Genomic DNA, 57,671 nt, shown 5'->3' with positions numbered 1-57,671 from the left:
CTTCGGAAATTCGCTTACAAAGTATCCTGACTACAGCTAACGCCTCAATTGTCAGTTTTCGCGCCTTTGCAAATTACGACTGGGAATATGAATATCAGTCTATTGGTAGCGAAAGTTTGTTTGGCTATAGTCCAGAAGAAATTATCTCGGATAAGCAGCTGTGGATGTCACAGGTATTTGCTGAGGATCGGGATACAATTTTTTATCCTTTGTTCGCAGATATTTTTGCCGAACGGACTACTAATGTAGAATATCGATTCCATCATAAAGATGGTTCTCTGCGTTGGATTTCTGGAACTTATACCTCCCATCGAGATGAAGCAGCTGATTGCTGGATTGTCACAGGCGTTAGCGTTGACATTAGCGATCGCAAACGCTTAGAGTTAGCTTTGCAAACTTCCGAAAAACGCTTAAATAATATTCTTTCCACAGCTAGCGCTTCAATTTTTAGTTTTCGCATGACTAGCAGCCAGGAATGGGAATATGAGTATCAATCTAGAGCTAGCGAAATCATTTTTGGTTATACTCCCGAAGAACTCCTCGCTGATAAAATGCTGTGGCTTTCCAGGGTATTTCCGGAAGATCGGGAAAAAGTCAGATATTCTCGATTTCTCCAGAGTATTTCTGAAGGTGCTTGTATTATAGAATATCGATTTCGCCATAAAGATGGTTCTTTGCGCTGGATTTCTACTACTTATTCTGCCTATCGCCAAGAAACTGGTGATGGCTGGGTAGTGATTGGTGTCAGCATTGATATTAGCGATCGCAAACGAGCAGAAGAAGCAGTGCGTCAAAACGAAACTTTATTCCGGACTCTCAGCGATTCTGCACCCATCGGGATTTTTAGAACCGATGCTCAAGGTAAAAATATTTATACCAATCCCCGTTTTCAAACAATTTGCGGCTTGAGCTTTGCAGAATCTCTAGGCGATCGCTGGATGCAATTTATTCATCCAGAAGATTTAGCCGAATTTTTACCCCGTTTACAGGCATTAACCACAGCAAATCAAGAATTCTGCACGGAAATCCGTTACATTCTGCGTGATGCCACTTGGCGTTTTTGTCGGATTACCATCGTTCCATTACTGGCGGATAGCAATGAATTAATGGGCTATGTTGGCACAATTGAAGATATTACAGAAAGTCGAGCAATTGAGACAATGAAGAAAGAATTTATCTCCATTGTCAGCCATGAATTACGCACACCCTTAGCTTCTATTCGTGGTGCTTTAGGGTTGCTATCTTCTGGAGTTCTCAAAACCCAACCAGAAACGGCTCAACAAATGTTAGATATTGCTTACAGCGATACAGAACGCCTAGTGCGGTTGGTTAATGACATTTTAGACTTAGAACATTTAGAATCCAATAAATTTAATTTAGTCAAGCAGTGGTGCGATACTGCAACAATTCTGCGCCAATCTGTAGAAGCTGTGAAGCCGCTAGCCACAGAAAATGATGTTTCTTTAGTTATGGTGCCCAATTCTGTGCAAATTTGGGTAGATTCAGACCGAATTGTCCAAACTTTAGTGAATTTAATTGGTAATGCGATCAAATTTTCCCCAATCAATAGCCAAGTGACTGTGATTGTAGAAGAATTAAGCGATCGCGTTTTATTTAAAGTTCAAGATCAAGGGCGAGGCATTCCTGAGACGATGCTAGAAAGTATTTTTGGACGATTTCAACAGGTTGATGCTAGCGATTCTCGACAAAAAGGTGGCACAGGTTTAGGATTAGCTATTTGTCGCGGTATCGTTCAACAGCATGGGGGCAAAATTTGGGTAGAAAGTGCTTTAGGGAAAGGTAGTACTTTTTACTTCACTATTCCTAAATTCGACGAAAGATAGTATCAAATTAAATAGTTTTAATAATAGATCTAGAATTCATACTTAATTTTTGAAATATATGTATGGTTGGAATTTTACAGCATATCCGGGTTTTGATTGGTATTGCTAATCCTATAGATAGGCAATTCTCCAAAAGCTAGGATATTCCTGCGTAAAAATCCCTAATCTTATTGATTTATTCAAACTTTTATTCAAAAATACTTTTATCCCTAGCACGTGAAAATACCAGAATTATCAGCTTTTTTCTTAAAGCTTTTATATCAAGAAATGTTTTATAAAGAATATGTGAAAATATCGCTTTAATAATTGACATGGATTTACTTAATTAATACTTTGAATCAAGTGCTATTTATGAAAAAACAAGCAAGTTTTTCTAGCAGCCTAAGTATTCTTTGTTAGTCCATCAGATTGTGTGTAAGGGAAAGTAATCTATCATGAAAAAAATGCTGGCGACTGTATTAGGTTCTTCGATTCTCGCTGCTGGTATGTTAGCAGCTTCAGCACCAGCTAAGGCCGCTACTTTTGCTTGTTCTAGCGTCATTAGCGATAATGTCTCCAATACTTCTGAATGCGAAGTTAGCAATACCAGCAGTCAAGATTTTCAGGAGAAGAAGGATAAACCGTTGACAGTTAATACTGAAAATTTCTTTGATATTAATAACTGGGTATTTGGTGGCAAAATCGGTGAAACTGCTGGTTATATAGATCTGCAAAGCCAAGGAGAGGGGAAATCTGGAAGCTGGGATATATCGAAGGTAGTTCAAAATAACTGGGAAGATGTCATGCTCATCTTCAAATCTGCTAAAAGCACTCAACTTGTGGGTTACATGGTTGAGGATGGAAAAACTTTTGGAACCTGGAATTCCCCATTTGAAAAAGCTGCATTTAATTTTAACGGTAACGAAACAAAGGATGTTTCTCATATTAGCGTTTACTACAAAATAGGAACGGGAAAAACCCAAGCTGTACCAGAACCTGGCACAATACTAGGAATGATAGCTGTTGGTATGGGTGGATTGTTGACAAGAAAAAATAGCAAAAATCGCACAAAAGAACAGGTAGCTATAAAAGTAACAGTTTAATTTCAGGTAGTTGATCTGAGATATTCTCACAAATAAAAATTCCCGATTTATCTAGTAAACCGGGAATTTTTTTATTGATTAATGATTGAGATTTTGGAAATAGCTAGCTGGGTATTATCCACCCCGATAAACTAGATTTTGAGACAATTTTATGATTTATTCAGCCAGGACTCTAAGGCAGTATTGGCTATTTTTGTAGTGACAAGAATGATAAAGACGCTCAAAATACTAGTTTTGTAGATATTTTTGTTGACACTGCTTTGAATCTGAGGCTGATATGTGTCAAATGTACGATATTGACAATTTTGGTAGATTGTGCATGTATTAGCGTCGGTAGTTTGAGCGATCGCCAATGTGGCTATAGATGCGATTGTTCCTGCGATAATCAAAGATGCAAAGCGATTCATAAGTCTTCAACTTAGAAACCTGATATTAGTGAATACACTTGCACATTTATGAATTTCGGAAAGGGGCATTAGGTATTGGGCATGGGGCATGGGGCATTGGGCATGGGGCATTGGGCATTGGGCATTGGGCATTGGGCATTGGGCACAGACGCGATGAATCGCGTCTCTACAATTGTCTCCCATGTCCTCCTTGTCCTCCTTGTCCCCCTTGTCCCCCTTCCTAGCCCCTAGCCCCTAGCCCCTACTAGGTTGGTAAATGGAAGACGTTTAAAGCTACAGAAATCAGGGAGAGGAAAGTTAGAAAGCCTATTGTATCTAACATAGTTGTGACTAATGGCCCGCTAACTAAAGCCGGATCTAGCTTTAACTGTTTCAAACCCATCGGGAGTAAAGTTCCCAGGGTGACTGCTACTAGGGTATTTGTCGCCATAACCGATCCAGCAATTAACGCTACCCATCGTTCTTGAGGTTGTGCCCAAATTAAGGAAAGCATAATCATGGTTATGGCTAAAGCTATGGCTGTACCTACACCCGCAAGTAGTTCTTTACGAAGAATTTTCAGGGTGTCTTTGGCTGTAACTTCACCGACACCTAAACCTCTGATTGTCACTGTCAATGCTTGAATCCCCACAGTACCACCAGTGTTAGAAAAAATTGGCATGATAACGGCGAGAACAGGGACGGCGGAAATCACTGATTGAAAAGGTGCGATCGCACTAGCTGCACCAATATACAAAGCCATAATTCCCAACAGCCAAGGTAGGCGATTGCGAATGGTGAGTAAAGGTGGAGATAAAGCGGCTTCATCACCACTCACACCCGCTAATTTTTGAATATCTTCTGTAGCTTCTTCTTCTAAAATATCAACTACGTCATCAATGGTAATAATCCCGACTAATCTATCTTCCCTATCAACAACCGGGATAGCGATTAAGTCATAGCGCTTCATAATTTGCGCCACTTCTTCTTGGGGGGTTTCGGTTCTGACTTTAATGACGCGATCGCTAGCTATATCTCTAATTAATACATCAGGAAAAGTAAATAATAATTGCCGCAGGGAAACTACCCTCACCAACGTGCGATTATCATCTGTGACATAAGCATAGTAAATCGTCTCTTTATCTTCATCCTGACGGCGGATTTTACTTAGGGCTTCACCGACAGTTAATCCTTCCCGCAGCCGGACATATTCTGTAGTCATTACCCGCCCAGCTGTCCCTTCGGGATAACCCAAAATTGTTGCAGTTGCTTGTCTTTGTTCGGGACTTAATTCTTGTAATAACCGTTTAATTACTCCGGCTGGTAATTCATCAAATAATTCTGCCCTTTCATCAGGACTCATCGCCTCAACAATTTGTACTACTTGAACATCGTGCAGCGAATTGATTAGTTCTTCTTGTACCTCTGTTGGTAGATATTCAAAAACATCAATTGCTTGGGCTTTATTGAGCAAGCGAAAGGCGATCGCTCGCTGATTTGTCGGCAGTTTTGTAATATATTCACCAACATCAACGGGTTGTAAATGATTCAAATCCCATTTGAGCTGGTTTAGGTCAGCAACTTCAACAAGAGAATTGCGCAAATCTTGCATGAGCATAATACCTCCCTCCTAATGGTCTCCCCCGCGCTGGGAGACTTTCCCGCCAGCTCAGAGGAGGTTAATACTACCGTCTTGTGGACTCTGGTCCATAAACATTCAAAAATTCAATATGGATATCCAATCAGGCATCGCTAAGTCATATATACTATCCTGGAAATGTGTGATCCGAATAGATGCAAAACTCAGTGTGTAGAATTTTTGGCATTCCACACCAGTACTAACTCACCGCCCTGATTGTTGGTTTATTTAGAGTAGATTTTACTACTGTCAGTATCTGTGTCAAGCTAATAGTTAAATTTACCAGTAAACTTTACACAGTTAAAATATTTACCACTTTAGTAGTAAGCTTGTGGTTAGACACAAAATCAAGTATTGTGCTTTTATCTATACCCTTAACAGATAGATTTTTGCTGTACTGGTTTTGTTCGTTCCACTTCTTTGGCGGAAAATAAAACTACCATACCATCTGGCAATTATCAAGCTATTAATTTAATTAATAAAAGCTGAGATGGCAGTATCAGTCTGCTATCTTGATAGTGGTTGATTAATTAACTGGGAATTGACTAGATTTTTAGACAATTTATAGCTATTTACTAAATTTTTTGTGCAGAAAATATCAATTATGATATTGATAAGCAATGGCGCATAATTATATATTAATTGTGGCTAAAATTTGCAAATATTTTATCTATCTTTAGGGTGGTTAATAGAGACGCGATGAATCGAGACGCGATGAATCGAGACGCGATGAATCGCGTCTCTACAATTGTCGCCCAATGCCCCATGCCCAATTTTTAAATTGCTTCGCCGATTAAGGTAAATGCAGCCCAGTTGACAGGATTGGGGTGTTTTTTCATGGTGTCTAGCATGGCGTTGCGCAATGCTACCGCTTTATCGGGATTTTGCTGCCATTGTTGATAAAATTGAGTCATTAATTCTGAGGTGGGTGAATCGGGAACTGACCATAAGGAGACAATTACACTGGTAGCACCAGCAGTAATTAATGAACGGGATAAACCAATGACGCCATCACCTGTAATTGCGCCTCTACCAGTGTCACAAGCACTCAAAACTACCAGTTCTGCATTGATGGGTAAATTGACGATTTCTCCAGGGGTGAGCAAACCGTCATCGTTAGCAGTTGGCGCAAGTGCGATCGCAGTTTTAATTCCTTTGCTAGGATCGTCGAGTAATCCATGTGTTGCTAAATGAATGATTCTCGCCGAAGATAGCTTTTGTTTGAAAGCGGTTTTTGTGGCTTGTTCGCCAGTAATAGCTTGAGTTTTGAGTAAATTAGCAATTGTTACAGCTTCTGTTTCTGCACCCGACAATGGTTGTAATTGCACCGATGGAATTCCCACTTTTGGCATGGTAGGATTGCCAATTACTAATACATCTTTACCTTTGACTTTTTGTCTTTGTTGATGAGTCAATTCTAAAACTTGAATTGCTGGTGCAGTTAAAATAGTATGTTTTTCAATTAAATATTTATCGTTTTTGGCTTGCAATGCGGGAAAGGGAACTAAAAAAAGCGATTGATGGGGAATAAAAATTACTCTTTCATTGGGGTTATTGGGCAATAATGACGCAATTGGGGCAATGAGTATTTGATATAATTCTTGTAAGTATTGTTTTTGCAAAGATTCATCATTAGGTTCGATTTTAATTCCCCTACCACCTGCACCAAGGGAGACGCGGCTTTGATTGATAATATCTGTTAGAGGTTGATTGAGAGATTGCAGATTAACTGATTTAAAAGTTATTTCACCATGAGGTTTAATTACCCAAATATATATTTCTGATGTTTGCAATTTTTTTTTATCGTTATTTTGGGAATAATTAACCAGCGAATATGACACAATTGTTGCATTTTGCACTTGAGCAATTTTTCTAATTTTCTCAATTGTTGGTAAATCCGCAGTTAATTGCCGATTTTGCGTTGCCGAAAGTCGTGAAGTTAATAAATTGACAAATGCTCTAGCACGACTGCGTTCAGCTACTTCTAAAGCTTCGTTAACTTTATTTTGTGTAATGAGAATTTTCTGTAATAAACTATAAGTTTGGGCTTGGGTTTCAAAAATAGAGATTTGACTTTTATCTGTGAGGTCTATACGCAGACTTTCATAAACTTTAATCGCCTCATATAAAGCCTCTGTTGCTTCTGTTAGCTTACCTGCTGTGTAGCTAGTATTTGCAACTTGATTGAACATAATAGCTTCATCAACTTTTTGCTGCGCTTTTCTCGCAGATAATGCCGCTTTTTTGTAAAAACTTATCGCTAAATCGTATTTTTTCTGATTTTCGTAAAAACCACCAACTTTAAAATAGATGTATTGCTGAAACTGCGGATATTCTTCAGCTAAAGCAATAGCTTTTTGATAGTATTCCCAAGCGCGATCGCTTTCTTGTAAATTGGCGTAAGCATCAGCAATTTCAGCTAAAGAGTATGCTACCATTTCCGGCTTTCCTAATGCTTGTGCTTGATTTAATTTCTTCAGTGCCGCTTCTAATTCTGGCGAAGTTTTATTTGCAACCGTGAGACTTTTCACATTAGGAGAAGTTTCCGTACAACCTTGTTTAGCTTCTGCTGATTGACCTAAAATTTTATAAGTAGCACACATGCGTACATAGCTAAATTTAATTACTTGATTGAGTTGTTGCTTGGCTAAATCCAGCAAAAACTTCTTCCCCGGATCGGTAATTTTTTCAGCTTGCTTGAGGCTTGATTGTAAAATTACTAACCCATCTTGATAATTTTGAATCGCTTTCTCATACTTACCTGTTTCTGCATAAATATTAGCAATATTAACTATGATTAATCCTTGCTCTTTATCTCTTTCTAGATTCGCAAAAGGAGAATTAGCGGTGATTTGTTTAGCAATTTCTAATGCTTGTTGATAATATGTTAATGCTTGTTCTGGTTGACGCAAACCTTGATAAACTTCACCTAATTTAGATAAAGTATCGCGTAGCTTAATTGGTGATTTTTTATCTGTTTGGAAAATCTGCAAAGCTTGCTGGAGTGTGGCGACAGCTTCGTTATACTTACTCTTGGCATTATACATATTACCAAGCCCTAAGAGTGCGTCTGCAAGTTGAGAGCGATCGCCTGTTTGTTTCCCTAGACTCACCGCTTGTTGATAAATCTCAATTGCTTTATTGAAAGCTTCATCAGGTGATTTTCCTTCACCTATACCTTTGTAAACGCCAAACAGATAATAATTCCTAGCCAAAGCGATGAGAATATCCGTTTCTTGTTTGCGGAGATTTAGCTGCTTTTGTGGAGAATCAGCAGATTGTTTGCGTAAAACTACCAAAGCTTGTTCTAAAAAATCAATCGCCTGAGTCAGATCGACAGTATCGTAGACATAACCAAGATTTTCGAGGGTATTGGTTTCTCGTTCGAGATCCTGAATTTGACGCGCGATCGCTAATGCTTGTTGATAATAGGCGATCGCTTGCGGTAAATCCCCCAAAGCTCTATAGTTACTACCGAGATTATTTAATGCTCTAGCTGCTAAATCGCGATCGTTGATAGCTTGAGCGATGTCTAAAGCTTGTTGTTGATAGGTAATTGCTTGTTTGTAGTCGCCCAAATCATAGTAAACATTCCCTATCCCCTTGAGAGTTCTTCCTTCTCCCTGTCGATTTTTGATTTGACGATAAATTGTCAAAGCTTGCTCAAACGCTGGTAAAGCTGCTTGAGATTGATTGCGATTGACTAAATCTTCACCTTGTTTGAGTAGTTTATCAGCTTCGATTTGGCGATCGCTGGAATTTTGCGCTAATACCGGCGATATTCTCAATGGCGCAATCAATGTTCCCAAGGGAAATGTCAGGTACAGCGCCAAAGACGCAACACTTAGACTTTGGAGACTATAAGCGATTGGGCGATAACGACGCATAGCTACAATGCAGATTGTCTGCGAAGATTTACTGTGATATATATCTCATGTTTGAGAGCTTATGCAAAAGTCAGCTATTTGCGGTGCTTGGCTCTCCCATGCCCAATGCCCAATGCCCAATGCCCATTTTTAACCTAAATTAGACTGTAACCATGTTTCCAAATCCGCCACAGTCGAAAAATCCAACAACTCCTCACCCAAAGCCTCAATTTGAGATAAAGACAACTGTTGAACTTGTGACAAATACTGCTCAGGAATTCCACCCAAACGTCGATTTAACAGTCTGATTACCAGGGATGTACCTTCTTGTTTTCGCCCTTCTTCTTTCGCTTCTCGCAAAGCTCTTGGTTCTTCTACATCTAGTCCTAACATATTTATAATCTCCTCTCGACTGAGGTTGCTAAATTTGTAAACAATAATAGTCGCAATTAAATCTATTATCGCTATTTCTGATTGTTCCTGCGCTTGTTCCAGTAGAAACCTAGCTGTTTCTATGGCTTCTGTTCCTTCTTTAATCGTCAGCAACATCAAGCCTAATCCTAATGGTTGCTGTTGTACATCGCCCAATTCATCTAGATATATTCGCTGAACTTGATCGCCTGCTAATAAAGAACGATGAATCCTTAAATTTGACGGTTCTAAGTTGCGAGAGCCAAAAATTATCACGCCCATCCAGTCATGATAACGGATCGGGTGGCGGTGCAGAAATAAGGATACTTCCGAAAAGAAGCGAAAATATAAATCTTCATCTTTTTGAAACTGCACTTCGGCAAAAAATACTACTTGAGAAGCTGCGTTAGCTGGAGGTAGAAATACTCCATCAATTCGGAATGCGGTTTCTTTCACTTCTACCGATTCAAACTGATAATTGTCTGCTTCTAGGGGTGGTTCGTCTACTAATTCAAACAATAAGCCAGGAAATTGCTTGAATAATTTGTAAAAAATGGTATCTCGCCGCATGATGAGTTTATTTAATTGTTAGTTTTTTTGGTTATACAAACAATTACAATACTTTATATTGTTGGGTTTCGTTCCTCAACCCAACCTACATCCAGATATTTGATAATGCACTCTCATTTGGTATTTTCAGGGGTTTCAAAAGCTGTTTATGCATGATGCGATCGCAGTTTTCTTATAATTAAGACTCTAAGATTTCTTTGATCATACCCTTTAAGTCTTTTTCGGCTGGACGTTTTGCAAACTGCTCATGATTATAAATCCAGACGAGTTTGATTACTTGGTCAATCGTGTTCACCAAGTACATCAATCTTACTTGCCCAGAAGCTCCCTTACCAGCCTTTAACTCTAGTTTGTGAAATGTCCATCCTTCAGGTAGCTGAATCTTTGCTGGTAAAGGTTCATTCCGGGAATTTACAGGATAAGGATCGTTAATTAAATTTTCTAAAACTTCCCCTAAAAGCTCAACAAAATCGCTTCCTAAAGCTTTGGCAAGTTTCTTAAAAGAACGCCTAAAATTATCAGATTCCTCAATCGAGAAGGGATTTGAGCCAGTCACGCACTTCTCCTTTAGAAACACGAGTTGAGGATTCCGAATTAATAGCTTCCTCTACAGTTTTAGACATTACCGATTCATAAGCAGGGTTTTCTCTCTCAATAATGTCTAGCTTTTGATAACCCAAAGCTTTCATATCCTCAAAGCGAATTGGCTCAGTTGAACTAGCTTGAGGTGGTAAACCTTTACGAGCCTTTTTCCAAGGAAACTCTCCATGAGTCATATCACTCAATCGATATGCATGATAGCCGCCAAAATATTCCCAAATCTCTGCTAAAAGTTTTTTCTGTTCATCAGAAATTTGTAATAAAAAATCTTTACTAGGAACGGGTAACTGATTGGCTTCAAATTCACTATAAAATCTGTACGCAGGCGGACAAACCGGGCCATATCGCCAAGCTTGGATTTCTTCATCAAATAATGGCTCATCATACAGTGCCAAATGCAAACTTTGTGAATAATATAGTAGCTTTTGCACCTTCATATTGGTCATTTCAGCTTCTATACCATCCTCATAAGCTTTGACGATAAAGTAACGAGCTACATTGAGGCAATCAATCATAACTCAGATGTGCAATTAGCAAGTTTTTAGGGGAACTTATATATATTATTATAACTGAGGTTTTATCTTTTTAGTACACAAATACTATTGAAAGTGCGATGGCTCCGCCAAAGCCTCCGGCTAACGCACTTTGCAAATATTACAAAACTAAATCTGAGTTTAAAATAAAATTAAAATATATACAGATTGCTTATTTACTAATTTATGTCTCCCCAGATTCAAAAATATTTTATTCAAAAAACTTCCGGAGTTTGCGGAGGTAATGCACGCATCCGCGATACTCGTATTGCTGTTTGGACTCTAGTTTCTTTCCGTCAGCAAGGGGCTTCCGACGAAGAATTATTGAGGAATTACCCAACGTTAACAATTGAAGATTTAGCGGCAGCTTGGTCGTATTATAAAGAACATCCACAGGAAATTGACTAGTCTAGCCAAGGAGTTCTAGGTCATTTAATATCTCATCCATCATTTCGCTAAAAGAACGATATCGATATAAACCGAATGTAGTTGAAAAACTACAAAACCAAGCTTCCCATTCTTTATCTACTACAATTATATTGGGGTTAAGTAAGAATTGAAAACCCAAGTCTTCACTACTAATCTCTAATACTGTTTGTAGATGTGCTGGGTAAAAAGTTAAATTACATTGTTCATGACCGTAAACAAAGTATTCTGCCTCGGTTACTGGCTCAAATCTTTGCCTATCTTCCATCAATTCATCTATCCAATCTTGATGGTTAAGAGCATACCAATCGATTTCCTCAACTGCATAAAATCGGATGCTACCTTTTGATGTAGGAGGTAATCCATTAGAAGCTTTGAGAAACTCTCGATAAGAAGGTGGTAAATTTATATTTAAACGAGCTTCAGCAGCAGTAATCTGCTCTTCAGTCGCACCAGGATAACCTAAGTAGCCAGATTCAATAACTTCTGATGATAACTCTTCTTTCTCATAATCTTCAAGTGCTTCTATTCGCTTTTGACTCCATTCTCTAATACGACTTTGCCAGTTAAAATTTTTCATTGATTGAAATTTTAGATTTTAAGTTATTTGATTTTACGTAAATCAAGTTTCTTTTCAGATGAACAAAAAATGGGTTAGGCAAAGGCGTAACCCACTCTACTTTATTGAAATTTTCTTAGTGTGCAAGATATATGCTTGACAAGCAATTAACTCAATCCAGCTTTTAAATCACTCAGCGCTTGTGTTAAAGCTTCTGGTAACTTACTCGCATCGCGTCCGCCGGCTTGGGCTAAATTTGGTCTTCCACCACCGCCACCGCCGCAAATTTTGGCGACAGCACCGACAAATTTACCTGCTTGCAAACCTTTCTTGTTCACCTCTGCGCTAAAGGCTGCTACTATACTCACTTTCCCAGCTTCGGGAACTGAACCTAGCACCACCGCACCGTTACTTAGTTTTTGTAATAACCTTTCGGCTGCGGTTTTCAAGGATTCGGCATCGACATCATCTAATTGGGCGACGATGATTTTATAATCGCCTACAGATTCGGCTGTTTGCAGCAAGCTGTCGGATTTTGCGATCGCTAATTGTCCTTTCAATACATCCAGTTGTTTTTGGCTGGTTCTGAGTTCGTTTTGCAGAGTTGTGATTCTCTCTGGTAGTTCTTCGGGTTTAACTTTAAAGCGATCGCTTAAATCTTTAACTACTTTATCCCGCAAATTTAGGTAATCCAACACTGCCGGGCCGGAAACTGCTTCAATCCGCCGCACTCCCGAAGCTACACCAGCCTCGGAAATTACCTTGAATACGCCAATCTCCGCAGTATTACTGACATGAGTTCCACCGCACAGTTCCATTGATACGCTAGGAAAGTCGATTACTCGCACTTCTTCGCCGTATTTCTCGCCAAACATAGCCACAGCGCCTCTAGCTTTGGCTTCTGCTAAAGGTAATATTTCTATCTTTGCACTGTGTGCCTCGGCAATCCAAGTATTTACCTGTTCTTCAACTTGCTGGACTTCTTCTACTGTTAAAGCACGGGGACAGTTAAAGTCAAAGCGCAATCTATCAAAGGAAACTAAGGAACCTGCTTGAGATATACCTTCATCGACAATTTTCTTTAATGCTGCTTGTAGCAGGTGAGTTGCTGTATGGTTAGCTTGCAGACGACGCCGACAAGCACGGTCGATTTGTGCAGTTACAGTATCTCCTACTCGGATTGTACCGCGTTCGATGCGTCCGAAATGCACAAAGAAATCAGATTCTTTTTTCACATCATCAACGCGAATCACCACACCATCGCCTGTGATATAACCGCGATCGCCAATTTGTCCCCCAGATTCAGCATAAAATGGGGTCTGATTCAGGACAATTTGCACATCTGTACCCGCTTCGGCTGCTTCTTGCGCCACACCACCCACTAGCAATACTTCCACTTTCGCCGTGGCTGCTGGCTGGGTATAACCTAAAAATTCCGTTGCGTGGATATGTTCTGCAAGTTTATCCAAAGAACCCTGCACGGTTAAATCGATGGTTTCATGGGCTGCTTTAGCGCGTTCCACCTGCTTTTGCATTTCCACATCAAACCCTGCTTCATCAACGGTGAGGTTGTTTTCCTCAGCCACTTCTTGAGTGAGTTCTAGGGGGAAACCGTAGGTATCATACAGGGTAAAAGCACTTTCGCCGCTAATTACGGTTTTTCCTTGCTGTTTTACCTGTTGAATAATTTCCTCAAGCAGTTTTTCGCCTCTGTCGAGAGTTCTTAAGAAATTGCTTTCTTCCCGTTGTAGTTCGGCTTTAATTGCGGCTTCCCGTTGTCTGACATTAGGATAAGCTGATTCCGCAAGCGCGATCGCAGTTTCTGCAACTTGGGTAATAAATTCGCCACTAATCCCAATTAATCGCCCATGACGCACCACCCGGCGAATTAAGCGCCGCAATATGTAACCCCGTCCTACATTGGAAGCGCGAATTTCATCAGCGATCATGTGAACAACAGCACGCACGTGATCCCCGATGACTTTTAGCGAGACTTTGGTTTTCTCGTCGCTCTTGTGGTAGTCAATTCCCGCAATTTTGGCTGCTGTCTCGATAATCGGGAAAATTAAATCTGTTTCGTAATTATTCGGTACTTTTTGCAGGATTTGCGCCATTCTTTCCAAACCCATGCCAGTATCAATATTCTTTTTTTGCAGAGGTGTTAAATTCCCTTCTGCATCCTGGTTGTATTGCATGAATACCAGGTTGTAGAACTCGATAAACCGGGAATCGTCTTCTAAATCAATGTTTTCATCACCCCGTTCTGGGTGGAAATCATAGTATATCTCAGAACAAGGGCCACATGGGCCAGTGGGGCCGGATGCCCAAAAGTTATCATCTGCACCCATGCGCTTGATTCTGGCTTCGGGAACGCCGATTTGATCGCGCCAAATGGCAAAAGCTTCGTCGTCTTCCTCAAATACGCTGACGACAAGGTTGTTGGGGGAAAAACCAAAAACTTGCGTAGAAATTTCCCATCCCCAAGCGATCGCTTGTTCTTTAAAATAATCACCAAAGCTGAAGTTACCCAGCATCTCAAAAAACGTATGGTGGCGTTTGGTGCGTCCGACATTTTCAATATCATTGGTGCGGATACACTTTTGCGATGTGGTAGCGCGATTAAATTCTGGCGTGCGTTGCCCTAAGAATATCGGTTTAAATGGTAGCATCCCCGCGATCGTCAGCAGCACCGTCGGATCTTCAGGTACAAGAGAAGCACTTGGGAGAATCTGGTGTCCTCGTTCAGCAAAGAAGTTCAAGAATAAGGTGCGAATTTCGTTACCACTGAGGGACTGGGGATTAGAAGACATGGGTTTTACAACAATAATCTCAATAAAATTGGGAAGGCCGACAAAGGATCGTTTCTTCTACAGAGAAAGTATGCCGCATTCACAATCCCTACGCCTAGACAGCAGGGGATTGGCGCTACAGGTTTTTGCTTACGAGTTTAGCCTTAAGTACAGCCGACAGATAAATCAATTCCTATTTTAAGTAGGTCGGCGCAATTAAAGACAACTGGCGAGATCTGTCAATAGTCATCTGTCAATAGTCATTTGTAAGAGACGCGATAACCCTTGTCTGTACAATAGTCATTGGTAAGGGTTTCAAGCATATTTACATTGCGCAACATAGTTTGGTTTATTTCTCCCTTGTCCCTCTTTCCTATTTTGCCATAGATACTGCCTTTCTTCAGTCAACTGTCAACAGTACACATACCAGAAAATCTATACCCTACGTCCCATACATGCACCTAACTTGAGGACGATGAGCCAGCACAATGTCAAGGCTAAGATAATTATTAAGAAGATATTAAGTTTTGTTTCAGAGGTCAGCAATGGCATTAAAACTGAATGTACCGGACATAGCTTGTGAAGACTGTGCCGCAAAAATTGAGAATTCTATTCATGTGATGGAACCAGATGCAAAAGTAAATGTGGATGTCCAAGCTAAAACTGTCAGCGTAGAATCCGCAGCTTCTGAGGAGTCCATTAAGCAAATAATTGTTGCTGCTGGTTACAACATAGCTGGTTATTAATCATCACCACACTTGTTGCCAAAACTAGATTGAAATCTCATGAGATTTACATAAATCCTGGTTGCGATCGTCCGTCCCGAATCGGGGCAGACGATCGTGTATTTAAATAATATAATTTTGTTTTTAGGGAAGAGTACGGAGTCAGGATTTATGTATATTTACTGAAGTCTTTTTAAAAAATTGATGAATAACTAATAAATAATATAGAACTACACAACTGATGCTTGCTATATTGAAAATCATCACTTAATCCTAGATGCACAAGGATAAAGCTATAGCTCTCGCCTTTAGATCCTAGAGATATTCAATGGGTTAATGACGTGTTTTCAAGGAGATAGAACTATGTAAATCCAATGAAGATATCGGTTTTTACGGGGAATCTAAACTTTATAAAGTTTTAAATATTCAAGCTCAGTAATTTTTTTTATTTAATATATGCTGGTTATTAGAAACTAATAGCTATCATCATTATTCCCAATGTCTCATACCAGGAAAATACAGAAAAACTTTTGTCTCCAACAATAAGATTCAGTATTTTTACTGTTTTAAAAAAAATATAGAAAAGCCGAAAGTAGGGTCAGAAGTTAATCAGCAAGTAACCGAAGTTGAGGTAAATCCTTAAAAGGAGATTAAAATTGCAAATAAATTATATATTTCGCAGTACAACAATTAATCATAGGGTAATCTTCCCTAGCCATAACTACCGACGTATTCAGTATTAATTAAGTAAGCGCTTAGTTTAACAGGTTCATCTCTTGAAAATTGAAATAGGGCAAAAAGCAAAGCAATGAATATTTCCCTTCTGGTCTTTGGAAGTCATAAATTTATCTCCACGCTTCCAGATCAGATCCGTTATGCAACCGCTTTTAGTGTAGAGGTAATTGGCGATCTCGATCGAGCGATTTCTTATATTCAAGCATCACCGCCAGACATTATATTTATCCAGGCTAGCCGAGATGGCAGTATGGATCTGTGCAGTTGGTTGAAAGACCAGCCAAAGTTATCTTGGATATACTGCATTCTTCTAGAAGATCGTTGTCAGCAGATAACTGATAGAGATCAATATGGCTGGGAGTGGGAATTAGAAATGACTTCCTCAGCCTTAAAACAAGGCGCTGATGCTTATATTTGGCAACTTCCAGAAAGTAAAACAGACTATACCTTAGCCGAGGTGACTGCTAATCATCGCCTGATTCTGGCGCAATTAACAGTTGGTTTGCGCAAGGCGAAAAAGTACCGCGATTTAATTCGCACCAACGATTTACTTTCCGCGATCGCTCTAGCTGACTCTTTGACCGAAATCAATAACCGTCGTGCTTTAGAATGGGACTTACCCAGACAAATTAAAAAAGCCCGCGAACAAACGCTTCCTTTTAGTTTAATTATTTTAGATGTAGATTACTTTAAAAAAGTTAATGATACCTACGGGCATTTAGTAGGCGATCGCCTTTTACAGTTATTATGTGTTCGGTTAAAACATAATTTACGCTTTCAAGATACACCCTTCCGTTATGGCGGTGAAGAATTTGTGATTCTTCTAGGCAATACCACAGGTGAAGAAGCATTGATTGTCGCCAAGCGTCTCAATCGCATAGTCAGCGAACAACCCTTTGCGATCAACAACCATCAGACTATTAACGTCACCATTAGTCTAGGCACAGCTTCCCTACAAAGCGATGATGATGAGCAAGGTATCAGTTTATTGCATCGTGCCGATCAATGTCTCCTAGAAGCTAAATCCACAGGCAGAAATAAAGTGATTAGCTCCTATGATTTATCTGATATGCCCTATCTCAAAGCTGCGTCATCATAATAGGGGCTAGGGGCTAGGGACTAGGGGCTAGGGGCTAGGAGAACAACTTACCATTGACCATTGACCATTGACCATTGACCATTAACCAATTACCCTTTGACAATCAGCCACTGAGGCACGTTGCTGCATAGCTGTGACTAAAGCTTGGTAACTTGACCAATTTTCTTGTAACAGAGTTTTGGCTTGTAGTGCATGAAAACGCTGTTTTTGTTGGATTATATTACCAGAAAAGCCCAATTTTGTCAACACCTCTGCGAGCTTGAGGCGATCGTCAGCACCACCTTCAGCATTTTGGAAAACTAAATTTTCGGCAGCAATTCCAGCCATCCATACAGTACAGTAGCGATCCAAGCTTTGAGCGCTAATTTTACCTAATTCCAATTCTGAGGCTAATTCACTATCATCAAAGCTGACACCACCTTGTCCGAGTTGTCCCTGTTTCCAAGCTTCCCAGGCGCTGAGAGTATAGCCAGTAACGGGAATAGCTAAAAAGTGAGCGACGAGAAAATGACCAGCTTCATGGTGGATAATGCGATCGCGATGGGAAGGAGAAAAACCAGCAATCCAATCTAACAGCAGCGAACCACCCCTTCCCTGCAAACTGAAACTATCGAAGGTTGCTATTCCTAAAATTGTAAAGGTGGCGATCGCTGGTAATGTTGGCGAAATGTTTAGTAATGGCCCCAACAACGCCGAGAGAGTCATCAAAAAAATAGATATGGCAATCAAATTCAGGGCAGTTTGGCTCATTGTGAGTTTGCTAAATGAAACTTAATCTTTCTTCATTATTAGCCAAACTGCGAGGGATCTGAACGCTCAGTCAAGAAATCTCTGAAATTTGGAATAAGTCTAGTGGTTCATCGCATTAATTTCGTGGGGAGAATGATTTCTGAGTGCAGAACTCAGTCGATGAATTCACCAAACACGTTTTGTGTTGGCAGCCAAATCATCAAAACTTTGACGATGAGCCACTAGTACCGCTTCGCGGAATCCAAAATTCAAACAGGTATACAGCGTAAGCGTTTCCTTGGGTTGAGAACAGCTATTTTATTGACGCTGTGGTTGAATAACTTATTAGTTAATAATTAATCTTCTGTATTAGCAGAATTTGCCTTTTGGTTAGCAGCCTGAATAATTCTGACTACAGTGTTGTAAGCTAAACCGCTAATCCGACTAATGCCTCTAAAGCTCATGCCTTCTGCATAGGATTGCAGGACAATTTGGATGTCTTCTTTATTAACTTGGCGGCGATAATAAAGGGTATTTAATGTTTCACTAAAAGTTTGGCGACAACTGGGGCAGAAAAAGCGCTGACTGCCTTTACTTGTCTTACCGTGCTTGCGAGTTCGAGCATAGCCGCATAGAGGGCAATTCATTGTCTGCTTGGCAAAAGTTGGTTGTTTTTGATTGAGCAAACTCAAATTTTTGTATGGTAGAGAGTAGCTATTTTCGATTTTTTGAACTCCAAGTTGAACTGACATAAATTTATCTACCTTCTAAAAGAATTGATAAGCTATTTATTGCTTTGTTGAACTGATTTCTATTCGTTTTTTCTCTAGTCAAAGCGAGAGTGCATATCCACTCGCAATAGTAGAAACAAAAAAGTTAATACCTGAGTTCGTCACTCTCTAGCATCAAAGACTAAAAGATAATTCTGAGGAAATTCTGAAGAAGCAGTATTTTTGACAAAATGCTCGGTGATGAATACATAGTCATCAACTTGCTGCGCTGAAGAGAGTAGCAGCTTTGACTCAAAAAGCTACCTATTGTCAAAAATATAAATAGATACAAGTGAAGCAAAAACAGCAAAAATCTCAAATTTGCAAATATTTAGAAATAATTAAGAAATAAATTATTCAGTTTTTTATCGCGTGAAAGGCTTAACCCACAAGTATTATTAGATATTTTTTATTTATAAACCTCTTAATCCTGTAGATTTACCGTAGTCCGAAGGAAAACTAGCAGGGTAGGTTATCACCGAGTACACAAACGATACTCAAAAATCAAAGGTTGAGAGGTTTGTAGCCGAATGCCTCAATCAAGTTGAATGAAATGCACAAGGGCTAAGATAGCCATATTGGGGACTTCCAGAGAATAAATTACCCAATTTATTTAAGGAGATTTTTCTTTACTCCCCCTGCTCCCTGCTCCCTGCCCCTCTGCCTGCATAGCGATTGGTTATTTTTTTAATTGGAAGTCCCTTGCTGCATCTATTCACCGAAAAATCTCAATTTGCCCCATGAGTACAATGCCAATCTTACCCAACTACATCAATGGTCAGTGGTGTACATCAACAAACGCTACAGAATATTTAGATGTCATCAATCCAGCAACGGCAGAAATATTAGCACAAGTACCTTTATCACCTGCGTCTGAGGTAAATCAAGCAGTTGCGGCGGCGGTGGCGGCTTTTGCGACATGGCGACGTACTCCACCGACGGAACGGGTACAGTATTTATTTAAGCTGAAAAATCTGTTGGAAGAAGATTTTGCAGATTTGGCGCGAACCATCACCAGGGAGTGCGGTAAGACTTTAGCTGAGTCTCAGGGGGAAATGCGACGGGCGATTGAGAATGTGGAAGTTGCTTGCGGAATTCCCATGATGATGCAAGGGACAAATTTGGAAGATATCGCCAAAGGAATTGATGAGATGATGATTCGCCAACCTTTAGGAGTGGCGGCGGTGATTTGTCCGTTTAATTTTCCGGGGATGATTCCTTTTTGGTTTTTACCTTATGCGATCGCAACTGGCAATACCTACATTGTCAAACCGTCGGAAAAGGTACCTCTGACAATGCAAAAAATCTTCCACCTACTAGATAAAACAGGTTTACCCAAAGGGGTAATTAATCTAGTTAATGGCGGTAAAGAAGCTGTCGATGCCATTTTAGATCATCCCCAAATCAAAGCCATTAGTTTTGTTGGTTCTACACCAGTAGCTAAATATATATATAGCCGCGCCGCCGCCAATGGTAAACGAGTGCAATGTCAAGGTGGGGCGAAAAACCCCCTGATTGTTTTACCAGATGCAGATATAGAGATGACTACACGCATTGCAGCAGATAGCGCCTTTGGTTGTGCGGGACAACGTTGTTTAGCTGCATCGATAGCCATTACCGTTGCTGATGCACGTAACTCGTTTACCGAAGCCATCGCTGCAACTGCCAAAAACCGGGTGGTAGGTAACGGTTTAGATAAAGGCGTAGAAATGGGGCCAGTAATTGATGTGAGGAGTAAAACCAGAATTGAGGGATTAATTCAGCAAGGGGTAGAAGAAGGGGCAAATTTGTTAGTTGATGGACGAAAAGCACAGATATCGGGTTACGAACAAGGTAATTTTATCCGCCCAACCATTTTAGAAAACGTCAATCCTGCAGGTGAAATCGCCCGTACAGAGATTTTTGGCCCTGTACTGAGCTTAATTCATTTAGATAGTATTGAAGATGCGATCGCCTTAGTTAATAGCGGTCAATATGGTAACATGGCTTGTCTATTCACCAGCAGTGGAGCAGCCGCCCGCAAATTCCGCTACGAAGCCGAAGCTGGTAATATTGGCATCAACATTGGTGTAGCTGCGCCAATGGCATTTTTTCCCTTTAGCGGTTGGAAAGAAAGCTTTTTTGGCGATTTACACGGGCAAAGCCATCACGCAGTCGAATTTTTTACCCAAACTAAAGTAGTAGTCGAACGCTGGCCTAGCAATTGGTCGCGTCAATTTTAACTGAAAAATCAGGAATCAACCCGCATTTCTCACCAGCTGTAGGGGCGGGTTCACAAATATGATCCAATCATTCACGACTATCTTGCTTAACCCGCCCCTACTGACTTTAAAAAAATTGGTCATAAATCTTGGTAAACTCTTGAATCCAAACGCTAAATGGTGGAAAACCCTACCAATTTACCACCAACTGTGGGTTTTACTGATTTGTTAGACTAATCACACTAGGAATTTTCGGTCAAATCTCTGAACACGCCAGCAGACGAGGCTATTCATGCTTACAAGTACTCTACTTCTCTCGAACCAGCTCCCCACCTTACAATATTCTTCCACATCGGAACGATTCGATGACACTTGGGAAGCCCCTCTGGCTACCCTGTTAGGATTAGGACGCGCCGCAGGTGCCGACTTTATCGAATTTTTCCTAGAACGTCGCAACTATATCAGCTGTCTGGCTGAAGATGACGCCATCACCAGTATTTCACCCAGTCTCGCCACAGGTGCGGGGGTGAGAGTATTTCGCGGTAAAGCTGATTGCTATGTCAGCACCAATAACCTTTCCTTCTCTGGGTTAAAAGCCGCCTTAGAAAAAGGTCTTTCTATCCTGGGATTGCAATTACCCGCACCTACCGCTTTTATCCCCGAAATCAATTTAGAATTACTTAGAGATTACGCCACAAAACGCGGTAAAGATGGCTGGTTACCACTGTGTAGTTCTATCCGCGAAATGGGAGAAGTTCTACTTGATGGTACTGCCCAACTCACCAAAAAAGCCAGCCACGTACAATCCCGTCGTGCCAGCTATTTCCGCGATTGGCAAGAAGTATTAGTCGCCGCCAGTGATGGAACTTTTGCCCGTGACATCCGCCTCACCCAATCTGTAGGCTTTAACCTACTCTGTGCAGATGGTGCTAATCGCGCCTCTATTGGCGAACGTGCAGGTAATACCAGCGATGCTAACTTCTTAAGAACTTGGGATTACCAACAAGCCGCCGAGCAAATATCTGAATCTGCAGGTAAAATGCTCTATGCAGATTATGTGGAATCTGGTACTTACCCGATTATCATGGCGAATCACTTTGGTGGCGTGATTTTCCACGAAGCTTGCGGACATTTATTAGAAACTACGCAAATAGAAAAAAATACCACACCTTTTGCTGATAAAAAAGGCGAAAAAATTGCCCACGAAAGCCTGACAGCTTGGGATGAAGGACGAGCCGACAATGCCTTTGGTACCATAGATATGGATGATGAAGGTATGCCGGCGCAAAGAACATTATTAATTGAGAAAGGCATTCTTAAGAACTTTTTAGCAGATAGAACAGGTTCTTGGCGCACTGGACACCCCAGAACCGGTAGCGGACGCCGCCAAAATTATACCTTTGCTGCTGCTAGCCGGATGCGGAATACTTATATTGCACCTGGTGAATACAGTGTTGATGATTTATTTGCCTCCATTGATAAAGGTATTTACTGCAAAAAAATGGGTGGTGGTAGTGTTGGTGCTACAGGTCAATTTAACTTTGGCGTTGATGAAGCTTATTTAATTGAAAATGGCAAGATTACTAAACCATTAAAAGGCGCAATTCTGATTGGTGAAGCTAAGGAAATTATGAATAAAATTTCTATGTGTTCCCAAGATTTAGAACTTGCACCTGGTTTTTGTGGTTCTGTTAGCGGCAGTATTTACACTACAGTAGGACAGCCTCATATCAAGGTTGATTCTATTACCGTAGGCGGACGCTAGTACTTATTTCTCACTACAAGAGATCCTTTTTATGTCTTACTTTGTATCCTTTGTGGTTGGTTGAATTGAGAGCTTTTAAACGCAAAGGTACGCGGAGCCTAGCGCAAAGGTACGCGGAGGTTGTGAAAAGGAAAAGTTGTGATTTATTACAGCCAGATTTTCTTGAGGTGTTCTTGTGGTGAGACATATTTATGAGAGGCGAAGATGAACACGGATGAATAATATGTCTGTGTCTATTGAGAGTTAAACATCAAAAATCCACAATTGACTATGTCTACTATCAATGAGATTGCAAATTATGCCAAGGAAAATGCTGAAAAACTTGGCATTCAAAAGTTTGATATTTATGGTTCTACTGTAGATGAAACTAGCGTCCAGGTAGACCAAGGTGAACCCAAACAAGTTAAAGCTTCTAATCGTTCTGGTGTGACAGTTCGTGTCTGGAATGAAGAGAATACAATGGGTGTTACCAGCACTACAGATGTAGATCCCAAGGGATTAGAATTAGCTTTAAAAACTGCCTATGAAGCTAGTTTTTTTGGTGTGAAGGAAAATGTTCCTGATTTTAGTCCAGAGGCTACTATTCCTATTGAAAATACACCTCACGACAAAGTACCTCAAGCACCTGTTTCGGAACTTATCGAAAAATTATTGGTAGCTGAAAAAGAATTACTCTCAGCCCATCCCGCAATTAACGGTGTACCATATAATGGTTTGGCGCAAAGAGATATTGACCGATTCTACCTCAATAGTGCAGGCGCAGTCAGAACAGAATCTCATTCCATAGCATCGGTATATCTTTACAGCAAAACTGAAGAGGAAGGGAAAAAACCCCGCAGTGCTGGCGCTTTTAGAGTCAACCGGGGTGTAGAAAAATTAGATATCAATGGTTGTATTCAAGAAACTGTTGAGAAAACTATCAGTCACTTGAATTATGAAAAAATCAAGTCTGGTAAATATTTAGTTGTGTTCTCACCGGAAGCTTTCTTGAGTTTGTTGGGTGCTTTTTCTAATTTATATAATGCCCAAAATATTCTCGATAATCAAAGTTTATCGACTGCTGATGATATCGGTAAGCAAATTGCTTCACCGCTAATTTCTGTAGTTGATGATGCATTACACCCTGCTAATATTGGTGCAGAAACTTTTGATGGTGAAGGTACACCTACTCGTCAAGTTTCTCTGATTGAAAAGGGTGTTTTAGCGGGCTTCCTTCACAGTGCGGGAACTGCAAAAAGAATGAACGCTCAACCAACAGGTAATGCAAGTATTGGTGCAAAAGTTAGCGTTAGCCCTAACTTTTTTCATGTATTTAGAGCCGCCGAACCTGAGCAAGAATTAAGCTTAGAAACTGCGGAAAATGTAATTTTGATTGATGATTTACAAGCTTTACATGCAGGTGTAAAAGCCTTACAAGGTTCGTTTTCTCTACCTTTTGATGGTTGGTTAATTAATAAAGGTGAGAAAACCAGTATTGAATCTGCAACAGTCGCCGGCGATTTCTTAGAAGTGTTGAAATCGATTATTTGTGTAGAAAAAGAGCCTGAGTTAACACCTGGTGGTGTTTGTCCTCGCATTTGGGTGAATGAACTCTCAATTACTGGTGATTAAGATTTAAGCGTTGGGGGTTAGAAATTAGAGTTAATACTAGTTTCTAACTCTTAATTATTATTCTTCACCGCCAATACCCAGATTAATATCAAATCCCTCAGCGCCATTAAGATTAGCGCCAATCATCACAGCGCCATCTACTTGAGCGTTATGTAAACTAGCTCCGCTTAAATTAGCATTAGTAAGATTAGCATTATTGAAGGTTGTACCACTCGCAAAGACTTCTTTCAAATTTGCAGCTTCCAAATTAGCGCCAGCTAAATCAGCACCTTCTAAATTAGCACCTGCTAAATTAGCACCTTTTAAATTAGCGTTTCTTAAATCTGCGCCAATTAAGTGCGCACCACTAAGATTAACACCAGTTAAATCACATCCAGCACATACTCCAGTTTCTAACAAGCGTTTTACTTGCGCTTGGTTGGCGCTAGCTTGAGCAGAAATTGGTGCAGCTAAAGCGAGGGTGCTGAATAAAGCTACTGCTGTCAACAATGTCTGTCTCATAATGATTTTCTCCTATTAATCTTAACAATCTCATTTTCCCAAATTCTCAAATTATGTCTTCATACAATGGGAGTAATTTATTACATGAATAGTTTATAAATACTCATACCTGGGTTAGAGTAAGACACCCGAAAAATCTCTGTTTGCTGGATGTTGAGGTTTAAGATGGGAGATAGAGATGAATATAATTTTTCGGGTGTAAAACAAAAGATACAGTTAGCTTAAGGCTAATGCTGAGAGTATATAGCAATGCTAAATCATTTATGAAATTTGCTAACTCTCAGTTTTTTCTCTGAACCTTGGCGTACTTGGCGTCTACCCTACGGGAAGCCGCTCCGCGTCTAATGCGGTTCATCAAAAAAATATTTTCACAACTCAGATAGGATTGCTATATCCCTGGAAATAACTAACAAAATTCTACGTTAAAGACCTGCGCAGCCGTTGTTCTAATAAAGCAAGGTCTACTCCAAGATTTTGTAAGACTTTAATTGCTATTCCCGGTTCTCTATCTACTTCTCCTTCCTTGAGCAGACCTAATAAAATATGTTCTGTGCCAATATAATTGACACCTAATTGGCGCGATTCTTCTACCGTTAGTTGTAATACTTTCTGAGCTTTGGATGTAAATGGAATATCCAGGGGTGTCAATCCCCGACCTCTACCGATGATTTTTTCTACCTCAATTTGAGCATTTTCTAAGTTAACACCTACAGAGTTAAGAAACTGTGCTGCAAAACCGCTACCTTCACCAACGAGTCCTAGCAAAATTTGCTCCGTACCAACGTATCGATGTCCTAAGCGACGAGATTCACTTTGCGCTATGGATATAGCTATCAAGGCTTTTTGGGTGAATCTTTCAAAACCTCTGAGGTGGAATCTATTAGATGTAAATCCTAAGATTTTTTCAAAAATCGATTCAAAAAATCTTTCCAACATAAACCCCTCCTGCTGGGATATATTGTTGATTGCATCAAGATTGCGATCGCGTTTTGTTCTTCCTGTAGACAAAAAAGACAGCAAGTCTTCCATTGTCTCTGCATTGGCGGAATACCACAAAAATTGCTTGTCTTTGCGGCTATTAACTAATCCTTCAATTCTCAGCTTCTCCAAATGGTGCGATAGGGTGGAGTTGGGAATCTTCAGCTTTTCCTGAATCTCGCCTACTGTCATTCCATTTGGATAACTCGCAAATAGCAACCGCATAATTTCTAAACGTGGCTCTGATCCTAATGCAGCAAAGATATCTGCATAGCGAGCTGTGTCTTCATTATTTATTGCCATATTTCTAGAATAATCGAAATAATAGTTTTGTCAACTCATGCTCAATAGCCTAAATCCGGAGAAGGGCGGGGTCTCCCCGCCCCTACGGGTGTGTTTTATGATTAGGCTGAGACTTTACCGCTACCAATGAGATATAACAAAGCCATGCGCACGGCTACACCACTGGTAACTTGTGCTTGAATTAAGCTAAATTCTGGATCGTCCATTAAATCGGAGCTAATTTCCACACCGCGATTGACTGGCCCTGGGTGCAATACTTTAACATTAGGTTGGCAAAGTTGTAATTTATCGCGGGTAATGCCAAATAATTGATGATATTCTCGCAAACTGGGTAATAAATGGGCAGTCATGCGTTCTTTTTGCAGACGCAAAGTCATGACAAAATCAGCGTCGCGTAAAGCAGGTTCTAGTTCCCAATGTAAAAATAGCTGACGCTGGGGAGAGGTTGTTTCTTCTGAGAAATACTCGGCAAAGATTTTGGGTAAAAGGGTTGGGGGTGCGGCTAAATGAACTTCCGCACCGCTTGCTGTTAAACTCCAAATATTCGATCGCGCTACACGAGAATGAAGAATATCGCCAACAATGGCAATTTTTTTACCTTTTAACAATTCTATGCGGGGATTGGCTGGATCGATTAAAGTACAGATGGTGAATAAGTCTAGCAGTGCTTGGGATGGATGCTCATGTTGACCATCACCAGCATTGAGTACGCTAACTTTTACACCTAAACGATCCATTTCTTGTGCGATCGCATTTGGTACTCCAGCTTCTCGATGGCGGATCACCATAATATCAGTTCCCATCGCCAAATAGGTCTTCGCCGTATCTAAAATTGTCTCTCCCTTTGTCATGGAAGAGGTAGCGGCGGCAAAATTGAGGGTATCTGCGCTGAGACGTTTAGCGGCGATTTCAAAACTACTGCGAGTGCGGGTAGAAGGTTCAAAGAACAAATTCGCCACCACCTGTCCCTGTAAAGTTGGTACTTTCTTCGTGCGTCGCGATAGCACTTCTTGGAAACTCGCGGCTGTTTGCAATACAGCATCGTATTCAACGGTAGTAAAGTCGTTAAGGGAAAGAATGTGATGACGATTCCAGGTGGTAGTAGGCATAAATATTGTTCGGTTTTTACGTAGAGATGATGATTAAGTAGTTCTCTACAGCTTTTAATTTACATATGCAGAGGCAATGATACCACCTGTCTTTTAGGGAACTGTAAAAAAACAATTAATTTGTTGACTGTTGACTGTTGACTGTTGACTGTTGACTGTTGACTGTTGACAGAAGAAGGGAATGTTTTTTGTAATTTGGCAATGTCTGATGCGATCGCATTTTTTCGATAACTCAAGTATTCTCCATAGTTAAGGATGTAGGTGCAACAATAATTCCTACCAAAATCCGCAGTAATTCTTCCAATTCTTCAGGGACGCGATAAAGTTTCAAATCTTGGACAATGCGTTTTTCTTGACGATGAAATATACCAAATCGCCAATCTTCTCCTGTGGTGACAGCGCCATAAAGTAGAGGTGTCTGAGATTGCGTCCATTGATCAAGGGCAATTAATTCTACTGCTAATTGAGTAAATCCTCGACCTAAATCAGATTGCTTGGCTTCAATTACTAATATTCCCGCATCACTGTTAATGTAGTAATCAAAGCTACCTTTTAACTGTTCGTTAACATTAATTGGATATTCAATATTTAATTGAGTTTGGGTTTCTGCACAAATTTCTAATAAAGTGGGGGCAATTAATACCTCTCTTCTTGCCATTTCACTTATGGGGTTAACGTAGGCTAAATTTCTTGACAAATAGCCGCTTAAAAAATCTAAACAATTAAGTTTATCTGGATACTTTGGTAAATCCAGCCGTTGACGTTGATAAGTACAATTAAATTCTGCAAGAATATCGGCTGGTGCATAGGGCAGTTCAAAATATTTGCTAAATGTGTAACTTGTACCTGGTTGCAGAATGCGCGGGCGGTTCATAAAAGCATCAGCCAAATTTTTTATTCCGTTATGGATATGGACTTACGCAAAAATTTTCCAAATCCTTAATTTATGGAACCGCCAAGACGCCAAGTACGCCAAGAGTTCGTAGAATGTGCGTAAGTCCTAATGGATATGGATTTAAATTTAAACCATAACGATAGATTTTCATAAATTACGAGTTATTGTTGAATGTAGCTTTGTGACCATTTCTGTGCGTGCTGATACCCCAAGTTTACGAAACATGCGTTTGAGGGCTTGCTTGACAGAATTTTGGCTAATCCACAGCCGAGCGGCGATTTCCCCATTGGTTAAGCCTTGAGCGACTAATTCAGCAATTTCTAACTCCCTTGGTGTGAGGGGGTTAGGTAAGGAGGGTTTGATAATTTGAGGTTTCGCCCGCAAGGTGGCAATTTTTGCAGAAATGTGAATGCATAAAGCACTTAAATCGGCTAAATCATTACCGTCAAAGGGTGGACTACCTTGAGCGCGAGCTAAGTTGAGGGTTCCTACCAAACGACCGTCACAGACGATGGGGCCTGTCATTACATGTTCGTGATCGTGGCGCGGACAAATATGCTTCCAATCTTGTTCTGATAGTATCAATTGCTCGTGCGCGGGTGCATGACGCTCAACTACGTAACGTCCGATGGGATTACCTTGTAAGCAGACGGCGGGAATATCGGAAACATCAATCTCAGTCTTTGACTGGTCATCTATGAAAGAGATACCCCAATGTTGCACGCCAAAATGTTCGCTAATTTTGTCCGTGAGCGCGAGTTTTAGCTCTTGCTCATCGCCGACGTTAGCGATCGCAGCAAATGCAGCATGAAGAGAATTAGTCATTAAAGTGTACCCAGTTGGGGACTATGCGGAGCTTCACAATTACTTCTATGCTAATACCAAGGAAAGCAAAAACGCTAATATCACTACTGGCTATAGGTAAACACATGACAGTTACACAAATTTCTGCTCAGGAACTTTTCCGGGCTGCTTATGAAAATCGTTACACTTGGGACAAGGATTTTCCTGGCTATACAGCTGATGTTACCTTGAAAAATGACGGTCAAGTGGCTACAGCGAAGGTAGTCGTTAGCGCTAATCTCAAGGCGGAAGTCTCAGATGCATCGGACGACCAAGCCAAGCAAGCGATTCAATATCAAGCTTGGGAAATCGCAATTCACCGCGTCCGCCGTTCTTTTGAAGATACCCACAGTGCTAATACTTTTAGCTATGGTGCTACCGCAGCTGATGGTTCTGTAGAAATTTTAGTTGGTGGTAAGGCTGAGGGCGATAAATATAAAGTCCGCAATAATGAAGTTAGCCACGTTCATCGTCTGGTTCACGGTACTTTTGTGACCATTGATACCTTCAGCAGTCACCAAACTGGCGAAGGTTATTTGTCTCACACCTACGATTCTGTATACCATGACCCGGCAACAGGTGAACAAAAGGGTGGTAGAAGTGAGTTTACCGATGAATATGAAAAAGTTGGTAAGTATTTCATTCTCAATCGCCGGGAAATTAAGACTGAGATTGAAGGAAAAGTTACAACTCAGGAATTTATCTTCTCTAATATCCAGTTATTAGAACCGACTGCTTGATTTAGTTTCACTCCTTAATGTCATGATGAGCGATCGCATTTCTTCTGGTGCGATCGCTTTTTTGTCAGAGACAGAGAGAGACGCGATAACCCTTGTCTGTACAATTGTCAGGAGTTGGGGCATTAATTCCTGTACTATATCAATATATAGGAATGAAACGATTTAAATTCAGGCGATCGCATTGAGGATTGAGGTTGCTCATTTTAATTTAATGAGAATCGGCAACAGATAGACCTGATAATTATCTTGGTTTCGACCTATCTACATTAGTTATCTTGCCTTGATTTTTGCAAGCCGATGAACACCAAGCTAAAACCGGACTGGGCTGGAGAAGATACGCTTTCCAAGTTTGTCAATCTCCTGATACAGACTAAACCCATCTATCAATTGATGAAGCAGCAAGCCAGGAAAGTACTCATCAACACTGCTGAGAAAAACGGCGTTCCCTGGCGGAAAAACTATCAAACGCTGAAATCATCGGGAATTACAGCGCAAATTACCAAGATGACTAACCCCGATGTTGTTTATCCTGATTATTATAAAGTACCCTTCCACGCCTACAGTGAAGGTAATCTGTGCTGGGATGCGGCTTTTGAAACTGAGTCAGCTACCTATTCAATGGCGTTACGGGTGTGGCCGAAAGAAAACTTAACTTGGGAAGTCGCTCATGCACGCCTCAGAGGTAGTTTTCATGAAGTTCTCGCTACTTATGCACCTCAGGAAGTCCGAGATATTTTAGATATTGGTTGCTCGGTAGGGGTTTCTACTTTAGCTTTACACCGTTATTATCAGCAAAAGCAGAGTCATGCCGTGCGTACAGTAGGGCTTGATTTATCACCATATATGCTCACTGTTGCTCGTAATCTTGATGTTAAAGGTGAGATAGCTCAGTGGATTCACGCACAAGCTGAGAATACAAAATTACCTGATAATTCTTTTGATTTGGTAACGCTTCAGTTTGTCACCCATGAATTGCCGGGGTATGCGAGTCAAGCAATTTTCGCCGAAGCTTTAAGATTACTACGCCCTGGTGGTGCGATCGCAATTGTAGATAATAATCCCAAATCCCAGGTAATCCAAAACCTGCCACCAGTGCTATTTACATTAATGAAAAGCACCGAACCCTGGAGCGATGATTACTACACCTTTGATATTGAAGCTACATTGCAAGCTGTAGGTTTCGCGCCACCAGTTACAGTAGCTAGCGATCCTCGCCATCGGACTATTGTGGCGAGAAAGCCTGAGTGAGGAGAGTAGGGGAAGGGGACAAGGAAGACAATTGTACAGACGCGATTCATCGCGTCTCTGCCCAATGCCCAATGCCCCATGCCCAATGCCCCATGCCCAATGCCCAATGCCCCATGCCCAATGCCCAATGCCCCAAATTTTTTTGCAAAATTGCATAATCTTCTATCTAAGGAATGATAGGTAGACATAATACGACCTCCTAGAGTTGATACCCCCCCTGCCTACCAGGGGTTTTTTCGTCTTTTTTAGCCAATAATCCTGTCATAAAGCTCAAAAAAGCAAAAGCATCTCACGAGCAACATCTAGTCAAGCAATCTAGATTATTTTTAAATAGTATCTAGTGAAATTAGTGATATTATTTCTCAATAAAGATTTATTTATTAAGGATAAAAATGCTAGATAACGAAGTAAATAGTATATTTTATGCCCTGTTATCGGCATTTTTTGCAGCGTTGACAACTATCTTTGCCAAGATTGGAGTTGAAGCAATTAATCCCAATTTAGCAACTGCAATCCGTACAGTAGTCATTCTCATCATGGTTTGGGGTTGGGTTCTCGCTAAAGGACAACTCAATACATTACTGACAATTAGCCCAAAAACTCTACTGTTTCTTGTTTTTTCAGGGTTGTCAACTGGTTTTTCTTGGTTGTTTTACTTTCGGGCTTTACAATTTGGCAAAGCTTCTTTAGTCGCACCTTTAGACAAATTGAGCTTGGTTTTGGTGCTGATATTTTCGGTATTTTTTCTCAAGGAGCAGCTAACGCTGCAAGTGATATTAGGAACTGGCTTGATTTTAACTGGTACACTTATTTTGATTCGTTAAGCTGTTAAGTAGTTAAACATATTAATTACACAAATCATTGCGAAGGTCGTGAAGCGAAATGTAGACGTGCTTAACACCAACAAGTTAACAGTCAACAGTTAACAGTCAACAGCTTAAAAGAATATCTATATAACGCATAAGAGTCGCTCTATGTAAAGAGTCTAGCTTGTGGCTGTAAACATAACAATCTGTTTCATTAGAGATAGCATTTGTTAATAGAAGTCATGATGCATGAGATTCTAGATAAAGTCTAGAGATTATGTGGAGGTTAAACACAATGTTTGGGAAGTCAACAGTTATCATTACAGGTGCATCTTCAGGGGTGGGTTTATACACTGCGAAGGCGATGGCTAACAAGGGATGGCACGTAGTGATGGCCTGTCGTAATTTAGAGAAAGCGGAAGCAGCAGCCCAATCTGTAGGCATACCCAAGGATAGCTATACTGTTCTGCATATCGATTTAGGCTCCTTGGATAGCGTGCGGCAGTTTGTGAATAACTTTCGCGCTAGCGGTAAAAGTCTAGATGCTTTGCTGTGCAATGCGGCAATTTATATGCCTTTAATTAAAGAACCGTTGCGCAGTCCAGAAGGTTACGAGTTGACGATGACTACTAATCATCTCGGACATTTCCTGCTGTGTAACCTCCTGCTTGAGGATTTGAAAAAATCACCTCATGGCGATCGCCGTCTTGTCATTTTAGGAACTGTTACCCATAACCCCGATGAACTCGGCGGTAAAATTCCCCCACGCCCAGATTTAGGAGATCTCGAAGGTTTCGCCAACGGATTTAAAGAACCAATCACGATGATTGACGGGAAGAAATTTGAACCTGTCAAAGCTTACAAAGATAGCAAAGTCTGCAATGTGTTAACCATGCGGGAACTACACCGCCGTTATCACGATTCAACTGGGATTGTTTTCAGTTCTCTGTATCCCGGTTGTGTAGCTGAAACGCCTTTATTCCGCAACCATTATCCCCTATTCCAAAAAATCTTCCCCATTTTCCAAAAGTACATTACCGGCGGCTACGTATCTCAGGAATTGTCTGGGGAAAGAGTTGCATCAGTTATTGCCGATCCTGAGTATAAGCAATCTGGTGCTTACTGGAGCTGGGGAAATCGCCAAAAGAAAGACCGCCAATCCTTTGTGCAAAAAGTATCTCCCCAAGCCCGCGATGATGAAAAAGCGGAAAAATTGTGGGATTTAAGTGCCAAATTAGTCGGATTAGCTTAAAAATTCAAAATTCAAAATTCAAAATTTAAATTTGTTAGTGGGGGGATTTAAACTCCCACTAATAATGCTCACAGAAAACTTATCCGCCAAGAATCAAGAGAGCAAAGTACAAGTTTTGGCAAGTTTAATTTTTATTAATATGGCGTAACCAGCGATACAAACTTTTTAAGGGGTAAATTGAGCGAACGCTATCAATTGAGCCAACATTAAAGGGTAAATTAACAGTAAAAGTACTACCTTTACCTAATTCACTTTTTACATCTAAGCTACCGTGATGTGCTTGTACAATTGCTTGGGCGATCGCTAATCCTAACCCAGAACCGCCAGTAGTGCGAGAGCGATCGCTATTTATGCGGTAGAAGCGATCGAATATGCGCGTCAACTCTGGTTGGGGAATGCCAATACCTGTATCTTGCACCTGAATTACAGCATAATAATCATTGCAATCTACATAAAGCGTTACCTTTCCCCCGGCTGGGGTGTAGTGAATGGCATTGACAATTAAGTTAGAAAATAGGCGATAAAGCTGATCTTGATTGCCAATGACATTTAGGGGATGGGAAACTGAGATAGAAGCGGTGAGTTTAATTTGAGATGCGATCGCCAAAGCTGCAAACTCTTCGATTAAATCGTTGATAATATCATCCAAACCGCAAATTTCCCGTTGCATTGGTACTGATTGACGATCTAAGCGGGTTAATAGCAGTAAATCTGTTACCAAAGTTGTCAGTCGTTGATTTTGACGTTGGGTAGTGCGGAGAATTTCCCGCGCTTCTGCTTCATCCAGGTGAGACAACATCAATGCTGATTCTACTGTGGCTTGAGTTGCGGCTAAAGGTGTGCGTAATTCATGGGCTGCATCGGCTGTAAATTGTTGAATTTGTCTGTATGAGCGATAAATCGGTTGCATTGCTAATCCTGCTAACCACCAACTAGCAATACCCACCGAAAGCATGACAATTGGTAATCCCAAAATTAAAGTGAGTTTTACCGCCGTCAGATAACTATTAAAATCTGCCAAACTGCGCCCTACTTGAATGTAACCCCAATCACGATTATCTTGGGTATGTAAAACAAAAGAAATTTGATGATATAAGTTGCCTTTTTTATCTTTAAGAGTTTGCCAAAGTTCCTTATTAAAGGCTGTGGTTAATCCTACTGGATGATTTCCCGCTATAGCAATTAATCGTCCTGATTTATCAAAGAATCTGACATAGTAATCGCTTTGATTAATGGCGCTTAAAATATGACGTTTAGAGTTAGATTTTTCTTGAATGCAACTTTCACCAACTACACAAATATTCGGTAAAATTCTGTTTATTACTGGTTCTAATTGCGCAGGTTGATGTAGTTTTAATTCGATAGTATCGTGTAAAGTTCCCGCTACAGATTCCAGTTCTCTATCTAATGTCATCCAGTGAGCATGAGAGATTGCTTGATAAATACCAAACCCACAAACACTTAAAATGAAAGCCATAACCAGGGCATACCACAGCGCTAAACGTAAGCGGGTTTTTTGAAATAGTGTATTTTGATTCATAAGCAGATATTTTTAGTCGCCATACAGTTTGCCTGTGTAACAGAAAACAGCCAAATTCGCCCAGTTCATTATTTAGGTTATCTGCCTCAAAATAATCTTGATAATTGAGTATTATACAGTTGCTATAAACTACTTTTTTATTCAATATTTTGTCAAATAACTATCAATCACATGAAAATATATCTCTTTTTATATTGCCTAGACTATTTTTATAATACTTAATATTGCCCCGAATGTGTAATAGATTTTTATATGATGAGTCAAGCTCAAGCTATCTATAGATAAAAATTAATTTGTTAACTTGAGCTACCAGCCAAAAATAGTTCACAGCACAGTTTATAGGAATAAATATTTATGTTCAACAGTCTAGTATTAAACAGTCTAGACATTTTCACCAACATAATTCTCTAGAAAATGTTATATTAGAACTAGTGAGAAACATTTTTTGCTGCACGGTCAGCTTATATGCCTGAAGAAATAGAACTCTTTTCACACAACTTAATAATGTAAATTGTTCCGTCAGTTTATGTCAGCAACAAGTTCTGCCCCTTGTAATTTTTGATGGCTCTTTTAAAGCTACCTTGACGCACCGAGTTACCGATAGCACAAAAAATAGTCTTATAAAGGTAGGCGGTTAATTTCTTAGTCACAGGACTTTTACTATTAACAATTCTCCTGTTTTGGCTACTCAACATCTGTCGCTAAATGGTTTAAAATTACTGTTAGTTGACACCAACTCTGACTTTGTTGATTTAATTAAAATAATTTTTCAAGAGTTTTCTATATCCGTAGAAGTAGCAACTTCTGTATCAGAGGCTTTATCCATATTAGCAAATGGTCAAGTAGATTGTTTAATTTCTGAAATCGCTTTTCCTAGAGAAGATGGCTATTCTCTAATGCGTAAACTCAGAAGTTTTGAAAAAGGTCAAAATCTTAAACCAATTCCAGCTATTGCTTTGACATCTTTTATTCTCCCCAAAGGGTGTGATGTAGCTCTAAAAGCAGGTTTTCAGATTTATGCAACAAAACCTATTAACCTAGATGATTTACTAGACTATATAGCTTATGTTGTTTGATCAATCAACTTTCCACTTTTCTTAAAGAACAGTCGCTTTCTATAAAATACCTAACTTATCGCCCAACAATTTAAGCCAACATATAAAAATAATGAACGCTGCTAAATTCGGAATTTTAGCATCATTGTTTTTATAAATAAAGCTTGAATTACCATAATAAAGGAGAAAAAAATGCAAGTTTTATCAAATAAAACGGATGAATTACTAACTCATACTCTAACTGATACGAGTAAAGGAAATACAATTACATATACCTGGAATTCTATGTGGAGTCATCATATTTGCCCTTGCTGTTCATACGCTTTACTCCGTCATATGGGACATACAGGTATTTATTGGCGTTGTAGCCATTGTTATCAAGAAATGCCACTTGGCGAAATATCTAATTCTCGAACTAACTACCCTAACTCTGCACCAGTGCTAGAGTTTTAAAACAAAAATCATCTAAAAATCTAGTAACTGAGTCAGAAAAATCATGCTCGAATTTAACATTTTAACTGAATTCTCTAGCACTTACTGTATTGGCATTTGTGCCTTTTTAATTCCAGCGAATCTGTTTGCTACTTCATCAACAATAATTTTGGTGCTTTTGAAGCGTCCGACGATTCAGGTATGGCAAACTGCTTTTATTGCCAGTTTCTTTGCTCTATTAATGATACTGCACGTATGTGCTTGGTTCATGATGGGAGTAGTTATGGCTCCAACATACATTTTATTGGGTCTAGCAAGCATCTGTCTGTTCGCTAATCTTAGAGCAGTTCTCTCAAATAAGTACCAACATTCAGGAGGATGAAACAGTTGTTAAACCACATTCAGACGATATCCAGTACCATGCAAAGTTTCAATTATATTGTCACAACCACTATGAGCTAATTTACGCCGCAGTAATCGCATTTGCGCTGCTACTACATTACTAACTGGCTCGGCGCTGACTTCCCAAAGTTGATTGCGAATTTGTTCTGTAGTGACAATTTGATTTGGATGTTTCATAAAATATTCTAGTAGCTGAAATTCTTTATTTGTCAGGGAAATTTCCTGTTTATTTCCCTCAGCATCATGACTCACAACAAAATTGTTACCATAGTCGAGAGTTAGTTTACCAACAGTTAATTCCTGTGGCTGAAATTGGGGCGATCGCCTTTGTAATGCTCGCAATCTTGCTAATAATTCTGCCATACCAAAAGGCTTGACTAAATAATCATCTGCACCAGCATCTAAGCCAGCAACTTTATCTTCCATGCTGTCTTTGGCGGTAAGCATTAACACAGGTAAAGGATTTTTATGCTGGCGTAGGCGTTTGCATAATTCTAAGCCTGATATTCCCGGTATCATCCAATCAAAAATAGCTAGGGTATATTGCGTCCAACTATTTTCTAAATATGCCCAAGCATCATCACCATCAACTACCCAATCTACTAAATATTTATGTTGGGTAAGAGTTCGCTTAATAGCACCACCTAAATCTTCTTCATCTTCTACTAGTAGTATTCGCATATGCTGATTATTGATTGTTGACTAATATTTTTAATACCAATTAAATATGAAGTTGTATATATCTAGATCCCCCATTATCTACGCCACTTGCTACAACGGGGGGAACCACCAAGGGCGCAGGGCTGCCTCTTAAAAAGGGGGACTTTGATTCTAATTCCCCCCTTTTTTAAGGGGGGCTAGGGGGGATCGAATTCTATGCAGCCTCATAAAAAATTGGTATAACATTTTTAATACTAATTAAATATGAAATTGTATATATCTAGATCTCCCATTATCCACACCACTGGCTACAACGGGAAAACAGCCGCGTGTGGGGTTTAAAAACACGCACTAGGGTAATACCATTACACCTTATAAAGGATACATATCGGCTAGCGGAGGGAGCAGAGGAAGTGAATTAGTATAAACACAGAAATCCAAAGCCAGAAGTTAATTCAGACTACGTGAAACACGAAAACGTCAACCCTGAAGTTGATTCAAGGAACCCTGAAGTTAATTCAGACTACGCGAAACACGGAAACGTCAACCCTGAAGTTGATTCAAGGAACCCTGAAGTTAATTCAGACTACGCGAAACACGGAAACGTCAACCCTGAAGTTGATTCAAGGAACCCTGAAGTTGATTCCGGGAACCCTGAAATTGCTTCAAGGTTGATGAAAGTTACTTGAAGGACGAGAAAGGCAACCATTTTTTGTAGTTATAATCAGTGAAATTTTAAAATTGTGAGAAATATTGAGACACTAAATCATTCAAAAACAAGCCCCAGGCTTCTATAGGAATCCGATTTGATTTCTGAAAAAATCTAAGTATATGTAGGGTGCGTTATCACGAAGTGTAACGCACCAAAGCCTTCGGACGGTGCGTTAGCCTCCGGCATAACACACCCTACGTATATTTCAAAAATCAAATATGAATCCTATAGAAGGCGTTAATATCCAGGGTCACATAGAATTGATATTAGCATCATCAATGGTATCAAACCCTAATTAGCTAAAATTTACCGATTAAAATTAAAGCGTCCATCTACTTTTTTACCGTTAATATCAGCATTAATTTTTACCTGATATTGACCTGTTAATTGTTCTTTTAATAAACCTGCATAATGCTTATCTTTAGCATCATAGTTTAAAGGAACTGTTTGCTGTTTACCATCAGGTAATTGCACTTGTGCTGTTACTTTAGCATCTGGGATGGCTTCATGATTATCTCCTGTTTGGAGATATAAATCTAGATGCGTTCCACTTGCTTCTTTCACAGAAACAAACTCTAAATGGTAAGCACCTGTTTCTACAACTTGTCCGCCATTAGTTTTACCATGTTGTGCTTCTTTTTTTGCTACGGGTGCAGCTGAGGTTTGAGTATTAGTAGTAGAATTAGCTGGATTATTTTCTGTATTTGCTGCTTGCTGATTGTTACTACAAGCACCTAAAAATAATAAGCCGATACTGCTAATAATTAGCAAGCTGGATTTGAGCGAGTTCATAGATTTAATCCTCAATAAAATTTATCATTTTTGCAGCAAAATTTTGCCAAATTTAGCATATAAAGCAGGTATTACTACCAATGTCAATGCTGTAGATGTAAATAAACCACCCAAGACAACTATAGAAAGTGGTTGTAATATTTCCTTACCAGGTCCGCTATCAATTATTAAAGGTGCTAAACCTAAAGCAGAGGTAAAGGCTGTCATTAAAATGGCGTTTAATCTTTCCATTGAACCTTTGATTAAAAGTTCTTTCAAAGGCATTCCTTCGGCAAACTTGGTATTGTAATTATCTACTAGTAATAAACCATTACGAGTCGCCACGCCAAACAGGGTAACAAAGCCAACTAAAGAGGCAATAGAAATAATCCCGCCAGATAAAGCTACAGAAAATACTCCTCCTACTAATGCCAAGGGTAAGTTAATCATAATTGTGGCGGTTGAAGGAATAGATTTGACAGAAATATACATGATAACTGTAATGGCAATAAAGGCGATCGCACTAAAAATTAAAATATTTTGTGTCGCTCTTTCTTGGGCTTCAAATTGCCCTGCATACTGGATATAGTAACCAGAGGGGGGATGTACTTGTTGATTGACTTTTGCTTGAATTTCATTGACAACAGAGCGTAAATCTCTACCGCTAGTATTCGCAGAAACGACAATTAACCGAGAAACATTTTCCCGATTAATGGTATTTGGCCCTGTACCATTTTCAATGGTGGCGACTTGGGCTAATGGTATCTTTTGCCCAGCAGGAGTATCAATTAATAAATTACCAATTGTATCTAAATTTTGCCTAGATTCGGGCTTTAACCAAACTACTAAATCAAATGTTTGTTGTTTATCTAAGATTTGCGAAACTACTTTACCATTCAAAGCAGTTTCCATAATTTGGGAAATTTTACCCACTGTTAAACCATAGCGAGAAGCATCTGTACGATTAAATTTAATTTGTATTTGTTCGATGGGTACTTGCGGTTCTAGTTGTAAATCAACAATCCCATTGACAGTTTTCATTACCTCATTTACTTGACTCCCAATGGTGCGGAGTTGTGCTAAATCAGAGCCGAAAATCTTGACTGCGATCGCACTTCTTACCCCAGATAATACCTCATCCATTCTATGGGAGATAAAACCGCCAATATTGGGCGCAACTCCTGGTAATTTCGCCAATTCTTCCCGCAGCTTTTTAATCACCCCTTCCCTGTTTTCTAAAGCTTCCCGGCTCAATTCAATATCTAAATGTGCTAGATTTACCCCCCCTGCATCGCTATCACCTGGTGCGCGCCCGGAACGCAACTGTACATAAGGAAATCGCGAATCGCCTTTGAGTGCTTGCTGAATTGCTTCCCCCGCAGCGTTGGTAGTCTCCAAGGAAACACCAGGGTAGAGTGTCAGGGTATTTACCAAAGTTTGTTCTTGAAACTCTGGTAAAAAGACTCTACCAAAACTAGGAGCGATCGCGATCGCGGTGACTGTACTTGCAAGGGCTAAGGCTAAAATAATTCCCGAATATCGCAGCGAAAACCCCAACAGAGGATAATACAACCGCTTAAAAAATCTCGCTACCCAAGGTTCATTTTCTGGTAAGTGACCGTGAGGTAATAAAATTGCACATAAAGCTGGAGTTATCGTCAAAGCTGTGAGACTCGACGCAATCACAGCCGCCATATAGCCTAACCCCATTGGGATAAAAATGCTACCTTCTACCCCAGTTAAAGCAAATACAGGAGCAAAGACAACGATAGTAATGATAGTTGCGCCAAATACCGAATCTCTTACTTCTTGACAACCATCAAATACCACATCTAAAACAGGGCGCGGATGGGGAGAATATTTATTTTCTCGTAAGTTGCGGTAAACATTTTCCGCATCAACAATTGCATCATCAACCGCCGAACCAATCGCAACGGCTAACCCTCCCAAAGTCATGGTATTTAAACCTTGCCCCAACCAATTGAGGAGAAATATACCGATTAATAAAGATAAGGGTAAAGCAGTTAAACAAATGGCGAGGTTCCGCCAATTCATTAAAAAAGGAATGAGGATAATAGCAACAATAATACTACCTTCAATTAAAGCTGCGCGGACATTTTCAATCGAAGCATCAATATAATTTTCTTGGCGAAATGTCGCTGTTACTTGAATATCTTTTGGTAAAGCAGCTTTAATTTCCGTAATTGCCTGTTCAATAGCGCTGGTAACTGTTGGTGTATCTGCTTGCGGCTGTTTGTTGATTGTGACGATAACAGCCTGTTTCCCGTTAAAACTGCCATCACCTCTTTTAATTGCTGCGCCAATTTTTACATCAGCCACATCAGATATTTTAACTGGCGTACCATTGCGAGCAGTAATTGCAGATTGTTGTAATTCCTCAAGAGATTCAATTCTACCAATCCCTCGAATTAATTTTTCTCTATCTGGGGTAATCAAATAACCACCAGGAGCATTAATATTTGCAGCCGCCGTTGCTTCCTCTACATCAGCTAAAGTAACATTAAAAGCTTTTAATTTTTCTGGATCGACTAATACTTGATATTGCCTAATATCACCACCATAAGCAACAACTTGACTAACTCCCGGCACAGCCAAAAGCCGATTTGTCACTTGCCAATCGACAATTCGCCGTACTTCCATTAAAGGTGTAGTATCAGAAGTAAAAGCATATTGCAATACAGTACCAATTGGGGAACTAGTAGGAGAAATTTGTGGCGTTTCCACCCCAGCAGGTAACTTACCTTGTGCTTGTTGTAACCTTTCCGTTACCAACTGACGCGCTTGATAAATATCACTCCCCCAATCAAAAATCACCTTAACCACAGAAATCCCTGCTGCGGAAGATGAACGTACTGCTGTCACCCCAGGAGTACCATTAATTGCACTTTCAATTGGTAAAGTCACCAAAGATTCCAACTCTTCCGGCGCGAGTCCTGGCGCTTCCGTTTGAATTTCTACTTGTGGTGGCGCAAAACTAGGAAAAACATCCAAAGGCATTTGGATAATCGTGCGAAATATCCAAATCATCAGGATAATTGTACTCAAAACCACTAGCCAACGGCGAGCGATCGCCCATTTAATAATCGCACTAAGCATCTTGAGAATTTTAGATTTTAGATTTTAGATTTTGGATTAAAAATCCTGCCCATTGAACATTGGCGAGATTTTGTTATCTTTTTTACTTCTCTCTTTCAAAAAACTTCTTCTTTGTGTACTTCGCGCCTTTGCGGTTCGTTATTCAAACCACCTGAATCCTGCTTCGCTACGTAATGGTTATCAACCCATTCTGGCGGTAAATCTGCTTGTTCTACAGTTAATTGATATTGATGTTTGCGGCGACGACTAGCCCAAGAAACACCACCCATAAAAGCTACACTAAAAAGTGCAACACCTCCCCCTACACCCATCCATAAAGGAATTGAGGAATTAGAATTTTTCTCTTCTGTTTGGGCACTGAGAGCAGTCGAAGTGCCATGTCCATGCTCATCTGCTGCACTACTCCCCCGCAAAGATTGTGCGTAAAGTTGCGGAGCGCGTTGGGTAACAATTAAATCCCCAGCAAATAACCCAGTTTTTACCTCCACCATATCGCCAGAGGTTTGCCCTAAAGTCACTTCCACAGATTGATAGGCGTTACCATTTTGGATATAAACCTGCTTTTTACCATTGGCTTCCACTACCGCCGCACTGGGAATAACTAAACTAGGCGATGCTGTTTGCGCTGTTAACACTTCCAGTTCTGCAAACATTCCCGGTTTGAGCAATCCGCCGAAGTTCTCCAATTCAGCTTGTACGGGAACAACTCGCGTTTCTCCTTCCACCACCGAGCCAATGCGGGTAATTCTGCCTGTAAAACTACGGTTAGGCACAGCAGCAACTTTAACAATTACCCTTTGACCAGTCTTAACTTGATTTAAATCCTTTTCATAGATATTTGCGGTGGCAAAAACCTTGCTGTCATTGACAATCGTCATCAATTTACCGCCCGTATCCTCAAAGGATTGCCCAAGGGTAACTTCTCTATCCGCTACCTTACCAGTAATCGGGGATACCACCGTCACCAATCCTTGAGCATTGGCGCGGGTTCCTAATTGGGAGAGGCGAGTTTGATAAGTGGTATTGCTTAGTTGAATTCGCGATTTTGCGACTTCAACGGCGGAAGCAGCGCGTTTTAGCTGATTTTCTGCCTCAATTACTTCCCGGCGACTATTAGCTTTAGTGAGTTCGGCTTTAGCTTGGGCTAGCTGGGTTTGCGATTCTAAAGCTGTGCGTTGAGGTAAAGCGCCAGCAGCAGCTAACTGTTTATCTTTATTGTATTTTTCTTGGGCGAATGCTACTTGCGTTTGTGCTTGAGCGATTTCTGCATTGGCTATTTGTTGATAGCGATCGCGATTTTGTTGAGCTAATTTTAAATCAGCTAAAGCTTGTTGTAAATCCGCCTGACCTTCTGCTAATTTTTCTTGGGAATTAACCCGCAGTTCCACTAAATCCGGGCTAGACAATACCGCTACTGCTTGACCTTTTTTGACTGTAGCACCCGGTTCTACCAACAACTCCACTACTTTCGCTTGAGCAATTGGTGTATTTACTTCTACCTTTTGGCTGGGTAAAGTCTCAATTTGTCCCGTAGTTTTAATTCCTACAGCTAACGCCTGGCTTTTCACTGGCTCAACTTTAATACCCAAGCGTTGCGCTGTTTGCGCATCAACTTTAATCGCTGTGGTAGAGGAATTTGCTTGACTTCCTCCTTGAAATTCATTACCATGCCCGCCGTGAGCTAAAACTACTATGGGATTTGCAAATATCAGCAGGCTAATAATTGTACTAGAAACAGAGCGAATTGCTTGAGGTGGTTGGGAACGCAGAGGTTTAGACATCGCTATCAACAAAGCTATATTTTCCAGTGTTTCATCTAAATATGAAATTAAGATGAAATCAATCAATGATAGACTCTAAGTATTGAGAATAAAAGGTCTAAAATCAGCACCGTAACTTCCCTGTCTTTATGTTAAGTAATATTTTTTACTCACTTTATTCAAGGTAGAATAATCCCTATTGGGGAAATATAGCCCTTTTTACAGCAGTTTCAGGACTTATATAAATTTATGCTCGGTTTATTGGGCTATTAATCCAAGCTATCGCGCTTAAGGTAGCAATTTCACAAGCTAAGTAAACTCAGTTTATTCGTGAAAAATCAATGACTCAAACTCACCAGCAATCAAATTTACCTCAAAATATTGGCTTATCATTGTCAGGAGGTGGTTATCGGGCTGCGGGATTTCATTTAGGATTATTATCTTATTTAAATCGCGTCAATTTATTGCAGCAAGTGAGAATGATATCCACCGTTTCTGGGGGAACATTTACAGGGGCAAAATATACTTTATCTTTAGTTGCTGGGCAAACATTTCCAGAATTTTATCAAGAATATTATGCCTTGCTCAAAAATACCAAACTAGTAGAATTAGCTTTAAACAAGCTTAATAGAAAAGAAATCAACATACCCTCATCAAGAACTGACTTAATTACTGCTAGCGCCCAAGTTTATGCAGAAAAATTCTTCAAAGATGCTGATGGTAAACCCTACCGCTTTGGGCATATTCTTAATGCTAACATTCCTCTCCAAGAAGTCATTTTTAACGCTACAGAATTTCGCAGTGGATTAGCTTTTAGGTTTCAGCGTAGTGCTAACCCTAAAGCCAGAATTGGTAATGGGAATATATCAATAGATAGGTCTGATGCTGAAGATATTAGAGTTGCTGATATTGTTGCTGCTTCTTCTTGTTTCCCTGGTGGTTTTGAACCCTTAGCCTTTCCCGGAGATTTTAATTGGTCAGATAGCCAAGCATTAAATAATATCAAAAAAACAGTAGCTAAAACACTGCCAAAAGTGGATTTAAAACAACCAATAGCAGATGAAAACCCACTTGCATCAGATGAAGAATTAGCAACGATAGATAGCAATATACCAATAATTTCTGGTCAAAAAGATACAGATATTGCTTTGATGGATGGAGGAATTTACGATAATCAGGGAATTGAAAGTTTATGGCTAGCTGAAAAACGCAGTGAGGTGAAGCTGGATTTATTTATTATTTCTGATGTCGATCAAAGACCGGGTAGTTTATATTCTTTTCCCGCCCCTTTTAAAGTGAGTCCGCTAACTTTAAAAGCAATTGATTGGATTTCAAAAATACTAATTGGCTTTTGTGCTTTTACATTAGTAACAATTGGTTATGAATTTATTAAAGACTATATCAATGGTCAATTTATTTGGCTAGATTTTTTCCTATATATTATCCCCATTTTACTTGCAGCTACAACCGCTTCTATCTTAGTCTGGAGTCGCAATATTATTAAAAAGCGAATTCTCCCTTTAATCCCCCAAGTTGGCATTCTTGCATGGAAAGATTTAAAAAATCTCACAGTTAATCAAGTAGTTAATGGGATTTATTTACGGTTAAGTTCTTTACAAGCAATGGCTGGCTCCGTATTTATGCAACGTATTCGCAGTCTTGGCTTTAGGTTTATTTATCAACAATATGATGAAACAACTCGCCAAAAATTAATTTCTAACCTGATTTATGAACTAAGAACAGGTAGCCAATTAACTCAATTACCAGGAGTCGAACCACCATCATCGGCAATTCTCGAAATTATTGATGCTGCTGCTAGTATGCCAACTACGCTTTGGTTTACGGAAGATAACGAACTAGATAATTTGCTGATTGCCGGACAAGTTACTACTTGTTATAACTTAATGGTTTATATTACTCGCACGCATGGCGCTCAACCTAATTCCTATCCTCAAGACATTCGTAAATTGTGGAATAATCTAGTTATTGATTGGCAGAATTTCTCTTCTAACCCTAAAGTATTATCTTAAATTTTTATCCAAAATTAAAGTATATTTAGGGTTGGCAATGCCCACAAAATCTAAATTTTAGTGGACATTGCCTACATTTATTGGGAGCATCCCAAATGTGCAAAAACGTCCTCACCCTATAAGGGTGGGGCTAGAAATACGAAGCCTGCCTTCGCAGGCTAAAAGTTTGATAGCCTGCGAAGGCAGGCTTTGTTGGTATAGCAATACCCTTGAGGGTATTGCGTCAAAATTGGGATGCTCCCCATTTATTCACTTGTTATACCAAGCTTGTCGCCACTGTTTCATCTGCTTAATTTCTGTATCTTGTGCTTTAATAATTGCTTGAGCTAAGTTCTTAATTTCCGCTCGCTGAGATTTTTGTAAAGCATCTTGAGCCATTGTTACGGCTCCTTCATGATGCGGAATCATTGCATTAATAAAACGTAGGTCAAATTCTGTATCAGCATTACCTAAGTCCATATTCATCATCATCGCTTGCATTTGCTCAGATGACATTTCCATCATCTTACCCTTCTGAGAATTATAAGCCATCGGTTTATCCCCAGCTTTGGGATACCAAGCTGTGCGCCAGCTTTTCATCTGGGTAATTTCTTGGTTCTGTGCTTTGATAATTGCGTCTGCTAGCTTTTTAATTTCTGGGCGTTTTGATTTTTGCTGCGCTTCCTGAGCCATGAGAACTGCGCCTTGGTGGTGGGGAATCATTCCATCAATAAAGCGCAAATCATAGTTAGCATCAGCCGGGCCTAAATCCATAGCCATGCTATGATCCATCCCAGCATGTTGGTGACTTTGGTGCTTGTCGCTAGCATCAGTAGCCAGATTTGGCGCTTGGCTTTGAGAAGTACTGGTAACACAAGATGTTAATAGGCTACCAGATACAGAGGCGATCGCTACTAAAGTAAATGCCAAAACGCTATTTTTCAGTGTAGGGAGTTGCATAAAGATAATTTCAATAGGTTCCTTATTTTATTAAGCAATCTCCAGTTGGGTGGAGAGTCAAGCTTTTGGGAAATTTATTTTTTCTCACATAAATAATTACCCAAATAATCGCATAGACAGTAAATTATACGCTCCCTTACACAGTTTTCCCGCTAAAAATCAAATCACGATCAAATTACTTCTTTGTACTGATGATTTAGGCAATGACAGCAACAGTATACAGTAGCGAATCAACCAATCGGGTGAAAATAAAATATTAATCAGGAAATTCCGCTCCCTCAAGTGTAAATAATATATGCAAACCAATCGGGCGAGCTAATTTATTATTTATACATTGTTCAGAAAAATGAAAAAAATTGCCGTTATATCTTTATTTACTAGTTTTCTCATAGCTCAGTCCGCTCAAGCTACAAGCATTCCCAAAGTAGAGGAATTCAAATTCGCTCAAATTACTGGGCATGGCTGCGGTATGACTTTATGGAAACCCAGTAGCACCAATAAAAATCGCTATATCTTATTCAATGGGTTAACAAATAACTCTATGGAGATGTTGGTAAACGGTAAAATTACCAAATTTAAGCGAATTAAATCTACTGGTACAGCTTTTTATGGACAAAAAACATTTCAGACTTTTCAAAGTCCCAATGGTAAAATTATAGTTGACGTAGCTGTCAAACTTGGTGCAAAAGGAGAGATTGAGACTGTTGCCATCAAAGAAGGAACTGTTACTGTCCAGCAGAATGGTAAAAAAGTCAAAATACCTGTTGTCGGTGATGCAGGTTGTTAGCAAAAAACTAGTACCGCTACCGAGAAAGTCAACAGTCAACAGTCAACAGTCAACAGTCAACAATCAACAGTCAACAGTCAACAGTAAAAAAGTTAATAAATCAAGGCTTGTGACTGTTTGAAATGGTAGCTTTATTCACGCCTTGTTATCTTAGAATAATTTTGTAGTCAGGGTTTTAGTGATGAATTACAGCATTACTAAAATTCTGACTACGAATTCATTGAAATTTAGCGCTAATTTTTAATCATTAGCTGACATTTCCTTCTTGGGATGATAATCAGCACAATTATTTGCTTCTTTAGTTAACGCTATTCCAGGCTGTACAGCGCATTTCAAATAGTGATTTCTCGCAAAGTAATGGCATTTTATACAGGGTAAGTTAGCACAATCATTCATTGGTTCAGTCAGCTTATTCTCAGATAATAACTTGAGTTTTTTTGTGCAAATTATAAAGATTCCACCCCAAAAAACTATAAAAGCCAGAAAACTTCCTGACTGGGCTATTAATGCGTCATTGAACACAAAATTATCAGTTTTTACAGGTTGAGTTTGAACCTTGTTAAAGGGACTTTGCTCAGAGAATATATCTAGATTTTCGGAATTATGCCATATTTTTCTACTTTGCATATAAATTGCTCTTGGTTATATTTTTATAATTGTTGTTCGGATATTTTTGTATTGACTAATACGGGAAATTAAATCTGTCAGACTTCGCTAATTAAAGAAAAATTATTATTGCATTCCTATTTGATTTTTATACATATCCTTGGTGAGATTATTACTGTTGTAATGCTCCTCAATATTGCGATGTTAACTTACATGCAACATCTAACACACCCTAGAAATACTGAATTTTCTATTTTCTCCAATTAGATATTAGTTCAAGTGGAAAATCTCCGCTCAATACATGTTGGTAAATCAGGGATAAATCTCAAATTATGCAAACGCAGATTTGTCTATTTAGCAGAGGCAATTAAGTTAAAAGCCTTATAATACATATAACTAATCAAAAATTATTTTCACTCCGCCAATAGAGTTGGCTATTTAGATTCATAGTCTACCCTAAGCAATAAATCCTGATTGGAGCCAGCAATTGTCTAAAATTTATATACAAGCAATTATCGTGCAAGCATCAGTTGAACTAGCACAATCTTGGCATGTGGGGTGATTTTGGTACTCTTACCCAAAAATTGCGATCGCGGATCTTCGGTGTAGTATGTAGTTACAGTTTCTCACCTACTGCGATCGCTGGCAACAAAAAACAATACTTCCTAACTAACAGATTTTATAACCGTTATCTAGCAAGGTTTTTAGGCAAACAATAAAAATGTGCTAGATTCATTTGTTACAAGAGTAGTTGAATACTTTTAACTCTTGACTTCCCCCTCCTGGGGCGCTCACATATTGATTGAAAGTATTTATACTGAGTTATTAAGTTTTTAATAAATATCCTATTTTAGCAATAAGACGAAAAAATAAGTTTATTAGTCTGCGTAGGTAGGCTGAGTTTGTATAGCCTCACTCTTAGAGGCTATAGCTGCATATCAGATAGTTAGTCTTAGTTGAGATTTTCTGAAGATATCCTATATAATACTACGATATATCTACCAAATTAACGTAGTTTAATGGCACGATCTTTAACTCTAGTCAGTTATTGCTTGTGTCAGTTTTTTATCGTCAAATACTAAGCATCCTAAATTTATGTTGTACTAAACTTCAGCTTGTCTAAAATTGTTGCTAAATAATTTACGTCAGCCATTGTACTGACATAAAGGGTTGTATCTATCTTCAAAAAAGGAAAAATTAATGGCGCAAATTCATCAAGCAAATTCTAAAAAACACAAACTGAAGTTTGGTTTTTTCCAGATTCCCCCAGCGCTGAAATCTGCAAATGTTTGCTGTTTTGTCATCGGAGAAAGTGTATCTTTTTTTGGCTCTTGGATGACACAATTTGCTTTAGTATGGATGGTTTATCAACTAACTAATTCAGCAGTATTAGTAGGTATTGCTGGATTTACCAATCAAGCAACAGGCTTAGTATTGACACCGATAGTAGGAGTTTTATTAGATAGTTGGAACCTCAGATATGTTTTACTCGCTACTCAGTTAGTATCGATTATTTTATCCGGTGCGTTAACTTATTTGAGTCTGACTGGGGAAATTAATTTTATTTGGATTTTGGTAATTGGGATACTCCAAGGAATTGTCAAAGCTTTTGATTTACCTGCACGGTTAGTAGCTATTCCTCGGATTGTCGATAATAAAGCTGATACTTATAGCGCAATTTCCATTCATTCTTTCTTAATTAATACAGCTAAATTTATCAGCCCTATGGTGGGAGGATTATTACTGGCGAAAGTAGGCGCAGCATCCTGCTTTTTGGTTGATAGCGTTAGCTATTTCCCCTTTATTTCCGCAATTTTAACCGTGCGAATTAAGTCATTTGCTAACAACGACTCCACTAAAAAACCGCACATTTGGCAAAATTTAAAGGAGGGTTTTGTATATACTTATAAATTTTTACCTATTAAATATGTATTACTTATGCAAGTCATAATTTGTTTTATGATTATGACTTATGTTAACTTGATGCCAATTTTCACAACTGATATTTTAAATGGTAATGCCGAAACTATGGGCTATATTATGACAGCTTCGGCATTGGGTTCGATAGTTGCTGGACTTTTCTTAATACTTAGAAAGAAAGTTACTGGCTTAGAGAAAGTTGTAGCTAACTCTACTTTGATTTTAGGTTTAAGTCTGATATTCTTTTCACGTTCTGCTAGTTTAGAACTTTGCCTTATCTTAATTTTTATTGTTGGCATGACTAATACATTGAGTTTAATTGCTATTAGCAATTTTATTCAATTAATCATTGTTGATGAAAATAAACGAGGTAGAGTTACAAGTATATTCACAACAGGATTTTTAGGGATATTACCTTTTGGTAATTTATTCTTTGGAGGTTTGGCAGGTCACATTGGTGTAGCAAATGCTTTATTATTTGGAGGTGTTTGTTGTGCTCTCAGCGCGTTGTATTTTGCGAGAAAGCTACCAGAGATTAAAAAGATAGTATGCCCTATTTATAAGCAAACTGGGTTAATATCTACATCAAATTAATCAGTAATAAGTAAGTCGGCGCTAATAGTTAAAACTATGTTAAGAAATTTAAATTTAGGGTGTGTTGTCTCACGGAGTAAACGCACAGTCAACAATTCAAGGTGCGTTAGCCTACGGCATAACACACCCTACGGTTAATTTGTATTTCTTCACATACATTAAATTTTTCTCACCGACTTACTTACCCCTAAGTAAATTTAGGGGTATGAGAGTTCTCATTTTTTAATTGTGTTCTGTGGTTTCTGAGTGAGAAATTCTTGAGTGTTCAAACAATCTAGACATGCGTGGTAAAGCTATAAAAATTCCTGCTAAAACCAGTAAAAATACAGCAATACTCAAAAGTTGATCGCGGGGAATTTCCAGTACACCACGCAAAATAACTTCTCTTAAAGCAGAAACAATCGTAATTTCTACTGCGGCTGCTACAGAGATACTCTGTGCTTCTATATAGTCAATTAAGAGACGAAATAGTTCGACGAGAATTAAAATAAAGAGGATATCAGATGTTACTTGTCTTAAATCTAGCGGACGGACAAAAGAAGAGAACATATCTACTAGGCGAATCAGCATGACGCAAAATAAACCTAAGCAGAGAAATACAATAATAAAATCTTGAAAAAATTCTAGATTGCGAACAATTTTATCTCGCTGAAAATAATTATTTAAATCTGCTAATACTTTTTTTACCATAGCATTCCGAAGACTCTTAAATTGTCGATAGGCATTATCATAGGGGTTTAACTATTTAGCGGTGGTAAATATATATTCATTTACCACTCCTATAAATGGCGCAAAAAGCACATATTTATCAGCAATATGTTTTTATACAATTTCTCTGTGATGATGCACTTAATATTTATAAATGAACCGCCCTTCGGGTTCAGCAGTTCCTCATGGGGGAAACCCCCAAGAACGGACTGCTTCACCAAGTACGCCAAGTACGCCAAGAAATAGAGAAGTAATAATTTATTGCAAGTTTATAGAGAATTGATATTAGGGCATTAGTATGTTACGCAACAACAAATTTTAAATTTAACGGTATTAACTGATTTTAGGAAAAAATGATTTACGATCAAGCAGAATTTGATTTACGCTGTGAGTGGGGTGTACAAGGTGTTACTCAACTTGCACCTATTAGTGATGTAATTATCATTGTCGATGTACTATCTTTTTCGACTGCGACAGAAATTGCTACAAAGAATGGCGCAATTATATATCCCTATCAATGGAGAGATGATTCCGCAATTGATTATGCTAAGTCTGTTAATGCGGAATTAGCAAAAGGTAGGTTTTCACAAGCAGGTTATTCTCTTTCTCCTGCATCTTTAACTAAAATTACAACGGGAACTAAATTAGTTATACCTTCTCCTAATGGTTCGACTCTCACATTACTAACTCGTAAAACACCAACAATAGCTGGTTGTTTACGAAATTGTGAAGCAGTGGCTAAATTTGCGCAGAAATATGGCTCTAAAATTGCTGTAATTCCTGCTGGGGAAAAGTGGGAGGATGGTACATTAAGACCGGCTTTTGAAGATTTAATTGGTGTTGGAGCAATTTTGAGTTTTTTAAATGGTAGTTTATCTCCAGAGGCTGAAAGTGCTTTAGCAGTATTTCAGACTTTTAGAAATGATTTGTTAGGATACTTGAAAAAATCTAGTTCTGGGAAAGAATTAATTGCTAAAGGTTATGAGTTAGATGTGGAATTAGCAGCAGCTTTTAATATTAGTAATTGCGTACCTTTGTTAACTGAAAATGCTTATATTAATAGATGTATTTTATAGTGTTTTTCAACTTATTAAGGTATAATAGTAAGGTCACGGCAGCGCTCAGACGTATCAACTTAAGTTAAAAATAGCCTCTGTCTTAGCTTTGTCACCCGCCTGAGAATGAATTCTCAGGCTAATAGCCCAAGTCTACTAAAGTAGACTCAAGATTTGGAGGATATTTAGTCATCTTTAGATGACTTTGGTTATTAGCAAGGAACTTCAGTTCCTTGCGGTAGCTGGGTTTTGCGTTACAGCTATTTTCAGGTAAATAGACCACGCTGTAGGGGCACGGCATCAGTAAAATTATTGTATGTACCAAAAGATTGTTGGTGCCGTGCCCCTACGATAGATGTGGTTCAAATAGGTAAAAACTGCTGTAAGTTGACATTTGTCCCCCTTGTCCTCCTTCCCTTCCCTTTCCTTCTACCATTTACCTGTATTATCTTCTTGCTGTAAGCCAATATACTGTCGCCTTCTCCAAGCATAGTGCAAAATATTAATGCCAAATTCTTGGGCGGTTCTAATAGCTACTCTGGGTAAATTCAATTCTCTATCTAATCCCCAAGCGCTGGCTAAATCACCAATTACTAAGATAATTCCCCCACCAATTAACAGGCGAATGAAGTTTTGATTGACATTGGGTAAAGCTGCAAATAAGAAGGGTTTGGTGCGTAAAGGATGACTTCTTTGTAGTTCTTCTAAAGGTTTTAAGGGATTTTCTAGTTGCTGGGCTAAGGCGTGGGTACTGTCAATTAAAGCATTAGCATTTTGCGGCGCATCTACTAAAAGTATGCCACCAAAATTTAAATAATTTTTCAGTGATTCAAATTCAATACTGTTAAAAGATAGTGCTTCCTGTCCTGTTAAATAAAGTAAATCGTAGTCTTGAATGTTTTCGCTTAAAGATACTTGTCCTGGTTCATCAATTCCCCGTAAGGATGGGTAGAGATGTTCGATGGATTGGAGTAAATAAGCAAGGTTGAAAAAGTTTCGGGCGCATTCAGAATCGCTATGATTTACTTGCGCGATCGCAATATTTGTTTGTGGTCTTGCTTGGGCGTGGCGGCGATAGCGTAAATCAATGTTTTGGTAACCAGGAAAGAAGACATCCGCAGGTTGAGTAATGGTGTTTTGTCCTGGTTGTAAGAGGATGCGACAAAGTTCGATTTCGTGACTTTCTAGGGTGGAATTTTTTTGGTCGATGCGATATGTTTCTTGGACAATATCTCTTGATTGTCCGCGTCTTAGTTCGTCTGGATCTACGTAACTGACGACTAAGTAAATTGTAATTGGTTCGGTACTAACTACTTCTAAATCAATGGGAAAGTCGTATGCTTTGGGGACTACAATTAAGTTTCCGGCTACATCGATGGCGATTCCTGGTTGAATTTGTACCCAGCGTCCATCTCGATATTTTGCTTCAACTTGGCGGGGTGCGGGAATGACGCGCACGCCTAAACCGCAGACTATTCCGGGTTGGTTTAAGCATTGATAGTGGGTGTTTTGTCGCAGTCGGTGGTATTCATGGGCTTTACTCCAGCGCTCGGCATTTATTAATAGTCCATCGGAGGCTTGTAGGCGTTCAAAGGATTTGATGGTTGGTGGGGGGAATGGGTGTGTCATGTCAATTCAAAATTCAAAATTCAAAATTCAAAATTAATAAATACTTTAGGCATTGCCAAAATATTTTTATGTAATTGGGTTTTCTATAAATAGTTCGTAGGTGCAAAATGCGGGTTTTTCTTGTTCGATGATTGTTCTGATTAATTGTTCGTTTATGAGTTGATTGGAGCGGGTTTTGCGTAAGTGAACTACGAAATGATATGCTTGTCCCCCTGCTAAGACGGCGCTGCCGATGTGGGCATCACCTAAGATGAAGCTGGGGCCAAAGGGTTCTGTAATACTAATATGTTTATCGCGTTCGTTGGGGATATCTTCGTCTAGGGGTAAACCTGTGTAAAGGTGGAGGTAAAGACGCAATCCTTTGCGGGTTCCTCGCCAGCGATAAATCTCGACTGCACGACGAATTAAACGGCGTTGTTGATTGAGATCCCAAACAGAATCTACTTGCCAAGCTACCCAATGGGCTAAGAATGGCAGTAATGCTCTAGGTGCTGTTAAGGGGTCGATGTTTGCCCACATGACGTTGAAGCTATCAATTGCTGGTTGATAAGCTTGTTCAAATATTTTGATGAAGCGCCCAATGAAGTCAATTTCGCGATAGAGAACGGGCAAAAATTCCATGTAGAAACTGTAGGGGCGAATATATAAATTAAATATTTCGCTGTGTTGAGTTTGTTCTCTTTCTGTACCTTGGTCAATATTAACTACTACTAAACAGTGAAAGTTGAGGGTTAATTTATCTTTTTTCCCTGGGGAAATTGCTTCTTGGTCTTCAAAAAATGTGGCGGGAACAGTGAAATATAATACTGCATCCATCTGTGCCCCTGGGGGAATTTCTCTTCCTTCTGTACCAATTTGGCACCATTGGGAAGGAAATTCACCTTCTACTTTTAAACTTAGCCTTAAGGGACGGTCTTCTAGATTTTTAATATGGACAATCATCTCGCTGGGTTGTCCGGGATGCAAAAGCAAGTTATGTGCTGTTGCATTCATACCTTCTGGCCCAGCAAATGCTAAACCCGCCCCAGGTACGGCTTCGGGTATTTGCATGGGGGTGAGTTGAATTTCTACGGCTGGGCTATGTCGGCTTTGAACCATAAGCTTTTGTTTTAGCGAGTACTAATTTGGATGTCATGACTGGAACGCAGGTTAGCGTCAAACCAAGAACAAATTAAGCCTTGGGTTCCTGGATCGATGATTTGTTCTGGTGATGGTTGTCTTCTCCAGGTGTCTCCTTGTTTGCGGATGGGAAATAGCAGGACTTGGCCTAAATAACGCACGCCTGGGGTTTGTTGCATTAAGGCGATGATGTCTGAGGGATAAACCGGTCGCCCAAAGGGCCAGCCTTTACCTTCAGTACCTCCGGTGAGGGGATTTAAATATTTATACAGAGCAATTCTTAAGTTGCGCAGGATTTCGGCTCTGGCTAAGGGGTTTTCATAAGTGGGTTCGAGGATGACTTCTGTTTGCACGGAAACGCCAACATAGTCTGGTTCTAAGAGTCTGATTTGTACTCCTAATAACTTTCTATCATCTAAGTATTGTAATATTTGGTCTTGCAGGGCGGGGCTGAGGGCAAATTGTGTGGGTGCGATACCTTCAATTAGGTTATCTGTATTGGCTTGGGGGACTACGAGTAAACTGACTGTACCTGCTTGGGTATTAGCAAGGGCGGGTAAACAACGCACGCGGGCGATCGCACCTGCACCGGCTTGTTGAGTTAAAACTTCAAAGTCTTCGGCTGTGACGGCGCGATCGCGTGTTCGCAAAATTCTTGGTGCTTTAATTACCGCCTGTTCTAAAGATTCGGCATCTGCACCGTTAATGGCGGGTTTGTAGTTTGTGACACTGGTTACGTAGGGAACAGCCGACTTTAAAAACTGCAGCGAACCTACTTGTACGTTACCTTCTTTTCCTCCCCCTGTACGATAAGCGAGAATTCTAATTTCTGCACCCTTGGGAGGAACGGCTCCGTATTGATGCTCAAGGGCGTTTTCAATGTCACTGGGTTGAGCGATGGTTTCATCTAGTTTTGGTTGTTGAATCCGCGATCGCACTTTTGTCTGGCGTTGAATTTGTCCCGGTTCGCGAATCAAAGGGCCAAATTGCACCGAACCTGTTAGCGAATCAATCACATAATGACGGTCTTGGGGTGTAGAATCGGCAAAATCTCTCACCTCATTCCAAGTTTGCGGTAAACCCCCAGGAGGCGTAACAATAATATATTCGTCTTCCCGGCGCGCTAAAACTGGCGGCGCTTGTAATTGAAAAGTTTGTCCGGGAGTACCGTTACTAATTCCTAAACGTTCCTCTTGCAGCAAGGTACTGTGACTCGCCCTCACTGTACCGCCAATTGACCGCACCGCTAACCCTGTAATTTTCGGCGGACGGCTGTAACCTTCTTGACTTTCTTCTGGGCTAGTATAGCAACAACGCAACCAACGTCCTCGGTATGCAGTAAAAGTAGTTACAGGCCAAGATTGCGGTAAATGCAGGCGCACATCTGCACCTTGGGCGGGGTTTCCTCCCTGTTGGTTAATTTCGTAAAAACTAAATCCCCTGGTTTGGTCGTCCGATTCTTTCATTAACACAGGTTGCCAATCTTGTCCGTCCCAAGCTTCCCATGTGCGGGGGGGATGATTGGGGTCAATGCCTGTGGGTGTTGCTGCTGCCCCTTGGATAGTAACTTCGATGACGTTACCATCTAAAGAATCGTCGGAATTAATTACCAAATAAAAGCAATTTCCCGCTTGGGGTTGTTCGCTAAATACAGCTTGTTCTCCCCCAGTCCAGAAACCATTAGATTGACGAGTCCAAACATTTGAGAGACGTTCCCGCAACGATTGGGGGATATCTTCTACAGTTTGGGCGGTGAGAAAATGCTGTAATCGGGGTTTACCAATAATTAAAGGCGAATCTGTACTAAAAGTAATTGCCGGTGTAGTTTCCGTGCGGATTGTAGAAACTTCCGTTCCTGTAGGGATTGTATAAGCTTCAGGTAAATCAGAACTTAAATAAAAAGTTAATTCAGTATGGGCTGGTGCGGGGGGTTGGAGGCGAATTCCCAATAATTCTAAAAAAGCAACATAATTTTTTCTTGGTACTTGGTTAAACCGGAGTAACATTTGGTCAGTTAACCAAGCAAATAATTCAATGAGCGTAATTCCCGGATCGCTGAGGTTATGATCTGTCCATTCAGGACAGTAGCGCGGGATACGCATCATACATTCTTCCACCAGATCGTCAAAAGTGCGATCGTCTAAATTGGAAGATGGTAATTGTGGTAAAAAATCGAATTTCATGCGGGGCTAGGGACTAGGGGCTAGGGGCTAGGGGCTAGGAAGGGGACAAGGAGGACAAGGAGGACAAGGAGGACAAGGAGGATAAATGACCATTGACCATTGACTATTGACAAATGACTAATGACCAATGACTAATTATTCTTCTTCGTTAGGAGGTAATAAATAAAATGGATAAACAAAGTTATTAATATCAGGATTGTCTTTAAGTCGATAAATAATATTGATGTTTACTCGACCGCGCACTGGATCGGGTTCGGTGACGACGCGATCGACGGTAATGCGGGGTTCCCAAACTTCTAAGGCTTCTAAAACATACATGCGAATTTGGATCAGAGTGTCGTTGTTCATCGGTGCAAATGCTAATTCCGATAAACGCGAACCAAAATTAGGGCGATAAACTCTTTCGCCTACGCCAGTACGGAGAATAATCCAAATGGATTCTCTAACTTTTTCTTCTTCGCTGGTGAGTTGTATCCCTCCTTGCAAATTTAAGCGCAAGGGAAAAGCCCAACCAGTTCCTAAATAGTCTCGTGGTTGACCATAAACCATAGTTGCTATATGGCAGTGATATCTATACTTTCAAAGATATCGGTATGGCAGACTTAAGCCTATTCGCCAAAGGTCGAGATGAGGGCAG

Annotated in this window: 49 protein-coding genes and 3 pseudogenes (1 of these 52 running past the window's edge); 22 read left to right on the top strand and 30 right to left on the bottom strand. The window is 39.8% G+C overall.

Translation table 11 applies throughout. The features are described 5' to 3' along the window. Window positions 1-1,844, top strand: partial view of a PAS domain-containing protein gene (locus H6G08_RS24590; RefSeq protein WP_190547731.1) — the 3' end only. Its footprint begins 2,410 nt before the window's first position; 1,844 of the gene's 4,254 nt are visible here — the last part of the coding sequence; its start codon lies beyond the left edge, outside the window; its stop codon occupies window positions 1,842-1,844. Between the two features lie 434 nt (window positions 1,845-2,278). Continuing rightward, window positions 2,279-2,926 carry a PEP-CTERM sorting domain-containing protein gene (locus H6G08_RS24585; protein ID WP_190547723.1) on the top strand — a complete coding sequence of 216 codons (648 nt, stop codon included), beginning with the start codon at window positions 2,279-2,281 and terminating at the stop codon, window positions 2,924-2,926. 149 nt (window positions 2,927-3,075) lie between these two features. Here H6G08_RS24585 and H6G08_RS24580 read toward each other — a convergent pair whose 3' ends face one another. The 6 genes from H6G08_RS24580 to H6G08_RS24555 form a co-directional block, all read right to left on the bottom strand. Then, a complete protein-coding gene (locus H6G08_RS24580) occupies window positions 3,076-3,333 on the bottom strand; it encodes a hypothetical protein (protein ID WP_190547722.1) in 258 nt (85 codons plus the stop codon). 244 nt (window positions 3,334-3,577) lie between these two features. After that, window positions 3,578-4,930 carry a magnesium transporter gene (mgtE, locus tag H6G08_RS24575; RefSeq protein ID WP_190547719.1) on the bottom strand — a complete coding sequence of 451 codons (1,353 nt, stop codon included), beginning with the start codon at window positions 4,928-4,930 and terminating at the stop codon, window positions 3,578-3,580. 797 nt (window positions 4,931-5,727) lie between these two features. After that, window positions 5,728-8,838 carry a CHAT domain-containing protein gene (locus H6G08_RS24570; protein ID WP_190547716.1) on the bottom strand — a complete coding sequence of 1,037 codons (3,111 nt, stop codon included), beginning with the start codon at window positions 8,836-8,838 and terminating at the stop codon, window positions 5,728-5,730. A 129-nt stretch (window positions 8,839-8,967) separates the two neighbouring features. Next, entirely contained in the window at window positions 8,968-9,798 is an 831-nt protein-coding gene (locus tag H6G08_RS24565; RefSeq protein ID WP_190547715.1) for an Rpn family recombination-promoting nuclease/putative transposase, read from the bottom strand. Window positions 9,799-9,976: 178 nt separating this feature from the next. After that, window positions 9,977-10,354 (bottom strand): type II toxin-antitoxin system RelE/ParE family toxin, encoded by a 378-nt coding sequence (locus H6G08_RS24560; RefSeq protein WP_190547713.1) that lies wholly within the window; start codon window positions 10,352-10,354, stop codon window positions 9,977-9,979. Further along, window positions 10,326-10,913 carry a Panacea domain-containing protein gene (locus H6G08_RS24555; RefSeq protein WP_190547711.1) on the bottom strand — a complete coding sequence of 196 codons (588 nt, stop codon included), beginning with the start codon at window positions 10,911-10,913 and terminating at the stop codon, window positions 10,326-10,328. Before H6G08_RS24555 ends, H6G08_RS24560 begins: the two co-directional genes overlap by 29 nt. Before the next feature lie 204 nt (window positions 10,914-11,117). On the opposite strand from H6G08_RS24555, the gene H6G08_RS24550 reads away from it, so the two are divergent. Next, entirely contained in the window at window positions 11,118-11,339 is a 222-nt protein-coding gene (locus tag H6G08_RS24550) for a DUF433 domain-containing protein (protein WP_190547709.1), read from the top strand. 1 nt (window position 11,340) lies between these two features. Here the strand turns inward: H6G08_RS24550 and H6G08_RS24545 are convergent, their stop codons facing one another. Together H6G08_RS24545 and alaS are read right to left on the bottom strand one after the other, a co-directional pair. Then, a complete protein-coding gene (locus tag H6G08_RS24545) occupies window positions 11,341-11,937 on the bottom strand; it encodes an SMI1/KNR4 family protein (protein WP_190547707.1) in 597 nt (198 codons plus the stop codon). Window positions 11,938-12,083: 146 nt separating this feature from the next. Continuing rightward, window positions 12,084-14,726 (bottom strand): alanine--tRNA ligase, encoded by a 2,643-nt coding sequence (gene alaS, locus H6G08_RS24540; protein WP_190547706.1) that lies wholly within the window; start codon window positions 14,724-14,726, stop codon window positions 12,084-12,086. Window positions 14,727-15,250: 524 nt separating this feature from the next. Between alaS and H6G08_RS24535 the strand changes: the two genes are divergently transcribed. Both H6G08_RS24535 and H6G08_RS24530 read left to right on the top strand, forming a co-directional pair. After that, window positions 15,251-15,451: a heavy-metal-associated domain-containing protein gene (locus tag H6G08_RS24535; RefSeq protein ID WP_190547704.1), complete on the top strand. Its 201-nt coding sequence runs from the start codon at window positions 15,251-15,253 to the stop codon at window positions 15,449-15,451. A 787-nt stretch (window positions 15,452-16,238) separates the two neighbouring features. Continuing rightward, window positions 16,239-17,264, top strand: a complete 1,026-nt coding sequence (locus H6G08_RS24530) for a GGDEF domain-containing response regulator (protein ID WP_190547702.1) — start codon at window positions 16,239-16,241, stop codon at window positions 17,262-17,264. Between the two features lie 81 nt (window positions 17,265-17,345). On the opposite strand, the gene H6G08_RS24525 is transcribed toward H6G08_RS24530, so the two are convergent. Continuing rightward, window positions 17,346-18,014: an ATP-dependent Zn protease gene (locus H6G08_RS24525; RefSeq protein ID WP_190547694.1), complete on the bottom strand. Its 669-nt coding sequence runs from the start codon at window positions 18,012-18,014 to the stop codon at window positions 17,346-17,348. Window positions 18,015-18,373: 359 nt separating this feature from the next. Beyond that, window positions 18,374-18,640 (bottom strand): annotated as a pseudogene (locus tag H6G08_RS24520) (transposase); the annotation flags it as partial. 863 nt (window positions 18,641-19,503) lie between these two features. On the opposite strand from H6G08_RS24520, the gene H6G08_RS24515 reads away from it, so the two are divergent. The 3 genes from H6G08_RS24515 (at window position 19,504) to H6G08_RS24505 (ending at window position 24,340) form a co-directional block, all read left to right on the top strand. Further along, window positions 19,504-20,985 carry a CoA-acylating methylmalonate-semialdehyde dehydrogenase gene (locus H6G08_RS24515; RefSeq protein WP_190547690.1) on the top strand — a complete coding sequence of 494 codons (1,482 nt, stop codon included), beginning with the start codon at window positions 19,504-19,506 and terminating at the stop codon, window positions 20,983-20,985. 271 nt (window positions 20,986-21,256) lie between these two features. Further along, window positions 21,257-22,729, top strand: coding sequence for a TldD/PmbA family protein (locus H6G08_RS24510; RefSeq protein ID WP_190547689.1), 1,473 nt, complete (start codon window positions 21,257-21,259; stop codon window positions 22,727-22,729). A gap of 270 nt (window positions 22,730-22,999) precedes the next feature. After that, the gene (locus H6G08_RS24505; RefSeq protein WP_190547686.1) at window positions 23,000-24,340 is read left to right on the top strand and encodes a TldD/PmbA family protein; all 1,341 of its coding nucleotides are present in this window, start codon (window positions 23,000-23,002) and stop codon (window positions 24,338-24,340) included. Between the two features lie 57 nt (window positions 24,341-24,397). Here the strand turns inward: H6G08_RS24505 and H6G08_RS24500 are convergent, their stop codons facing one another. The 7 genes and pseudogenes from H6G08_RS24500 to H6G08_RS24475 all read right to left on the bottom strand — a co-directional run bounded on the left by H6G08_RS24500 (window position 24,398) and on the right by H6G08_RS24475 (window position 28,951). Next, on the bottom strand, window positions 24,398-24,841 hold the full coding sequence (locus H6G08_RS24500) for a pentapeptide repeat-containing protein (RefSeq protein ID WP_190547684.1): 444 nt from the start codon (window positions 24,839-24,841) through the stop codon (window positions 24,398-24,400). 423 nt (window positions 24,842-25,264) lie between these two features. Beyond that, a pseudogene (locus H6G08_RS37690) lies at window positions 25,265-25,741 on the bottom strand (Clp protease N-terminal domain-containing protein); the annotation flags it as partial. Window positions 25,742-25,867: 126 nt separating this feature from the next. Beyond that, window positions 25,868-26,122 (bottom strand): annotated as a pseudogene (locus H6G08_RS38295) (ArsR/SmtB family transcription factor); the annotation flags it as partial. A 101-nt stretch (window positions 26,123-26,223) separates the two neighbouring features. Next, complete coding sequence (locus tag H6G08_RS24490) at window positions 26,224-27,231, bottom strand: aspartate carbamoyltransferase catalytic subunit (RefSeq protein ID WP_190547683.1); 1,008 nt, start codon at window positions 27,229-27,231, stop codon at window positions 26,224-26,226. 59 nt (window positions 27,232-27,290) lie between these two features. Continuing rightward, window positions 27,291-27,467: a hypothetical protein gene (locus H6G08_RS24485; RefSeq protein WP_190547681.1), complete on the bottom strand. Its 177-nt coding sequence runs from the start codon at window positions 27,465-27,467 to the stop codon at window positions 27,291-27,293. After that, window positions 27,464-28,105 (bottom strand): hypothetical protein, encoded by a 642-nt coding sequence (locus H6G08_RS24480; RefSeq protein WP_190547755.1) that lies wholly within the window; start codon window positions 28,103-28,105, stop codon window positions 27,464-27,466. Before H6G08_RS24480 ends, H6G08_RS24485 begins: the two co-directional genes overlap by 4 nt. Window positions 28,106-28,273: 168 nt before the next feature. Beyond that, complete coding sequence (locus H6G08_RS24475) at window positions 28,274-28,951, bottom strand: helix-turn-helix transcriptional regulator (RefSeq protein ID WP_190547679.1); 678 nt, start codon at window positions 28,949-28,951, stop codon at window positions 28,274-28,276. 104 nt (window positions 28,952-29,055) lie between these two features. On the opposite strand from H6G08_RS24475, the gene H6G08_RS24470 reads away from it, so the two are divergent. Beyond that, window positions 29,056-29,709 (top strand): DUF3386 domain-containing protein, encoded by a 654-nt coding sequence (locus tag H6G08_RS24470; protein ID WP_190547677.1) that lies wholly within the window; start codon window positions 29,056-29,058, stop codon window positions 29,707-29,709. Here the strand turns inward: H6G08_RS24470 and H6G08_RS24465 are convergent. Further along, window positions 29,692-29,832: a hypothetical protein gene (locus tag H6G08_RS24465; RefSeq protein WP_190547675.1), complete on the bottom strand. Its 141-nt coding sequence runs from the start codon at window positions 29,830-29,832 to the stop codon at window positions 29,692-29,694. The genes H6G08_RS24470 and H6G08_RS24465 overlap by 18 nt on opposite strands. Before the next feature lie 174 nt (window positions 29,833-30,006). Here H6G08_RS24465 and H6G08_RS24460 point away from each other — a divergent pair, with 174 nt between their 5' ends. From H6G08_RS24460 to H6G08_RS24450, 3 genes are all read left to right on the top strand, one after another. After that, entirely contained in the window at window positions 30,007-30,957 is a 951-nt protein-coding gene (locus H6G08_RS24460) for a class I SAM-dependent methyltransferase (protein ID WP_190547673.1), read from the top strand. A 392-nt stretch (window positions 30,958-31,349) separates the two neighbouring features. After that, the gene (locus H6G08_RS24455; RefSeq protein WP_190547671.1) at window positions 31,350-31,781 is read left to right on the top strand and encodes an EamA family transporter; all 432 of its coding nucleotides are present in this window, start codon (window positions 31,350-31,352) and stop codon (window positions 31,779-31,781) included. Window positions 31,782-32,058: 277 nt separating this feature from the next. Further along, window positions 32,059-33,015 (top strand): protochlorophyllide reductase, encoded by a 957-nt coding sequence (locus tag H6G08_RS24450; protein ID WP_190547669.1) that lies wholly within the window; start codon window positions 32,059-32,061, stop codon window positions 33,013-33,015. Window positions 33,016-33,139: 124 nt separating this feature from the next. Here the strand turns inward: H6G08_RS24450 and rppB are convergent, their stop codons facing one another. Beyond that, window positions 33,140-34,555: a two-component system sensor histidine kinase RppB gene (rppB, locus tag H6G08_RS24445; RefSeq protein WP_190547668.1), complete on the bottom strand. Its 1,416-nt coding sequence runs from the start codon at window positions 34,553-34,555 to the stop codon at window positions 33,140-33,142. Window positions 34,556-35,235: 680 nt separating this feature from the next. On the opposite strand from rppB, the gene H6G08_RS24440 reads away from it, so the two are divergent. The 3 genes from H6G08_RS24440 to H6G08_RS24430 all read left to right on the top strand — a co-directional run bounded on the left by H6G08_RS24440 (window position 35,236) and on the right by H6G08_RS24430 (window position 36,424). Then, window positions 35,236-35,631, top strand: a complete 396-nt coding sequence (locus H6G08_RS24440) for a response regulator (RefSeq protein WP_190547666.1) — start codon at window positions 35,236-35,238, stop codon at window positions 35,629-35,631. Window positions 35,632-35,802: 171 nt separating this feature from the next. Continuing rightward, on the top strand, window positions 35,803-36,063 hold the full coding sequence (locus H6G08_RS24435) for a hypothetical protein (protein ID WP_190547664.1): 261 nt from the start codon (window positions 35,803-35,805) through the stop codon (window positions 36,061-36,063). Window positions 36,064-36,106: 43 nt separating this feature from the next. Next, the gene (locus tag H6G08_RS24430; RefSeq protein ID WP_190547662.1) at window positions 36,107-36,424 is read left to right on the top strand and encodes a hypothetical protein; all 318 of its coding nucleotides are present in this window, start codon (window positions 36,107-36,109) and stop codon (window positions 36,422-36,424) included. An 8-nt stretch (window positions 36,425-36,432) separates the two neighbouring features. On the opposite strand, the gene rppA is transcribed toward H6G08_RS24430, so the two are convergent. Further along, the gene (rppA, locus tag H6G08_RS24425; RefSeq protein ID WP_190547660.1) at window positions 36,433-37,125 is read right to left on the bottom strand and encodes a two-component system response regulator RppA; all 693 of its coding nucleotides are present in this window, start codon (window positions 37,123-37,125) and stop codon (window positions 36,433-36,435) included. Window positions 37,126-37,568: 443 nt separating this feature from the next. Here rppA and H6G08_RS24420 point away from each other — a divergent pair, with 443 nt between their 5' ends. Next, on the top strand, window positions 37,569-37,793 hold the full coding sequence (locus H6G08_RS24420) for a hypothetical protein (RefSeq protein ID WP_190547658.1): 225 nt from the start codon (window positions 37,569-37,571) through the stop codon (window positions 37,791-37,793). Between the two features lie 329 nt (window positions 37,794-38,122). On the opposite strand, the gene H6G08_RS24415 is transcribed toward H6G08_RS24420, so the two are convergent. The 3 genes from H6G08_RS24415 to H6G08_RS24405 form a co-directional block, all read right to left on the bottom strand. Beyond that, window positions 38,123-38,608: a hypothetical protein gene (locus H6G08_RS24415; RefSeq protein WP_190547656.1), complete on the bottom strand. Its 486-nt coding sequence runs from the start codon at window positions 38,606-38,608 to the stop codon at window positions 38,123-38,125. A gap of 24 nt (window positions 38,609-38,632) precedes the next feature. Beyond that, complete coding sequence (locus H6G08_RS24410) at window positions 38,633-41,704, bottom strand: efflux RND transporter permease subunit (protein ID WP_190547654.1); 3,072 nt, start codon at window positions 41,702-41,704, stop codon at window positions 38,633-38,635. A 95-nt stretch (window positions 41,705-41,799) separates the two neighbouring features. Further along, entirely contained in the window at window positions 41,800-43,485 is a 1,686-nt protein-coding gene (locus H6G08_RS24405; RefSeq protein ID WP_190547652.1) for an efflux RND transporter periplasmic adaptor subunit, read from the bottom strand. A gap of 320 nt (window positions 43,486-43,805) precedes the next feature. Between H6G08_RS24405 and H6G08_RS24400 the strand changes: the two genes are divergently transcribed. Continuing rightward, a complete protein-coding gene (locus H6G08_RS24400) occupies window positions 43,806-45,494 on the top strand; it encodes a patatin-like phospholipase family protein (RefSeq protein ID WP_190547650.1) in 1,689 nt (562 codons plus the stop codon). Window positions 45,495-45,743: 249 nt separating this feature from the next. On the opposite strand, the gene H6G08_RS24395 is transcribed toward H6G08_RS24400, so the two are convergent. After that, window positions 45,744-46,433, bottom strand: coding sequence for a DUF305 domain-containing protein (locus tag H6G08_RS24395; RefSeq protein WP_190547648.1), 690 nt, complete (start codon window positions 46,431-46,433; stop codon window positions 45,744-45,746). Between the two features lie 346 nt (window positions 46,434-46,779). On the opposite strand from H6G08_RS24395, the gene H6G08_RS24390 reads away from it, so the two are divergent. Next, entirely contained in the window at window positions 46,780-47,220 is a 441-nt protein-coding gene (locus H6G08_RS24390; RefSeq protein ID WP_190547645.1) for a hypothetical protein, read from the top strand. After that, window positions 47,207-47,341: a hypothetical protein gene (locus tag H6G08_RS38290; RefSeq protein WP_277877805.1), complete on the top strand. Its 135-nt coding sequence runs from the start codon at window positions 47,207-47,209 to the stop codon at window positions 47,339-47,341. Before H6G08_RS24390 ends, H6G08_RS38290 begins: the two co-directional genes overlap by 14 nt. 119 nt (window positions 47,342-47,460) lie before the next feature. Here the strand turns inward: H6G08_RS38290 and H6G08_RS24385 are convergent, their stop codons facing one another. Beyond that, window positions 47,461-47,847: a hypothetical protein gene (locus H6G08_RS24385; protein WP_190547643.1), complete on the bottom strand. Its 387-nt coding sequence runs from the start codon at window positions 47,845-47,847 to the stop codon at window positions 47,461-47,463. Window positions 47,848-48,377: 530 nt separating this feature from the next. On the opposite strand from H6G08_RS24385, the gene H6G08_RS24380 reads away from it, so the two are divergent. After that, the gene (locus H6G08_RS24380; RefSeq protein WP_190547642.1) at window positions 48,378-48,545 is read left to right on the top strand and encodes a hypothetical protein; all 168 of its coding nucleotides are present in this window, start codon (window positions 48,378-48,380) and stop codon (window positions 48,543-48,545) included. Between the two features lie 481 nt (window positions 48,546-49,026). Further along, window positions 49,027-50,340 carry an MFS transporter gene (locus tag H6G08_RS24375; protein ID WP_190547640.1) on the top strand — a complete coding sequence of 438 codons (1,314 nt, stop codon included), beginning with the start codon at window positions 49,027-49,029 and terminating at the stop codon, window positions 50,338-50,340. 222 nt (window positions 50,341-50,562) lie between these two features. Here H6G08_RS24375 and H6G08_RS24370 read toward each other — a convergent pair whose 3' ends face one another. Beyond that, window positions 50,563-51,030 carry a phosphate-starvation-inducible PsiE family protein gene (locus H6G08_RS24370; RefSeq protein WP_190547638.1) on the bottom strand — a complete coding sequence of 156 codons (468 nt, stop codon included), beginning with the start codon at window positions 51,028-51,030 and terminating at the stop codon, window positions 50,563-50,565. A 371-nt stretch (window positions 51,031-51,401) separates the two neighbouring features. Between H6G08_RS24370 and H6G08_RS24365 the strand changes: the two genes are divergently transcribed. After that, window positions 51,402-52,124, top strand: coding sequence for a 2-phosphosulfolactate phosphatase (locus H6G08_RS24365; RefSeq protein WP_190547636.1), 723 nt, complete (start codon window positions 51,402-51,404; stop codon window positions 52,122-52,124). Window positions 52,125-52,532: 408 nt separating this feature from the next. Here H6G08_RS24365 and H6G08_RS24360 read toward each other — a convergent pair whose 3' ends face one another. The 4 genes from H6G08_RS24360 to H6G08_RS24345 form a co-directional block, all read right to left on the bottom strand. Continuing rightward, on the bottom strand, window positions 52,533-53,732 hold the full coding sequence (locus H6G08_RS24360; protein WP_190547633.1) for a DUF4159 domain-containing protein: 1,200 nt from the start codon (window positions 53,730-53,732) through the stop codon (window positions 52,533-52,535). A 66-nt stretch (window positions 53,733-53,798) separates the two neighbouring features. Continuing rightward, the gene (locus H6G08_RS24355) at window positions 53,799-54,830 is read right to left on the bottom strand and encodes a phage tail protein (protein WP_190547631.1); all 1,032 of its coding nucleotides are present in this window, start codon (window positions 54,828-54,830) and stop codon (window positions 53,799-53,801) included. An 11-nt stretch (window positions 54,831-54,841) separates the two neighbouring features. Continuing rightward, on the bottom strand, window positions 54,842-57,034 hold the full coding sequence (locus tag H6G08_RS24350) for a putative baseplate assembly protein (RefSeq protein ID WP_190547629.1): 2,193 nt from the start codon (window positions 57,032-57,034) through the stop codon (window positions 54,842-54,844). A gap of 135 nt (window positions 57,035-57,169) precedes the next feature. Continuing rightward, window positions 57,170-57,583, bottom strand: coding sequence for a gp25 family contractile injection system sheath assembly initiator (locus tag H6G08_RS24345; RefSeq protein ID WP_190547627.1), 414 nt, complete (start codon window positions 57,581-57,583; stop codon window positions 57,170-57,172). Window positions 57,584-57,671: the final 88 nt, after the last annotated feature.

The organism is Calothrix anomala FACHB-343 (assembly GCF_014696435.1).
GTDB classification, from domain to species: Bacteria; Cyanobacteriota; Cyanobacteriia; order Cyanobacteriales; family Nostocaceae; genus Aulosira; species Aulosira anomala_A.
The sequence above is the reverse complement of the archived record's forward strand: the minus strand, read 5'-3'. Positions and strand labels throughout refer to the sequence as shown.

What these genes read in the sequence shown, in the direction of transcription:
- H6G08_RS24550 (WP_190547709.1), top strand. Translation starts at nt 11,118, where the DNA reads ATGTCTCCCCAGATTCAAAAATATTTTATTCAAAAAACTTCCGGAGTT.
- H6G08_RS24530 (WP_190547702.1), top strand. Translation starts at nt 16,239, where the DNA reads ATGAATATTTCCCTTCTGGTCTTTGGAAGTCATAAATTTATCTCCACG.
- H6G08_RS24375 (WP_190547640.1), top strand. Translation starts at nt 49,027, where the DNA reads ATGGCGCAAATTCATCAAGCAAATTCTAAAAAACACAAACTGAAGTTT.
- H6G08_RS24480 (WP_190547755.1), bottom strand. Translation starts at nt 28,105, where the DNA reads ATGAACCGCCCGCGCATTCTGCAACCAGGTACAAGTTACACATTTAGC.
- H6G08_RS24460 (WP_190547673.1), top strand. Translation starts at nt 30,007, where the DNA reads ATGAACACCAAGCTAAAACCGGACTGGGCTGGAGAAGATACGCTTTCC.
- H6G08_RS24385 (WP_190547643.1), bottom strand. Translation starts at nt 47,847, where the DNA reads ATGCAAAGTAGAAAAATATGGCATAATTCCGAAAATCTAGATATATTC.
- H6G08_RS24410 (WP_190547654.1), bottom strand. Translation starts at nt 41,704, where the DNA reads ATGCTTAGTGCGATTATTAAATGGGCGATCGCTCGCCGTTGGCTAGTG.
- rppB (WP_190547668.1), bottom strand. Translation starts at nt 34,555, where the DNA reads ATGAATCAAAATACACTATTTCAAAAAACCCGCTTACGTTTAGCGCTG.
- H6G08_RS24515 (WP_190547690.1), top strand. Translation starts at nt 19,504, where the DNA reads ATGAGTACAATGCCAATCTTACCCAACTACATCAATGGTCAGTGGTGT.
- H6G08_RS24395 (WP_190547648.1), bottom strand. Translation starts at nt 46,433, where the DNA reads ATGCAACTCCCTACACTGAAAAATAGCGTTTTGGCATTTACTTTAGTA.
- H6G08_RS24355 (WP_190547631.1), bottom strand. Translation starts at nt 54,830, where the DNA reads ATGGTTCAAAGCCGACATAGCCCAGCCGTAGAAATTCAACTCACCCCC.
- H6G08_RS24370 (WP_190547638.1), bottom strand. Translation starts at nt 51,030, where the DNA reads ATGGTAAAAAAAGTATTAGCAGATTTAAATAATTATTTTCAGCGAGAT.
- H6G08_RS24450 (WP_190547669.1), top strand. Translation starts at nt 32,059, where the DNA reads ATGTTTGGGAAGTCAACAGTTATCATTACAGGTGCATCTTCAGGGGTG.
- H6G08_RS24580 (WP_190547722.1), bottom strand. Translation starts at nt 3,333, where the DNA reads ATGAATCGCTTTGCATCTTTGATTATCGCAGGAACAATCGCATCTATA.
- H6G08_RS24505 (WP_190547686.1), top strand. Translation starts at nt 23,000, where the DNA reads ATGTCTACTATCAATGAGATTGCAAATTATGCCAAGGAAAATGCTGAA.
- H6G08_RS24415 (WP_190547656.1), bottom strand. Translation starts at nt 38,608, where the DNA reads ATGAACTCGCTCAAATCCAGCTTGCTAATTATTAGCAGTATCGGCTTA.
- H6G08_RS24405 (WP_190547652.1), bottom strand. Translation starts at nt 43,485, where the DNA reads ATGTCTAAACCTCTGCGTTCCCAACCACCTCAAGCAATTCGCTCTGTT.
- H6G08_RS24365 (WP_190547636.1), top strand. Translation starts at nt 51,402, where the DNA reads ATGATTTACGATCAAGCAGAATTTGATTTACGCTGTGAGTGGGGTGTA.
- rppA (WP_190547660.1), bottom strand. Translation starts at nt 37,125, where the DNA reads ATGCGAATACTACTAGTAGAAGATGAAGAAGATTTAGGTGGTGCTATT.
- H6G08_RS24570 (WP_190547716.1), bottom strand. Translation starts at nt 8,838, where the DNA reads ATGCGTCGTTATCGCCCAATCGCTTATAGTCTCCAAAGTCTAAGTGTT.
- H6G08_RS24555 (WP_190547711.1), bottom strand. Translation starts at nt 10,913, where the DNA reads ATGATTGATTGCCTCAATGTAGCTCGTTACTTTATCGTCAAAGCTTAT.
- H6G08_RS24350 (WP_190547629.1), bottom strand. Translation starts at nt 57,034, where the DNA reads ATGAAATTCGATTTTTTACCACAATTACCATCTTCCAATTTAGACGAT.
- H6G08_RS24525 (WP_190547694.1), bottom strand. Translation starts at nt 18,014, where the DNA reads ATGAGCCAAACTGCCCTGAATTTGATTGCCATATCTATTTTTTTGATG.
- H6G08_RS24430 (WP_190547662.1), top strand. Translation starts at nt 36,107, where the DNA reads ATGCTCGAATTTAACATTTTAACTGAATTCTCTAGCACTTACTGTATT.
- H6G08_RS24345 (WP_190547627.1), bottom strand. Translation starts at nt 57,583, where the DNA reads ATGGTTTATGGTCAACCACGAGACTATTTAGGAACTGGTTGGGCTTTT.
- H6G08_RS24455 (WP_190547671.1), top strand. Translation starts at nt 31,350, where the DNA reads ATGCTAGATAACGAAGTAAATAGTATATTTTATGCCCTGTTATCGGCA.
- H6G08_RS24390 (WP_190547645.1), top strand. Translation starts at nt 46,780, where the DNA reads ATGAAAAAAATTGCCGTTATATCTTTATTTACTAGTTTTCTCATAGCT.
- H6G08_RS24500 (WP_190547684.1), bottom strand. Translation starts at nt 24,841, where the DNA reads ATGAGACAGACATTGTTGACAGCAGTAGCTTTATTCAGCACCCTCGCT.
- H6G08_RS24585 (WP_190547723.1), top strand. Translation starts at nt 2,279, where the DNA reads ATGAAAAAAATGCTGGCGACTGTATTAGGTTCTTCGATTCTCGCTGCT.
- H6G08_RS24490 (WP_190547683.1), bottom strand. Translation starts at nt 27,231, where the DNA reads ATGCCTACTACCACCTGGAATCGTCATCACATTCTTTCCCTTAACGAC.
- H6G08_RS24400 (WP_190547650.1), top strand. Translation starts at nt 43,806, where the DNA reads ATGACTCAAACTCACCAGCAATCAAATTTACCTCAAAATATTGGCTTA.
- H6G08_RS24475 (WP_190547679.1), bottom strand. Translation starts at nt 28,951, where the DNA reads ATGACTAATTCTCTTCATGCTGCATTTGCTGCGATCGCTAACGTCGGC.
- H6G08_RS38290 (WP_277877805.1), top strand. Translation starts at nt 47,207, where the DNA reads ATGCAGGTTGTTAGCAAAAAACTAGTACCGCTACCGAGAAAGTCAACA.
- alaS (WP_190547706.1), bottom strand. Translation starts at nt 14,726, where the DNA reads ATGTCTTCTAATCCCCAGTCCCTCAGTGGTAACGAAATTCGCACCTTA.
- H6G08_RS24510 (WP_190547689.1), top strand. Translation starts at nt 21,257, where the DNA reads ATGCTTACAAGTACTCTACTTCTCTCGAACCAGCTCCCCACCTTACAA.
- H6G08_RS24535 (WP_190547704.1), top strand. Translation starts at nt 15,251, where the DNA reads ATGGCATTAAAACTGAATGTACCGGACATAGCTTGTGAAGACTGTGCC.
- H6G08_RS24360 (WP_190547633.1), bottom strand. Translation starts at nt 53,732, where the DNA reads ATGACACACCCATTCCCCCCACCAACCATCAAATCCTTTGAACGCCTA.
- H6G08_RS24435 (WP_190547664.1), top strand. Translation starts at nt 35,803, where the DNA reads ATGCAAGTTTTATCAAATAAAACGGATGAATTACTAACTCATACTCTA.
- mgtE (WP_190547719.1), bottom strand. Translation starts at nt 4,930, where the DNA reads ATGCTCATGCAAGATTTGCGCAATTCTCTTGTTGAAGTTGCTGACCTA.
- H6G08_RS24565 (WP_190547715.1), bottom strand. Translation starts at nt 9,798, where the DNA reads ATGCGGCGAGATACCATTTTTTACAAATTATTCAAGCAATTTCCTGGC.
- H6G08_RS24465 (WP_190547675.1), bottom strand. Translation starts at nt 29,832, where the DNA reads ATGCCCCAACTCCTGACAATTGTACAGACAAGGGTTATCGCGTCTCTC.
- H6G08_RS24380 (WP_190547642.1), top strand. Translation starts at nt 48,378, where the DNA reads ATGTGGGGTGATTTTGGTACTCTTACCCAAAAATTGCGATCGCGGATC.
- H6G08_RS24470 (WP_190547677.1), top strand. Translation starts at nt 29,056, where the DNA reads ATGACAGTTACACAAATTTCTGCTCAGGAACTTTTCCGGGCTGCTTAT.
- H6G08_RS24545 (WP_190547707.1), bottom strand. Translation starts at nt 11,937, where the DNA reads ATGAAAAATTTTAACTGGCAAAGTCGTATTAGAGAATGGAGTCAAAAG.